This window comes from Reyranella sp., from assembly GCF_965279625.1.
Taxonomy (GTDB): domain Bacteria; phylum Pseudomonadota; class Alphaproteobacteria; order Reyranellales; family Reyranellaceae; genus Reyranella.
Window position 1 is genome coordinate 3,480,176 of record NZ_OZ257251.1, and the last position, 55,372, is coordinate 3,535,547.

At 65.6% G+C, this 55,372-nt stretch carries 56 protein-coding genes (2 of these 56 cut by a window edge); 25 read left to right on the forward strand and 31 right to left on the reverse strand.

Features of this window, described 5'->3' with window-relative positions; translation table 11 throughout:
• The 4 genes from ACQY78_RS16855 to ACQY78_RS16870 all read right to left on the reverse strand — a co-directional run.
• Positions 1-12 carry the 5' portion of a phosphoribosyl-ATP diphosphatase gene (locus tag ACQY78_RS16855; protein WP_422032868.1) on the reverse strand. 360 nt of this gene lie to the left of the window's left edge, so the window shows 12 of its 372 coding nt (coding positions 1-12); it begins with the start codon at positions 10-12; the stop codon falls past the left edge of the window.
• An 87-nt stretch (positions 13-99) separates the two neighbouring features.
• On the reverse strand, positions 100-873 hold the full coding sequence (gene hisF / locus ACQY78_RS16860) for an imidazole glycerol phosphate synthase subunit HisF (RefSeq protein WP_428676915.1): 774 nt from the start codon (positions 871-873) through the stop codon (positions 100-102).
• Between the two features lie 5 nt (positions 874-878).
• Positions 879-1,607: a 1-(5-phosphoribosyl)-5-[(5-phosphoribosylamino)methylideneamino]imidazole-4-carboxamide isomerase gene (gene hisA / locus ACQY78_RS16865; protein WP_428676917.1), complete on the reverse strand. Its 729-nt coding sequence runs from the start codon at positions 1,605-1,607 to the stop codon at positions 879-881.
• 70 nt (positions 1,608-1,677) lie between these two features.
• Entirely contained in the window at positions 1,678-2,484 is an 807-nt protein-coding gene (locus tag ACQY78_RS16870) for a glutathione S-transferase family protein (protein ID WP_428676918.1), read from the reverse strand.
• Positions 2,485-2,598: 114 nt separating this feature from the next.
• Between ACQY78_RS16870 and ACQY78_RS16875 the strand changes: the two genes are divergently transcribed.
• Positions 2,599-3,792, forward strand: a complete 1,194-nt coding sequence (locus tag ACQY78_RS16875; RefSeq protein WP_428676920.1) for a M20 aminoacylase family protein — start codon at positions 2,599-2,601, stop codon at positions 3,790-3,792.
• Between the two features lie 65 nt (positions 3,793-3,857).
• Here ACQY78_RS16875 and ACQY78_RS16880 read toward each other — a convergent pair whose 3' ends face one another.
• Positions 3,858-4,286 carry a hypothetical protein gene (locus tag ACQY78_RS16880; RefSeq protein WP_428676922.1) on the reverse strand — a complete coding sequence of 143 codons (429 nt, stop codon included), beginning with the start codon at positions 4,284-4,286 and terminating at the stop codon, positions 3,858-3,860.
• Positions 4,287-4,465: 179 nt separating this feature from the next.
• On the opposite strand from ACQY78_RS16880, the gene ACQY78_RS16885 reads away from it, so the two are divergent.
• The 12 genes from ACQY78_RS16885 (at position 4,466) to ACQY78_RS16940 (ending at position 18,244) form a co-directional block, all read left to right on the forward strand.
• Positions 4,466-6,010, forward strand: a complete 1,545-nt coding sequence (locus tag ACQY78_RS16885) for an acetolactate synthase large subunit (protein WP_428676924.1) — start codon at positions 4,466-4,468, stop codon at positions 6,008-6,010.
• A 19-nt stretch (positions 6,011-6,029) separates the two neighbouring features.
• The gene (gene trmB, locus ACQY78_RS16890) at positions 6,030-6,758 is read left to right on the forward strand and encodes a tRNA (guanosine(46)-N7)-methyltransferase TrmB (RefSeq protein ID WP_428676925.1); all 729 of its coding nucleotides are present in this window, start codon (positions 6,030-6,032) and stop codon (positions 6,756-6,758) included.
• 127 nt (positions 6,759-6,885) lie between these two features.
• Positions 6,886-7,251: an endonuclease domain-containing protein gene (locus tag ACQY78_RS16895; RefSeq protein WP_428676927.1), complete on the forward strand. Its 366-nt coding sequence runs from the start codon at positions 6,886-6,888 to the stop codon at positions 7,249-7,251.
• Between the two features lie 216 nt (positions 7,252-7,467).
• On the forward strand, positions 7,468-7,977 hold the full coding sequence (gene rimP, locus ACQY78_RS16900; RefSeq protein ID WP_428676929.1) for a ribosome maturation factor RimP: 510 nt from the start codon (positions 7,468-7,470) through the stop codon (positions 7,975-7,977).
• 36 nt (positions 7,978-8,013) lie between these two features.
• Positions 8,014-9,552: a transcription termination factor NusA gene (gene nusA / locus ACQY78_RS16905; protein WP_428676930.1), complete on the forward strand. Its 1,539-nt coding sequence runs from the start codon at positions 8,014-8,016 to the stop codon at positions 9,550-9,552.
• A gap of 15 nt (positions 9,553-9,567) precedes the next feature.
• Entirely contained in the window at positions 9,568-10,194 is a 627-nt protein-coding gene (locus tag ACQY78_RS16910; protein WP_428676931.1) for an RNA-binding protein, read from the forward strand.
• A gap of 32 nt (positions 10,195-10,226) precedes the next feature.
• Positions 10,227-12,953 (forward strand): translation initiation factor IF-2, encoded by a 2,727-nt coding sequence (gene infB / locus ACQY78_RS16915; RefSeq protein WP_428676932.1) that lies wholly within the window; start codon positions 10,227-10,229, stop codon positions 12,951-12,953.
• Positions 12,954-13,105: 152 nt separating this feature from the next.
• On the forward strand, positions 13,106-13,513 hold the full coding sequence (rbfA, locus tag ACQY78_RS16920) for a 30S ribosome-binding factor RbfA (RefSeq protein WP_428676934.1): 408 nt from the start codon (positions 13,106-13,108) through the stop codon (positions 13,511-13,513).
• Between the two features lie 84 nt (positions 13,514-13,597).
• Complete coding sequence (gene truB / locus ACQY78_RS16925; RefSeq protein ID WP_428676936.1) at positions 13,598-14,503, forward strand: tRNA pseudouridine(55) synthase TruB; 906 nt, start codon at positions 13,598-13,600, stop codon at positions 14,501-14,503.
• Between the two features lie 16 nt (positions 14,504-14,519).
• Positions 14,520-14,789, forward strand: coding sequence for a 30S ribosomal protein S15 (gene rpsO, locus ACQY78_RS16930; protein ID WP_425068875.1), 270 nt, complete (start codon positions 14,520-14,522; stop codon positions 14,787-14,789).
• 203 nt (positions 14,790-14,992) lie between these two features.
• A complete protein-coding gene (gene pnp, locus ACQY78_RS16935) occupies positions 14,993-17,128 on the forward strand; it encodes a polyribonucleotide nucleotidyltransferase (protein WP_428676938.1) in 2,136 nt (711 codons plus the stop codon).
• A gap of 126 nt (positions 17,129-17,254) precedes the next feature.
• A complete protein-coding gene (locus ACQY78_RS16940) occupies positions 17,255-18,244 on the forward strand; it encodes a Bug family tripartite tricarboxylate transporter substrate binding protein (protein WP_428676940.1) in 990 nt (329 codons plus the stop codon).
• 133 nt (positions 18,245-18,377) lie between these two features.
• Here ACQY78_RS16940 and grxB read toward each other — a convergent pair whose 3' ends face one another.
• The 5 genes from grxB to ACQY78_RS16965 are packed head-to-tail and all read right to left on the reverse strand — an operon-like array spanning position 18,378 to position 22,885.
• Entirely contained in the window at positions 18,378-19,013 is a 636-nt protein-coding gene (gene grxB / locus ACQY78_RS16945) for a glutaredoxin 2 (RefSeq protein ID WP_428676942.1), read from the reverse strand.
• 50 nt (positions 19,014-19,063) lie between these two features.
• Complete coding sequence (locus ACQY78_RS16950; protein WP_428676944.1) at positions 19,064-19,867, reverse strand: ABC transporter permease; 804 nt, start codon at positions 19,865-19,867, stop codon at positions 19,064-19,066.
• Positions 19,864-20,727, reverse strand: coding sequence for an ABC transporter permease (locus ACQY78_RS16955; RefSeq protein WP_428676946.1), 864 nt, complete (start codon positions 20,725-20,727; stop codon positions 19,864-19,866). The genes ACQY78_RS16950 and ACQY78_RS16955 overlap by 4 nt, the downstream gene beginning before the upstream one ends.
• Complete coding sequence (locus tag ACQY78_RS16960; RefSeq protein WP_428676948.1) at positions 20,724-21,827, reverse strand: ABC transporter ATP-binding protein; 1,104 nt, start codon at positions 21,825-21,827, stop codon at positions 20,724-20,726. Before ACQY78_RS16960 ends, ACQY78_RS16955 begins: the two co-directional genes overlap by 4 nt.
• The gene (locus ACQY78_RS16965) at positions 21,824-22,885 is read right to left on the reverse strand and encodes an extracellular solute-binding protein (RefSeq protein WP_428676950.1); all 1,062 of its coding nucleotides are present in this window, start codon (positions 22,883-22,885) and stop codon (positions 21,824-21,826) included. Before ACQY78_RS16965 ends, ACQY78_RS16960 begins: the two co-directional genes overlap by 4 nt.
• Before the next feature lie 143 nt (positions 22,886-23,028).
• Between ACQY78_RS16965 and ACQY78_RS16970 the strand changes: the two genes are divergently transcribed.
• On the forward strand, positions 23,029-23,670 hold the full coding sequence (locus ACQY78_RS16970; protein WP_428676951.1) for a FadR/GntR family transcriptional regulator: 642 nt from the start codon (positions 23,029-23,031) through the stop codon (positions 23,668-23,670).
• Between the two features lie 12 nt (positions 23,671-23,682).
• Here ACQY78_RS16970 and ACQY78_RS16975 read toward each other — a convergent pair whose 3' ends face one another.
• Positions 23,683-24,618: a hypothetical protein gene (locus ACQY78_RS16975; protein ID WP_428676952.1), complete on the reverse strand. Its 936-nt coding sequence runs from the start codon at positions 24,616-24,618 to the stop codon at positions 23,683-23,685.
• 273 nt (positions 24,619-24,891) lie between these two features.
• Between ACQY78_RS16975 and ACQY78_RS16980 the strand changes: the two genes are divergently transcribed.
• Positions 24,892-25,314 (forward strand): VOC family protein, encoded by a 423-nt coding sequence (locus ACQY78_RS16980; protein WP_428676954.1) that lies wholly within the window; start codon positions 24,892-24,894, stop codon positions 25,312-25,314.
• 9 nt (positions 25,315-25,323) lie between these two features.
• Here the strand turns inward: ACQY78_RS16980 and ACQY78_RS16985 are convergent, their stop codons facing one another.
• The 3 genes from ACQY78_RS16985 to fabA are packed head-to-tail and all read right to left on the reverse strand — an operon-like array spanning position 25,324 to position 27,966.
• A complete protein-coding gene (locus ACQY78_RS16985; RefSeq protein WP_428676955.1) occupies positions 25,324-26,172 on the reverse strand; it encodes an enoyl-ACP reductase FabI in 849 nt (282 codons plus the stop codon).
• A gap of 7 nt (positions 26,173-26,179) precedes the next feature.
• Complete coding sequence (gene fabB / locus ACQY78_RS16990) at positions 26,180-27,427, reverse strand: beta-ketoacyl-ACP synthase I (protein ID WP_428676957.1); 1,248 nt, start codon at positions 27,425-27,427, stop codon at positions 26,180-26,182.
• Complete coding sequence (fabA, locus tag ACQY78_RS16995; protein ID WP_428676959.1) at positions 27,427-27,966, reverse strand: bifunctional 3-hydroxydecanoyl-ACP dehydratase/trans-2-decenoyl-ACP isomerase; 540 nt, start codon at positions 27,964-27,966, stop codon at positions 27,427-27,429. Before fabA ends, fabB begins: the two co-directional genes overlap by 1 nt.
• Positions 27,967-28,101: 135 nt before the next feature.
• Here fabA and irrA point away from each other — a divergent pair, with 135 nt between their 5' ends.
• From irrA to ACQY78_RS17015, 4 genes are all read left to right on the forward strand, one after another.
• Positions 28,102-28,509: an iron response transcriptional regulator IrrA gene (gene irrA / locus ACQY78_RS17000; protein ID WP_428676961.1), complete on the forward strand. Its 408-nt coding sequence runs from the start codon at positions 28,102-28,104 to the stop codon at positions 28,507-28,509.
• 122 nt (positions 28,510-28,631) lie between these two features.
• On the forward strand, positions 28,632-29,051 hold the full coding sequence (locus tag ACQY78_RS17005; protein ID WP_428676963.1) for a rubrerythrin family protein: 420 nt from the start codon (positions 28,632-28,634) through the stop codon (positions 29,049-29,051).
• Positions 29,052-29,130: 79 nt separating this feature from the next.
• Entirely contained in the window at positions 29,131-30,489 is a 1,359-nt protein-coding gene (locus ACQY78_RS17010; protein WP_428676965.1) for a heterodisulfide reductase-related iron-sulfur binding cluster, read from the forward strand.
• A complete protein-coding gene (locus ACQY78_RS17015) occupies positions 30,489-31,073 on the forward strand; it encodes a DUF3501 family protein (protein ID WP_428676967.1) in 585 nt (194 codons plus the stop codon). The genes ACQY78_RS17010 and ACQY78_RS17015 overlap by 1 nt, the downstream gene beginning before the upstream one ends.
• A gap of 30 nt (positions 31,074-31,103) precedes the next feature.
• Here the strand turns inward: ACQY78_RS17015 and ACQY78_RS17020 are convergent, their stop codons facing one another.
• The 3 genes from ACQY78_RS17020 to ACQY78_RS17030 form a co-directional block, all read right to left on the reverse strand.
• On the reverse strand, positions 31,104-32,114 hold the full coding sequence (locus ACQY78_RS17020; protein ID WP_428686413.1) for a TonB family protein: 1,011 nt from the start codon (positions 32,112-32,114) through the stop codon (positions 31,104-31,106).
• A 65-nt stretch (positions 32,115-32,179) separates the two neighbouring features.
• Positions 32,180-33,379, reverse strand: coding sequence for an energy transducer TonB family protein (locus ACQY78_RS17025; protein WP_428676968.1), 1,200 nt, complete (start codon positions 33,377-33,379; stop codon positions 32,180-32,182).
• A 35-nt stretch (positions 33,380-33,414) separates the two neighbouring features.
• On the reverse strand, positions 33,415-33,918 hold the full coding sequence (locus ACQY78_RS17030) for an SH3 domain-containing protein (RefSeq protein ID WP_428676969.1): 504 nt from the start codon (positions 33,916-33,918) through the stop codon (positions 33,415-33,417).
• Positions 33,919-34,120: 202 nt separating this feature from the next.
• Here ACQY78_RS17030 and ACQY78_RS17035 point away from each other — a divergent pair, with 202 nt between their 5' ends.
• Positions 34,121-35,116, forward strand: coding sequence for a 2-hydroxyacid dehydrogenase (locus tag ACQY78_RS17035; RefSeq protein WP_425068890.1), 996 nt, complete (start codon positions 34,121-34,123; stop codon positions 35,114-35,116).
• 144 nt (positions 35,117-35,260) lie between these two features.
• Here ACQY78_RS17035 and ACQY78_RS17040 read toward each other — a convergent pair whose 3' ends face one another.
• The 13 genes from ACQY78_RS17040 to ACQY78_RS17100 form a co-directional block, all read right to left on the reverse strand.
• On the reverse strand, positions 35,261-36,130 hold the full coding sequence (locus ACQY78_RS17040) for a YihY/virulence factor BrkB family protein (protein WP_428676972.1): 870 nt from the start codon (positions 36,128-36,130) through the stop codon (positions 35,261-35,263).
• 91 nt (positions 36,131-36,221) lie between these two features.
• Positions 36,222-36,608, reverse strand: coding sequence for an MAPEG family protein (locus tag ACQY78_RS17045; protein ID WP_428676973.1), 387 nt, complete (start codon positions 36,606-36,608; stop codon positions 36,222-36,224).
• 423 nt (positions 36,609-37,031) lie between these two features.
• The gene (locus ACQY78_RS17050; protein ID WP_428676975.1) at positions 37,032-37,910 is read right to left on the reverse strand and encodes an alpha/beta hydrolase; all 879 of its coding nucleotides are present in this window, start codon (positions 37,908-37,910) and stop codon (positions 37,032-37,034) included.
• Complete coding sequence (locus tag ACQY78_RS17055; RefSeq protein WP_428676976.1) at positions 37,907-38,299, reverse strand: tautomerase family protein; 393 nt, start codon at positions 38,297-38,299, stop codon at positions 37,907-37,909. Before ACQY78_RS17055 ends, ACQY78_RS17050 begins: the two co-directional genes overlap by 4 nt.
• The gene (locus tag ACQY78_RS17060; RefSeq protein WP_428676977.1) at positions 38,299-38,892 is read right to left on the reverse strand and encodes a TetR family transcriptional regulator C-terminal domain-containing protein; all 594 of its coding nucleotides are present in this window, start codon (positions 38,890-38,892) and stop codon (positions 38,299-38,301) included. The genes ACQY78_RS17055 and ACQY78_RS17060 overlap by 1 nt, the downstream gene beginning before the upstream one ends.
• 68 nt (positions 38,893-38,960) lie before the next feature.
• Positions 38,961-40,028, reverse strand: a complete 1,068-nt coding sequence (gene add, locus ACQY78_RS17065; protein WP_428676978.1) for an adenosine deaminase — start codon at positions 40,026-40,028, stop codon at positions 38,961-38,963.
• An 11-nt stretch (positions 40,029-40,039) separates the two neighbouring features.
• Positions 40,040-41,620: an ABC transporter substrate-binding protein gene (locus tag ACQY78_RS17070; protein ID WP_428676980.1), complete on the reverse strand. Its 1,581-nt coding sequence runs from the start codon at positions 41,618-41,620 to the stop codon at positions 40,040-40,042.
• A 157-nt stretch (positions 41,621-41,777) separates the two neighbouring features.
• Positions 41,778-42,746 (reverse strand): LysR family transcriptional regulator, encoded by a 969-nt coding sequence (locus tag ACQY78_RS17075; RefSeq protein ID WP_428676982.1) that lies wholly within the window; start codon positions 42,744-42,746, stop codon positions 41,778-41,780.
• A gap of 90 nt (positions 42,747-42,836) precedes the next feature.
• A complete protein-coding gene (hsdR, locus tag ACQY78_RS17080) occupies positions 42,837-45,206 on the reverse strand; it encodes an EcoAI/FtnUII family type I restriction enzme subunit R (RefSeq protein WP_428676984.1) in 2,370 nt (789 codons plus the stop codon).
• Positions 45,207-45,214: 8 nt separating this feature from the next.
• On the reverse strand, positions 45,215-46,453 hold the full coding sequence (locus tag ACQY78_RS17085; RefSeq protein ID WP_428676986.1) for a restriction endonuclease subunit S: 1,239 nt from the start codon (positions 46,451-46,453) through the stop codon (positions 45,215-45,217).
• Positions 46,450-47,904 carry an N-6 DNA methylase gene (locus tag ACQY78_RS17090; RefSeq protein ID WP_428676988.1) on the reverse strand — a complete coding sequence of 485 codons (1,455 nt, stop codon included), beginning with the start codon at positions 47,902-47,904 and terminating at the stop codon, positions 46,450-46,452. The genes ACQY78_RS17085 and ACQY78_RS17090 overlap by 4 nt, the downstream gene beginning before the upstream one ends.
• A 297-nt stretch (positions 47,905-48,201) precedes the next feature.
• Complete coding sequence (locus ACQY78_RS17095; protein WP_428676990.1) at positions 48,202-49,383, reverse strand: aminotransferase class V-fold PLP-dependent enzyme; 1,182 nt, start codon at positions 49,381-49,383, stop codon at positions 48,202-48,204.
• A 1-nt stretch (position 49,384) separates the two neighbouring features.
• Entirely contained in the window at positions 49,385-49,780 is a 396-nt protein-coding gene (locus ACQY78_RS17100; protein ID WP_428676992.1) for a carboxymuconolactone decarboxylase family protein, read from the reverse strand.
• Here ACQY78_RS17100 and ACQY78_RS17105 point away from each other — a divergent pair.
• The 3 genes from ACQY78_RS17105 to ACQY78_RS17115 all read left to right on the forward strand — a co-directional run bounded on the left by ACQY78_RS17105 (position 49,779) and on the right by ACQY78_RS17115 (position 52,876).
• Positions 49,779-50,528 carry a M48 family metallopeptidase gene (locus tag ACQY78_RS17105; RefSeq protein WP_428676993.1) on the forward strand — a complete coding sequence of 250 codons (750 nt, stop codon included), beginning with the start codon at positions 49,779-49,781 and terminating at the stop codon, positions 50,526-50,528. The genes ACQY78_RS17100 and ACQY78_RS17105 overlap by 2 nt on opposite strands.
• Positions 50,529-50,662: 134 nt before the next feature.
• Entirely contained in the window at positions 50,663-51,892 is a 1,230-nt protein-coding gene (locus ACQY78_RS17110; protein ID WP_428676995.1) for a CaiB/BaiF CoA transferase family protein, read from the forward strand.
• 18 nt (positions 51,893-51,910) lie between these two features.
• The gene (locus tag ACQY78_RS17115) at positions 51,911-52,876 is read left to right on the forward strand and encodes a hydroxymethylglutaryl-CoA lyase (RefSeq protein WP_428676997.1); all 966 of its coding nucleotides are present in this window, start codon (positions 51,911-51,913) and stop codon (positions 52,874-52,876) included.
• A gap of 152 nt (positions 52,877-53,028) precedes the next feature.
• On the opposite strand, the gene ACQY78_RS17120 is transcribed toward ACQY78_RS17115, so the two are convergent.
• Entirely contained in the window at positions 53,029-54,288 is a 1,260-nt protein-coding gene (locus tag ACQY78_RS17120) for an NAD(P)/FAD-dependent oxidoreductase (RefSeq protein WP_428676999.1), read from the reverse strand.
• A gap of 77 nt (positions 54,289-54,365) precedes the next feature.
• Between ACQY78_RS17120 and hslV the strand changes: the two genes are divergently transcribed.
• Entirely contained in the window at positions 54,366-54,929 is a 564-nt protein-coding gene (gene hslV / locus ACQY78_RS17125; protein ID WP_428677000.1) for an ATP-dependent protease subunit HslV, read from the forward strand.
• Between the two features lie 7 nt (positions 54,930-54,936).
• Positions 54,937-55,372 carry the 5' portion of an ATP-dependent protease ATPase subunit HslU gene (gene hslU / locus ACQY78_RS17130; RefSeq protein ID WP_428677002.1) on the forward strand. It continues 875 nt past the right edge of the window, so 436 of the gene's 1,311 nt are visible here — the first part of the coding sequence; its start codon is at positions 54,937-54,939; its stop codon lies off the right edge, out of view.

Below are 55,372 nucleotides of genomic sequence, written 5' to 3' on the forward strand. Positions count from 1 at the left end.
CTTTTTCGCCATCCGGGGAACTCCGTCGCCCAGGGGGATGGGCGATCGAAAAAACTTGAACGCGCCTCTTGAGCGGGCGTCCGGAACATTACGCGAAAATTATGCAGCGCGCGAGAATTGTCGTACCGGAACGCCGGCTCGCGCGAGATGTTCCTTCGCCTGCGCGATGGTGAATTCGCCGAAGTGGAAGATCGAAGCGGCAAGCACCGCCGAAGCGCCACCCTTGATGACGCCGTCGACGAAGTGATCGAGCGTGCCGACGCCGCCCGAGGCTACGACCGGCACAGGCACAGCATCCGAAACCGCGCGCGTCAGCTCGAGATCGAAGCCCGACTTGGTGCCGTCACGGTCCATCGAGGTGAGAAGGATCTCGCCGGCGCCCGACTCCGCCATGCGCCGAGCCCACTCGACGGCGTCGAGACCAGTGCCCTTGCGGCCGCCATGGGTGAAGACTTCCCATTTGCCGGGACCGCTGCTGCGCGCGTCGATCGCCACGACGATGCACTGGTCGCCGTATTTTTCGGCCGCTTCGCGCACGAACTCGGGCCGCGCCACCGCGGCCGAATTGATCGAGACCTTGTCGGCGCCGGCCAGCAGCAGGCGGCGGATATCCTCGACCTGGCGCACGCCGCCGCCCACCGTCAGCGGCATGAAGCATTGCTCCGCCGTGCGTCCGACCACGTCCAGGATGGTGTCGCGGTTTTCGTGGCTTGCGGTGATGTCGAGGAAGGTGAGTTCGTCGGCACCGGCGGCGTCGTAGATGCGCGCCTGCTCGACCGGGTCGCCGGCATCGCGCAGGCCCACGAACTGCACGCCCTTCACGACGCGGCCGTCCTTCACGTCGAGGCAGGGGATGATGCGGACCTTCAGCATGGCCGCTACTCGCCCTTCAGCACGCGGATCGCGTCGGGCACCGTCACGCGACCGTCATAGAGCGCGCGGCCGACGATGGCGCCGATGATGCCGAACTCTTCGGTCGGGCGCAGTTCGCGCAGGTCGTCGAGCGAGCTGACGCCGCCCGAGGCGATGACCGGTGTCGTGAGATGCTGGGCTAGGGTGACCGTCGCGTCGACATTGACGCCGCCCATGGCGCCGTCGCGATCGATGTCGGTGTAGATGATGGCCGAGACGCCGGCATCCTCGAAGCGCAGGGCGAGGTCGAGCGCGCGCACCGTGCTCTGCTTGGTCCAGCCGTCGACCGCGACCATGCCCTCGCGGGCATCGATGCCGACCGCGATGCGGCCCGGCCACTGCTTGCAGGCGGCCTTCACGAGGCCCGGCTCCTTGACCGCGATCGTGCCCAGGATGATCCGCTTCACCCCGGCGTCGAACCACTGCGAGATGCTCTCGATGGTGCGGATGCCGCCGCCCAGCTGGGTCGGGACGTCGATTTCCTTGAGGATGGTCTCGACCGCCGCCCGGTTGACCGGATGGCCCTCGACCGCGCCGTTGAGGTCGACCAGATGCAGCCACTCGCAGCCGGCATTGGCAAAGGCCTTGGCCTGGGCGGCCGGGCTGTCGTTGAACACGGTGGCTCGCTGCATGTCGCCGCGGAGAAGGCGCACGCACTTGCCGTCCTTGAGGTCGATCGCGGGGAAAAGGATCATGGCGGCGCGGCTTTAGCGCGTTGCGGGCAGGGACGCCACCCCTGGCCTGCCTCTCGGACGATCCGTCGCCTCAGTTCCTGCCGAAGCCCAGAATTCCGCCGATCAGGCGGCCGACATGAAACTTCGTCCAGATGTCAGCAGCGGAAAAGCTCGGACGCGCCTGCAGGGCGGCCCAATATCGCGCAAGTGCTGGCCGCTTCGGGATTTCCGCCCCGAGACCGGCGAACTCCATGCGCCCGAGGAAGACAGTCCAGACCACATCGGCGACGCCATAGGCGGGCGGAACCAGCACCGGGCGACCGTCTTGCAGCGCATGCTCCAGCCGATCCATGAAGCCGATGGCCTCGGTGCGACGCCGCTGCGAAAGCGCCACGACGGCGTCCGGTTCGAACGCCTTGATCCGACCGGCAAACACCGCGGCGCGCGCCTCGTAGACGGAAGAGAGGTCGGGGTTCTCGGCGGCGTGGGCGAGGAGCTGGCGGCGGGCCGCTTCCAGTCGCTTCGGGATCATGATCCGGGCCAGGGGATTGCGGGCGAGAATTCCGCCGAAGGTCAATTCCTCGATTGGATAGCCATAATGGAGGTCGACCCAGGCTTTCGTCTCGGCGTCGGTCGCGGCGCCCAGCGCATACTCGGCGATGTCGCGACTCTCGACGAGGGCGCGATCCCCCAGCACCAGCGTCGGCACGGTCATGCCCGGATTGAGCCGCACATAGTCCGGCTGCTGCTGGCTCAACCGGTAGTGAATGTCGACGAAGACGCGCTCATAGGCGACGTCGCCCTCGGCGAGCGCGAGTCGCGCGATCATCGAATAGTAGGACGACGGCGTCTGATAGAGGCGGGGTTTTGCTCCGGAGAGCTTGGCGGACTCTGTCATGACCGTTCCTGGATGAAGGAGCAGCGAACTCTGCAGGATGCCTGCGGTACCTACAACCGGGTGGCGATGTTTCGCGGCTCGACGGGCCTCGGCCGCGCAAGCTAATCTTCGGTCATGACCCGTTACACCCCCGATCTTCTCGCCGACGACCTGGCCGATCTCACCGCCATCCGTCGCGACATCCATCGCCACCCCGAAACCGCCTTCGAGGAGGAGCGGACCGCCCAGATCGTGGCCGACAAGCTCACCGCGTGGGGCCTCAAGGTGCATCGTGGCCTGGCCACGACCGGCGTCGTCGGCACCCTGAAGGGCAACCGGCCGGGCCAGAAGACGATCGGGCTGCGCGCCGACATGGATGCGCTGCACCTGCAGGAAAAGAACGACTTCGACTACGCCTCGGCGATCCCGAACAAGATGCATGCCTGCGGTCATGACGGGCATACGACGATGCTGCTGGGTGCGGCCAAGCAGCTCGCGGCGGCACCCGACTTCGCCGGCACGGTGCACTTCATCTTCCAGCCCGCCGAAGAAGGTCTCGGCGGCGCGCGCGTGATGATCGAGGAAGGCCTGTTCGAGAAGTTCCCGTGCGACGTGGTCTACGGCATGCACAACATGCCGGGCTTCCCGGTCGGCCACTTCGCCATCCGGACCGGCGCGATGCTGGCCTCGTCCGACAGTTGGGAAGTCACCTTCAAGGGAACCGGCGGCCATGGCGCGATGCCCGATCGCGGCACCGATCCGACCTTCGTGGCGGCCCAGTTCATCGTCGCGGTGCAGGGCATCGTCGGCCGCAACGTGCCGTCGAGCCAGGCCGCGGTGCTGAGCGTCGGCCATATCGCGGCCGGCACGCCGGGTTCGCCCAACGTGATCCCGTCGGAGGTGCTGATCCGCGGCACCGCCCGCAGCTTCTCGGCCGACGTGCGCAACCTGCTGGAGCGGCGGCTGGCCGAGGTCGCGGCGGGCATCGCCCAGGCCGGCGGCTGCGAGGCGATCTCCAAGTATCACCGTCGCTATCCCGCGCTGGTCAACGCCGCCGAGCAGACGGCGGTCGCCGTCGAGGCCGCGGCCCTGACGGTCGGCCGCGAGCATGTCGAGGCGAACACCTCACCGCTCGCCGGGGCCGAGGATTTCGCCTTCATGCTCGAGAAGAAGCCGGGCGCCTACATCATGATCGGCAACGGCGGCGCGGGTGAGGGCGGCTGCCAGAACGTGCATTCGCCGCTCTACGACTTCAACGACCAGATCCTGACGACCGGGGCGGCCTACTGGATGAACCTCGTCCAGCTTGAGTTGGGCGACGCCGCCTAGAGGGCGTTTTCGTGAGCTGGCCTCCCCGTTCAAACGGGGAGGCGGCAGGTCGAGCTTCGCTCGGCCTAGTGGTGGTCGAAAGACCACCCGGCATCGGCCTGATCCCAGTTCGAGCCGTCCTGAACATGCAGGACGACATGGGTGTCGGCGGCGAAATCGTAGACGGTGGCGCTTTCGTGCATCGGCGAGGGCTGGTCGCTGGCGGGCAGCATCACCCCATCCGACAGATCGCTCAGCACGACCAACGCATCTTCGCCGAGCGAGGGGAGCGTGTCCGCTCCAGTCCCGGGACCACCATCGACGAAAACCTCGCCTGGCTCGCCGAACAGGCGGTCGAGCGGCGCGCCATAGAAAACCGTCTCCGCACCGGCTTCCCCCCAGCGCGAGGCAGGCGTGGCGTAGATCGGCAGATCGCTGCGGTCGAATTCGACGAGATCCGTGCCGACGACGAAAAGTGCGTCGGCCGAGCTCTCGGAGGGGCCCGAATGGCTCATGAAAAGTCTTTCGTTCTTAAGAATTCAAATAATGCTTCAAGTGTAGCAAACAAGACCTTGAGAATGAAGCAGGAACGTTCGAAAAGCGAAATTCTCGGGAATTGCAAAGCCTTGGGTTAACGGCGCGACTGGCCTAGGGTGCCGCCGAATTTGAATCATCCGCGTTTTGGGGAAAGTCGATGAACGGAGCTGAAAGTCTGGTCCGCACCTTGGTCAAGGGCGGCGTCGAGGTCTGTTTCGCCAACCCCGGCACCTCCGAGATGCACTTCGTCGGCGCGCTCGACCGGGTCGAGGGCATGCGCTGCGTGCTCGGCCTGTTCGAAGGCGTCTGTTCCGGCGCGGCCGACGGCTATTACCGCATGACCGACAAGCCGGCCTCGACCCTGCTGCATCTGGGTCCCGGCCTCGCCAATGCGGCGGCCAACCTGCACAACGCCAAGAAGGCGGGCTCGGGCGTGGTCAATATCGTGGGCGAGCACGCGCTCTATCACATCAAGTACGACACCCCACTCACCGCCGACATCGAAGGCATCGCGCGTCCCTTCTCGCACTGGGTGAAGACGTCGCCGACCTCCAAGACGGTCGCTGCCGACGGGGCGCTGGCGATCCAGGCCGCGAACGTGGCACCAGGCCAGATCGCGACCCTGATCCTGCCGGCCGACACCGCCTGGGGCGAAGCCGACGGCCCGGCCGAAACGCCGGCCGCTCCGGCCCCGGACAAGCCCTCCCAGGAGACCGTCGTGGCCGCGGCCAAGGCGCTCAAGATGCCGGGCGCGATGCTCTTCATCGGCGGCCGCGCCCTGCGCGCCCGCGGCCTCGAACTGGCCGGCAAGATCGCCGCCAAGACGGGCTGCAAGGTCCAGGGCGCCGGCGGTACGGCGCGTATCGAGCGTGGCGCCGGCCGTATTCCGGTCCTGCGCCTGCACTTCGTGGTCGAGAACGCGCTGGCCCAGCTCAAGGGCACCAAGCAGATGGTGCTGTGCGGCGCCAAGGCGCCGTTCGCCTTCTTTGCCTATCCGGGCAAGCCCTCCGTTCTGTCGCCGGACGATTGCGAGATCTCCACGCTCTGCCCGGTCGAAGGCGATCCGATCGGTTCGCTCGAGGCGCTGGCGATGGAACTGGACGCCATGAACGTGGAGCCGGAAGGCATCGCGCAGCCCAGCCGTCCGGAGCGTCCGACCGGCAAGTTCACGCTCGACGGTCTCGGCCAGGCACTGGGCGCCACGATGCCGGAAGGCGCGATCGTGGTCGACGAATCGGTCACGACCGGCCGCGGCTTCTTCCCGTTCAGCGCCGGCGCTCCGCCGCACGACTGGCTGAACAACATGGGCGGCTCGATCGGCTTCGGCGGTCCCGTCGCCGTCGGTGCGGCCGTGGCCTGCCCGGACCGCAAGGTCATCTGCATGATCGGCGACGGCTCGGCGATGTATACGATCCAGTCGCTGTGGACGATGGCGCGCGAGAATCTCGACGTCTGCGTGATGATCTTCTCGAACCGCTCCTACAACATCCTCTACAGCCAGCTGGCCGATGTCGGCGCCGCCAACCCCGGCCCGCGCGCCATCGACATGCTGACGCTCGATCGGCCGACCCTGCAGTTCACGGATCTGGCCAAGGGCATGGGCGTGCCGAACGGCAAGGCGACCAACCTGGAGGAGCTGACCAAGCAGCTCACCTACGCCATGTCGCACAAGGGCCCGTACCTCATCGACGTGATCATGTAGGGCGACCGAGACTCACATCATGGAAGAAGCCCGCCGACGCACGCTGCATGGTCGTCGACGGGGCAAGAAACTGCGGGCCGGGCAGCAGTCGCTGCTCGACACGCTGCTGCCTCGCCTCGCCGTCGCCCTGCCCGCCGAACCCATCGTCACGCCCGACAACGAGGTCGCCGAGAGTGCTGCGAAGATCGATCTCGCGCAGGCTTTCGGGGGCGCGCTGCCGGCCGATGGCGTGTGGCTGGAAGTGGGCTTCGGCGCCGGCGAGCATCTCGTCTGGCAGGCCGAGCACCATCCCTCGGTTGGGCTGATCGGCTGCGAGCCTTACATCAACGGCGTCGCCAAGTGCTTGGCGCATATCGAGCGGACCGGCGTGTCGAACATCCGGCTGTTCACCGACGACGCCCGCTTCGTGATGCAGGCGCTGCCGCCGCAATCGCTGTCGCGCGCCTTCGTGCTGTTTCCCGACCCGTGGCCCAAGACGCGCCACCACAAGCGCCGGTTCGTGCAGCGCTCCAACCTCGACGTGCTGGCCCGGTTGATGAAGCCGGGCGCCGAGCTGCGGCTCGCCACCGACGATCCGAGCTACCTGCCCTGGATGGTTGAGCATGCCTGTCGGCATCCCGACTTCGAGTGGTTGGCCGAAAGCCCGGCGGACTGGCGCGGCCGTCCCGCCGACTGGCCCGGCACCCGCTACGAACAGAAAATGCTGGCCGGCCACAAGCCGGTCTTCCTGCGGCTGAGACGGCGCTGACCTCTAAGTAGCTTTCCTCCCCATTCAAATGGGGAGGTGCCCCGAAGGGGCGGAGGGGTCAGGGGATACACGCAATAGTAGTTATCTCTGACATATTTTCTCCAAAATACCACGCCTTACTCTCGGCATGCGCCGATACGCCCGAAGCCTGCGGACGAACCAGACTGACGCCGAACGCCTACTCTGGAGCCGTTTGCGCCGTCGCCAGCTCTCGGGCTTCAAGTTCCGGCGGCAGCATCAGATTGACCTCTACATCTGCGATTTCGCGTGTGTCGAGGCACTGGTCGTCGTCGAACTCGATGGCGGTCAGCATGCAGAGAACCTGGATTACGATTTGCGCAGCGACCGGTTCTTGAGATCGGCAGGATTTGAGGTGCTGCGCTTCTGGAACAGCGATGTGTTGGGGCGCACCGAAGACGTGCTCGACACGATTTATGCGGTGGTCAGGCAGGGTTCTGACCCCTCCGCCCCTGCGGGGCACCTCCCCATTTGAATGGGGAGGGGGACAACATCTACTATATATAGAGGGTCGCTCAGGTCCCCCCATAGAGCATGCTGGATTCCCTTGCCAGTCGGCAGGCAGGAGCCTATATCCGCGCCATCCTCATCGGGTTCACGGGATGAACCAAAGAAAAAGAGTGGGCCGAAAACCCGCTCTTTTCATTTGGCTCCCTCCCAGCTGCCCAAAATCGTCGAGAAGCCCCACCGCGTGACCGATCTGCTGCGTCGAATCGAAGACATCGTTGCCCCGACCATCAACGGCATGGGCTTCGACGTGGTTCGCGTTGCGCTCAGCCGGGGCGGCACCCTTCAGATCATGATCGAGCCGACCGATGGCCGGCACCTGGACGTCGAGGATTGCGCGACCGTTTCGCGCGCCGTCTCGGCCGTGCTCGACGTCGAGGATCCGATCACCGATCCCTACACGCTGGAAGTAAGTTCGCCCGGCATCGACCGACCGCTCACACGGCCCAAGGATTATGCACGCTGGGCGGGTCACATCGCCCGGCTCGAGACCGCCCTCCCGGTCGAGGGACGGCGTCGCTTCAAGGGCACGCTGCTCGGGCTCGAGGACAATCTGGTGCGACTGCGACTCGAGGATGGCACCGAAGCGGCGGTGCCGCTCGACGCCATCACCCGCGCCAAGCTCGAATTGACCGACCGCCTGATCGAAGAACACCGTCTGGCCGCCGAGGGTGCGGCCGGGCAGACCCACTGAACGGACTGGCTAGAGCTTAAGGAAGAGGGAAGAGACATGGCGACGACAGCCGATATCCCGCGCCTCGAAATGCTGCAGGTGGCCGACATGGTCGCTCGCGAGAAGGGCATCGAGCGCGAGGAAGTGCTCGAGGCGATGGAACAGGCCATCCAGAAGTCCGGCCGCGCCAAGTACGGTCTGGAGCACGACATCCGCGCCGAGATCGATCGCAAGACCGGTGAAATCAAGCTGCTGCGCTACATGCAGGTCTCCGACGTAATCGAGAACGAGAACACCCAGGTATCGGTGGCCGACGCCCAGCGCCGCAATCCCGAGGCCCAGGTCGGCGACTTCCTGACTGACGAGCTGCCGCCGATCGACTTCGGTCGCGTCGCCGCCCAGACCGCCAAGCAGGTCATCACGCAGCGCATGCGTGAGAGCGAGCGCAAGCGCCAGTACGAGGAATTCAAGGATCGCATCGGCGAGATCGTGTCGGGCGTGGTCAAGCGCGTCGACTATGGCAACATCACCGTCGACCTGCAGCGCGCCGAAGGCGTGATCCGCCGCGACGAGACGATTCCGCGCGAGAGCCTGCGCGTGAACGACCGCGTGCGCGCCTACATCTTCGACGTGCGCGAGGAGCCGCGCGGCCCCCAGATCTTCCTGTCGCGCAGCCATCCCCAGTTCATGGCCAAGCTGTTCACGCAGGAAGTGCCCGAGATCTACGACAACATCATCGAGATCAAGGCCGTGGCCCGCGACCCGGGCAGCCGTGCCAAGATCGCGGTGCTGAGCCACGACAGCTCGATCGACCCGATCGGCGCCTGCGTCGGCATGCGCGGCAGCCGCGTGCAGGCCGTCGTGCAGGAACTGCAGGGCGAGAAGGTCGACATCATTCCGTGGTCGAACGACACGGCGAACTTCATCGTCAACGCGCTGGCCCCGGCCGAGGTCAGCAAGGTGCTGATGGACGAAGAGAAGAACAAGACCGAGGTCGTCGTTCCCGACGACCAGCTCAGCCTGGCGATCGGCCGCCGCGGCCAGAACGTGAAGCTCGCGTCCCAGCTCACCGGCTGGGAGATCGACATCATGACCGAGACCGAGGAGAGCGAGCGCCGCCAGAAGGATACGCGCGAGCGCACCGAACTCTTCAAGGCCACGCTCGATGTCGATGACGTGATCGCCCATCTGCTGGTCGCCGAAGGCTATGCCTCGGTCGAGGACGTCTCCGACGCCGCGGTCGAGGATCTGGCCACCGTCGAGGGCTTCGACGAGGAAATCGCCACCGAGCTGCAGCGCCGCGGCCGCGAATATCTCGAGAAGCGCGACGCCGAGCTGGCCGAACGCCTGGCGTCGCTGGGCGTCGCCGAGGACGTGGCCAATGCCGAGGGTCTGACCCTGCCGATGGTGGTGGCGCTGGGCGAGGCGGGCGTGAAGACGCTCGACGACCTGGCCGACCTGGCCTCCGACGAGCTGCGCGAGATCGTGGGCGAGAGCACCATGGATAACGATGCCGCCAACGCCATCATCATGAAGGCGCGCGAGCACTGGTTCGCCGACGAGGCCGCACCGGCCGACGAAGCGGCCAAGGCCTGACGGAGAAGAACACTCTTGACCCTTGCCTTCGCCATGACCGAACCCCATCTCTCGGCACCTCCCGCTGGCCCGATGCGCACCTGCATCGCGACCGGCGTCGAAGGTGCGCCCGAGACGATGATCCGGTTCGTCGTGGGTCCAGAAGGCGATGTCGTGCCCGATCTGGCGCGGCGGCTGCCGGGGCGCGGCATGTGGGTGCAGGCCGAGCGCGGCGCGCTGGAGCGGGCGGTCGAGAAGAAGTTGTTCTCCAGGGCCGCACGGGCGCCGGTGAAAGCTGCGGCCGATCTCGTGGACAGGGTCGAGCGGCTGCTGCTCGACCGTGTCCTGGGCGATCTCGGCGGCGCGCGCCGCGCGGGTCGCGCGGTCGCGGGCTTCGTGAAGGTCGAGCAGATGATCGGCCGCCACCAGGCAGGACTTCTCGTCGTCGCCGAGGATGCGGACGGGGACGGGTTACAGAAGCTGCGGGCGACCGGTCTGCCGCTGGAGCGGCTGGCCGATGCGGCCGCGCTGGGCGGAATCTTCGGCCGCGAGCAGGCGGTCTACGTGGCGATCGCCCGCGATGATGCGGGCGGCGCCTTCATTGAACGAATTTCTGTCGGGGCAGCGCGTTGGCGCAGGTTCCGGCTGAACGGCGCCGGTTGACGGGCCGGAGCGGACCAAGGACAACAGCCGACATGACGGATCAGAACGAACAGAGCAAATCGACCAAGCCGCTGACCCTCTCGACGACGCGCACGGGCGCGGCCTCGAAGGCAGACGCGACGCAGGTGCGCCAGAAATTCTCGCACGGGCGTACGCGCGCGGTAACGGTCGAGGTGAAGAAGCCGGTGAAGCGGACGACGCCCGCGCCCGCCGCAGCGGCTGCGCCCCCTCCTGCAGCGCCCGCTCCGGCGCCCGAGGCGCCCAAGGCGGCTCCGCCGGCACCGGCCGGACGCACGCTGAAGCTCGGCAGCGGTGGTGGCCAGGCGCCCGCACCGTCGGTCAACCGTGCTCCGGGACCGACCCGGCAGCCCGGCGGTCGTGGGATCGTGCTGCGCACGCTCACCGAGGAAGAGAAGGAAGCGCGCGCGCGCGCCCTGGTCGACGCCAACCGCGACGCGGAAATCGCGCGCAAGCGCGCCGCCGAGGAAGCCAGCCGCCGCGCCATCGAGGAAGAGGCTCGCAAGAAGGCCGACGAGGAGCATCGCAAGCGCCTCGCCGAGGAAGACGCACGCAAGAAGGCCGAGGAAGAGGTCAAGCGCAAGGCCGACGCGCTCGTCCAGAAGCGCCTCGACCAGTCGCCGCCGACCTCGGCGCCGGCCACGGTCGCCCGTCCGGCGCCCGGGACCGATGCGCGTCCTGCGCCGCCGCCGGCGGCCGCGGCACCGGCCGCTCCGGCTGCGCCGATTCGCCGTCCGGTCGGCCCGTCCACCAGCGAAGCGCTCCGCCGTCCGCCCCCGCGTCCGCCGCTGGCCATCAAGCGCCCGGCGCAGCCGACGGGCGCGCGTCGCGAGGCGCCCAAGCGCCGCAACGACAAGGTCGATGTCGGTCGCGCGGTCGCGGGCGAGAACGATTTCCGCAGCCGGTCTGTGGCGCAGCAGCGCCGCCGACTGGAGCGCGAGCGTCGCCAGCAGTTCGGCAACGAGCCGCAGCAGAAGGTCTATCGCGAAGTCACGATCCCTGAGTCGATCACGGTTCAGGAACTCGCGGCGCGTATGTCGGAGCGCGGTGCCGACGTCATCAAGACGATGATGCGCATGGGCGTGATGGCGACCATCAACCAGGCGATCGACGCCGATACGGCCGAACTGGTCGTGACGGAAATGGGTCACCGCTACAAGCGTGTCACGGAAAGCGACGTCGAGACCGGCCTCGCCGACGTCCCCGATGCCGACGAGTTGCTGCTGCCGCGTCCGCCCGTCGTCACGATCATGGGCCATGTCGATCACGGCAAGACGTCGCTGCTCGACGCGCTGCGCGCCACTGACGTGGCGGCGCACGAAGCCGGCGGCATCACCCAGCATATCGGCGCCTACCAGGTGACTCTGCCGTCGCAGCAGAAGATCACCTTCCTCGACACGCCAGGCCACGAAGCGTTCACCGCCATGCGCGCCCGCGGCGCCAAGGTGACGGACATCGTCGTGCTGGTCGTGGCCGGGGATGACGGCGTCATGCCGCAGACCAAGGAAGCGATCGCCCACGCCAAGGCGGCGGGCGTGCCGATCATCGTGGCCATCAACAAGATGGACAAGCCGGGCGCGGACGCGAGCCGGGTGCAGAACGAACTGCTGCGCGAGGAGATCCAGGTCGAAGCGCTGGGCGGCGAAGTCCAGTCGATCGAGGTTTCGGCGACCAAGCGGATGAACCTCGACAAGCTCGAGGAAGCCATCCTGCTGCAGGCGGAAGTGCTCGAACTCAAGGCCAATCCCGAACGTGACGCCGACGGTGTCGTGATCGAAGCCAAGCTCGATCCGGGCCGCGGCTCGGTCGCCACGGTGCTGGTCCAGCGCGGTACGCTGATGGTTGGCGACATTCTGGTGGCCGGCTCGGTGTGGGGCCGCGTGCGGCGTCTCGTCGACGACCATGGTAAGCCCGTCGAGGATGCCGGTCCCGCCTTCCCGGTCGAGGTGCTGGGCCTCGCCGGCACGCCGCAGGCGGGTGACGAGTTCCACGTGGTCGAGAGCGAGGCGCGCGCGCGCGAGATCGCCGACTTCCGCGTCCGTCGCGATCGCCAGCACGAGCTCGCTCGCGTCGCGGGCGGCCGCGGCACCCTTGAGGAGATGATCAAGGGCATCCGCGAGGGCACGGCCAAGGAACTGCCGGTGCTTATCAAGGCGGACGTGCAGGGTTCGGCGGAAGCGCTGGCCGGCGCGCTGTCGCGGCTCGGCACCGAGAAGGTCATCACACGAGTCGTCTACAGCGGCGTCGGCGGCATCAGTGAAGCCGACATGACGCTGGCCAAGGCGTCGGGCGCGCTGATCATCGGCTTCAACGTGCGTGCGAACCCGCAGGCGCGCGAGATCGCCAAGCGCGACAAGGTCGACATCCGCTACTACTCGATCATCTACAAGGTGACCGAGGACATGCAGGCGCTGATGGTCGGCCTGCTCGACCCGACCTACAAGGAGACGCTGGTCGGCAACGCGCAGATCCGCGAAGTCTTCAAGGTCACCAAGTCCGGCAACGTCGCCGGCTGCATGGTCACCGATGGCAAGGTCACACGTGGCAACAAGGTTCGCCTGTTGCGCGACAATATCGTGATCCACGAGGGTACGCTGAAGAGCCTGCGTCGCTTCAAGGACGAAGTGAAGGAAGTGCAGCATGGCTTCGAGTGCGGCATGGCCTTCGAGAACTACGAGGACATGAAGGTCGGCGACATCGTCGAATGCTTCGACGTCGAGCAGGTCCAGGCGACCTTGTAGTAAGGTTTCCTCCCCCGTCAGCGGGGGAGGTGGCGCCGTCTTACGGCGACGGTGGGGTCATAGGTCCGCCGTCGCATTTGACCCCTCCGTCGGCGTAAGACGCCGACACCTGCCCATGCGAATGGGGAGGAAGAGAGAATGAAGGAACCGCCATGTCGCGGCGTCGCTCGTCCGACAAAGAAAATCGTGCCCCCGGCCAGCGCCAGCTGCGCGTCGGCGAGGAAATCCGCCATTTGCTGGCCGATCTCCTCGAGCGCGGCAACATGCGCGACCCGGATCTGCGCGACGCCACGATCACCGTGACGTCGGTCGACGTCAGCCCCGACCTGCGCAACGCCACGGCCTATGTGATGCCGCTGGGCGGCGACGACCAGGAACGGCTGCTGGCTGCGCTGCGCCGCGCGGCGCCCTGGTTCCGCGGCCGGGTCAGCGAGAAGGCGGGCCTGCGCACCGCCCCCGAGATTCGTTTCGCCATCGACCGCACCTTCGACGAGGCCGACAAGATCGGCCAGCTCCTGCGCCGGCCCGACGTCGCCCGCGATATCAAGGACGAGGACTGAGGGCAGCCGGTCTGGTCGATCGCTGGCGCCTGGCGTCCTGACGGCCTAAACGAGCGCGATGGAACCCAAGAGCGGCGCGCTCCCATGAGCCGCAGGAAAAAGGGCGAGAAGGTCGACGGCTGGATCGTGCTCGACAAGCCGGTCGGCCTGGGCTCGACGCCGGCTGTCAGCCGCGTGCGCCGGCTGTTCGGCGCCCAGAAAGCCGGACATGGCGGCACCCTCGATCCGCTGGCCAGCGGGATCCTGCCGATCGCGCTCGGCGAGGCCACCAAGACGGTGCCCTTCATCATGGATGCGCGGAAGGAATACCGATTCACCCTGCGTTTCGGCGAAGCCCGCGCGACGGAGGACGCCGAAGGCGAGGTCACGGCCACCAGCGATGTCCGGCCGACGGATGCCGCCATCGACGCCGCGCTGCCCGCCTTCCTGGGCGAAATCGAGCAGATGCCGCCGGCCTTCTCGGCCCTGAAAATCGACGGAAAGCGGGCCTACGATCTCGCCCGGGCCGGCGAGGTCGTCGAGTTGAAGGCGCGCCGGGTCCTGATCGAGCGGCTGGCGCAGGTCGGCCGTCCCGACAGTGACCACGCAGATTTCGTGGTCGGTTGTGGCAAGGGCACCTATATCCGGTCCCTCGGGCGCGATCTGGCTTTGGCGCTGGGCACCGTCGGGCACCTGTCGGCGCTGCGCCGGACGGTTGTGGGACCGTTCCGGGAGGAAGGGTCCATTTCGCTTTCCAAACTGGAGGCCCTCGGGCATATTCCCGCGCTCTTCGGGGCTCTGGCTCCCGTTGCGACCGCGCTGGACGACATCCCGGCGCTGGCCATGACGGAAGCCCAAGCGGACCGGTTGCGCCAAGGCCAGCCGGTGCTCTTGACCCGGGACGCACCTCCGTCCGGCGCACTCGTTCGCGCCGAGGTCGGCAGCAGGCTCGTGGCGCTCGTCCGTTCGGACGGTGCCGCTCTCCAGCCGGTGCGCGTGTTCAACCTTTAGTTTCAGGAGATGACCGATGTCGATTACAGCCGACCGCAAGGCGGAGCTGATCAAGACGTATGCCCAGGCCGAAGGCGACACGGGTTCGCCGGAAGTCCAGGTCGCTATCCTCAGCGAGCGTATTTCCAACCTCACTGAGCACTTCAAGGGCCACGCGAAGGACCACCATTCGCGCCGCGGTCTGCTGAAGATGGTCGGCCAGCGTCGCCGCCTGCTCGACTATCTCAAGTCGCGCGACAACAAGCGCTACGCCACGTTGATCGAGCGTCTGGGTCTGCGTCGCTGATCCTACGGCCCCATCCTCGCGATGGGGCCTTTTCGCGTCGCGTCGCCCGGTCCCCGTGAGTTCGGCCGGCTGACGCGACTTCGCAGTAACCGGGAAGGCAGGGGCGAGAGCAAACGCCTGGCCCGGTCCTGTCGGCGCAAGGGCGCCGATGGGCGGTCGCAGCCAAACGGGGGCAGGCGACCGTGATGGAAAGGATGAATGAGATGTTTGAAGTTTTTCGCAAGGAAGTCGAGTGGGCCGGGCGCAAGCTCGTGCTCGAGACCGGCAAGATCGCGCGCCAGGCCGACGGCGCCGTTATGGCGACCTACGGCGGCACCACCGTGCTGGCCGCCGTCGTGTTCGAGAAGAAGCCGAAGCCCGGCCTCGATTTCTTCCCGCTGACCGTGAACTACCAGGAGAAGGCATTCGCCGCGGGCAAGATCCCCGGTGGCTTCTTCAAGCGTGAGGGCCGTCCCAGCGAGAAGGAAATCCTCACCTCGCGCCTGATCGATCGCCCGATCCGCCCGCTGTTCCACGAGAGCTATCGCAACGAGACGCTGGTCGTCGTCACGACGCTGGCCCACGACCTCGAGAACGATCCCGACATCCTGGCGATGATCGCCACGTCGGCCGCGCTCACGATCTCCGGCGTGCCCTTCATGGGCCCGATCGGCGGCGCCCGCGTCGGCTACATCGACGGCGCGTACGTCGTGAACCCGACCAAGGTCCAGCTCGAGAAGAGCACGCTGGACCTCGTCGTCGCCGGCACCAAGGAAGGCGTGCTGATGGTCGAGTCGGAAGCCAAGGAGCTTTCCGAGGACGTCATGCTGGGCGCCGTCATGGAAGCCCATCGCTCGTTCCAGCCGGTGATCGACGCGATCATCCAGCTCGCCGAGCATTGCGCCAAGGAGCCGCTGCCGCTCACCGATCCGTCGGAAGCGTCGAAGACCGTGGCCGCCAAGCTCAAGGCCGAGATGCACGGCAAGCTGGTCGAGGCTTTCGCCGAGACCCAGAAGCAGGCTCGCCAGGCGAAGATCAGCGCCGTGAAGACCGAAGCCAAGAAGCTGTTCGAGGGCGACGAGGCTGCACTGGCCGCGTTCGGCGAGCAGTTCGGCAATCTCGAGGCCGATGTCGTGCGTACTGCCATCCTCGACACCGGCAAGCGCATCGACGGCCGCGACACCAAGACCGTCCGTCCGATCGTGGCCGAAGTCGGCATCCTGCCGCGCGCCCACGGCTCGTCGCTGTTCACGCGTGGCGAGACCCAGGCGCTGGTCGTGGCCACGCTGGGCACCGGCCAGGACGAGCAGATCATCGACGCGCTCGAGGGCGAGTACCGCGAACACTTCATGCTGCACTACAACTTCCCTCCCTACTCGGTGGGTGAAGTGCGCCGCATGGGTTCGCCCGGCCGCCGCGAGATCGGCCACGGCAAGCTCGCGTTCCGCGCGCTGCGTCCGATGCTGCCGTCGAAGGACAAGTTCCCCTACACGATCCGCATCGTGTCGGAGATCACCGAGTCGAACGGCTCCTCGTCGATGGCAACGGTCTGCGGCGGCTCGCTGTCGCTGATGGATGCCGGCGTGCCGATGGAGCGTCCGGTTGCGGGCATCGCCATGGGCCTGATCAAGGAAGGCGAGCGCTTCGCCGTCCTGTCCGACATCCTGGGCGACGAGGATCACCTCGGCGACATGGACTTCAAGGTCGCCGGTACCGAGAAGGGCATCACCTCGCTGCAGATGGACATCAAGATCACCTCGATCACCGAGGAGATCATGAAGGTGGCCCTCGGCCAGGCGAAGGACGGCCGCATCCACATCCTGGGCGAAATGGCCAAGGGTCTGGGCGGTGCGCGTGAGGGCGTCGCGTCGACCGCGCCGCGCATCACGCAGTTCACGATCCCCAAGGACAAGATCCGTGAAGTGATCGGCACCGGCGGCAAGGTGATCCGCGAGATCACCGAGCAGACCGGCACCAAGATCGACATCGAGGACGACGGCACGATCAAGGTTGCGGCGGTTGACGCCGCCGCCGGCCAGCGCGCCATCGACTGGATCAAGGGCATCGTGGCCGAGCCGGAAATCGGCGTGATCTACACCGGCAAGGTCGTGAAGACCGTCGAGTTCGGCGCCTTCGTGAACTTCCTGGGCGCGCGCGACGGCCTCGTGCACATCTCGGAGCTGGCGCCGCGCCGCGTCGCCAAGGTGACGGATGTCATCAAGGAAGGCGACCAGGTCAAGGTCAAGGTCCTGGGCGTCGACGATCGCGGCAAGGTCCGCCTCTCGATGAAGGTGGTCGACCAGGAGACCGGCGAGGACATCTCGAACAAGCCGGTCGACGACGCTCCCGCCGGCGAGTAATCGCCCATCGATCGATAACGGAAACGGCGGCCCACGGGCCGCCGTTTTTGTTTGGCAGTGCCTGCCTGTTCGACGGGTCAACACGCGCCGTCCAGCATGCGGTCCGACTATTGCTTGAGGTGAGCCATGAAGATCACGCGACGTTTCCTGACAACTCTCCTAGGCACGGCGCCTCTGGCGGTAGCGGTCCAGGCCAACGCCCAATCCCCGAGCGACTGGCCGACGCGGCCGGTGCGGTTCCTCGTGCCCTGGCCGGCCGGTGGCCTGAACGACGTCATTGCCCGCGCCTTCAACGATAAGGTCTCGAAGGCGCTGGGCCAGACGGTGATCACCGACTTCAAGGCCGGGGCCGCCGGCCGCATCGGCGTGACCGAGATCGCCAAGGCCAAGCCCGACGGCTACACCATCGGCATGGGCAACCTGGGCCCGCTCACCATCTTCCCGTCGCTGTACAAGCAGATGCCCTACAGCGTGAAGGACGACCTGATCCCCATCACCATGTTCGCCGCCTCGCCGCTGGTGCTGGTGGTCGCCGGGAACTCGCCGATCAAGACGGCGCAGGAACTCATCGCTGCCGCCAAGGCCAAGCCGGGTGTGATGAACTTCGCGTCGGTGGGGCCGGGCAGCCCCGCGCATCTCACCTTCGAACTGCTGAAGAAGCGCACCGGCATCGACGTCGTCCACGTCCCCTTCAAGGGCACCAACGAATCGCTGCCGGCGCTGTTCGCGGGCGATATCCAGACCACCTTCGACACGCTGCCGAGCCTGCTGCCGCACATCCAGGCGGGCCGGCTGCGTGCGCTGGCGGTGACGACCCTGCAGCGCGTGCCGCAGCTTCCCGACGTGCCGTCGCTCAAGGAACTGTCTCTCGCCGATTCCGAGGTCGTCTCCTGGTACGCGCTGATCGCGCCGGCCGGCACGCCGACACCGATCGTCGACCGCCTCTACAAGGAATACACCGCGGCCGCGCAGACGCCCGACGTGCAGAAGCTGCTGTCGGACCAGGGTCTGATCTACCTGCCCAACACGACCGCGCAGTTCCAGGCGCGCGTCGCCGAGGAAACCGCGCGCTGGGCCCAGCTCATCAAGGAGAACAAACTCGAGCTCGACCAATAGGCCCGGCCAGGAATATCAGGCCCAGTAACTCAGTCTAAGAAGATGCCGCTCAACGTGATCGGTGAACTAAACTCCGCGGCAACCGCCTCGAGCGATATCGACGGGAGACGCTCTGAGCCATGACCTTCGATGGTCAAATTGCCTGCTCGTGCAACAGCGTCACGCCGCCCTGCGACGACACCCTCTCCGCAAAGGCCTTCGCCTTCGGACCGAACGCAATGGGTCTGACGATGCTCAACGTCCGCAGAGTCGAATGCAGAATCAGGTCGCTCTCCGACCAAGCACTCCAATCCTCAATCAATGTCTCCAACCGCTGCAGAAGCGGGATCATCTTCGACAGGAAAGTCGGCGTCTCGTCGAAGAGAACAGTCAGGTCTCCCAGCGCACTCGTTTCGCGTTCGATGTAGGCCTGTCGCGCGGCCTCGGTCTCATTCTCCTTGAACGTGCTGCGAGTCATGCGCGGGATAGCCAGACGGGACGCGATCGGGCGCGTCTCTTCACACCAAGAATCGATATCGTCGCGTTTCGGCTCGGTCAGGAGCCTCGGCGCCTTGAGCCCATCCACATACCGAACAATATCCATACTCTCCGCCATCACGGTCCCATCGTCCTTCTGCAGAATCGGAACGACCTTCCGACCAACGAGGCCAATTGGCGTCGCTGCATCGCCTTCCATGATCACCGAGAGTTCGACGGGCATTTTCTTGAGCCCAAAGATCGTTCGAGCGCGCGTGGAGAACGGGCAATGCTCCTTGATGTACAGCCTCATGCAGACCTTACCCCTCATTGTAACGATGCCCCGTTCAGACGGTGGCGGACCTAATCTGCTCGTTCCGATGAGCGCCGCAGGAGTGCGACTGGCAATACCAGGACAAGAAGGAGGAGGGACACGCCAAGCACAATCGTCGAAACCGCCGCGATGCTTGGATCCGCATAGAAGAGCAGCTGCTGCATCAGCCGGAGCGGGAGCGTGTCGCCGCGCGTGATAAAGAGCGACAGGGATACGTTGTCGAGCGAGATCAGAAAGGCGGAAATAGCGCCGGCTATGATGCCACCCCGGATCAGGGGCAAGGTAATCCGAAAAAAGGTGCGCACAGGTCCCACACCGAGGTTTGCGGAAGCCCGCTCGAGCGCCCGATCGTAGTTCGATAGGGCTGAGGTCACCATGGCCACTACATATGGGATTCCCAGCGTCGCATGCCCTAGTGTCGCCGCGAGCAGGCCGGGCCTCAACCCGTAGGTCGGAAGAACGAAAAGCAATCCTAGCCCGAGGACGATAGCCGGCAGAGAAACCGGCAGCATCACGGTGAGCTGCGCGGCAGCCCGGCCTGTGAAGCGGTAGTGGTTGAAGGCGATCGCGGCTCCCGTTCCAGCTACGGTCGCAAGGGCCGCGCTACACAACGCAACGATGATGCTGTTCAACAGCCCGTCGAGGAACTGGGCATTTCGGGCTGCTGCTTCGAACCAGCGAAGACTGAACCCCGGAACCGGGAACTCGAGACGGTCTCCGCTGCTGAAGGCGACCAGGGTCGCGAGCACGATCGGCAGGGACAAGAAGCCGATGACCAATGCGGGCCAGACATGCGCCGCCACGCGGGAGAATCCGGAGGGCCTCTGCTTCATCGCAGTGCCCCCTGCCAGGGCATGAGGCGCCGCATGAGCAAGGCGGCAGCGACCAGGAAGAGCGCGACGATCGCCAGGATGATGGTTCCGAGCGCACTTGCCGTTGCCCAGGAGGTATTGGTCGTGGCCTCGTTGAAGATGACAGGCGCGATCATCGGGAAGCGCGTCGTTCCCGTGAGCGATGGCAGGACGTAGTCGCTGAGAACCCCGGCGAAGACAAGTTGGCTGCCCGCGACCATGCCCGGTATCGCCAGGGGTAGCGTGATGTGGCGCCATCCATAAAGCCGTCCGGCTCCGAGATTGGCCGAGGCCCTGAGCAGATCGCCGTCCACCTTCGACAGCGACGTCACGATCGGGATCACCATCAGCGGCAAGTACCGGTGGACCATGGCCAGCGTCATGCCCTCGACTTCGTAGAGCATCTTCACCGGAGTGGCGATGAGGTCCAGGCCGAGGAGGGCGCTATTGATCAGTCCACGATCGGACGTGATCACCATCCAGCCGAACGCCCGCATGATCACGCTGACGTAGAGGGGCAGATAGGTGATCCACAGCAGGACGATGCGCGTCGTGCCGCTCGTGCGCGAAACATACTGCGCGTAGGGCAGCGCTATTGCCAACGCCACCAACGTAATCAGCGCCGCGATACCGAGGGTGTTTCCGAAGACGACGAGATAGTAGCTGTCGCCCAGGACCCGACTGTAACTGCTGAATGTGAAATCCGGCACGATGAGGCGGATCGGATCGTCCCGATAGAAGCTGTCCCGCAGCACGATGCAGAGCGGCATGGCGAAGAACGGAATCAGAATGGCGCCCGCCGGAAAGAGCCAGAGCCAGGGAACGATCGGCTTGAGCCTCATGACCGATCGTCTCCCGCAATCCGGCATTGGCTCGGGTCGAAATCGAGGAACACCTGCTGGCCGGCGACGACCGGTTGTGTTCCGGTCCGGATCGCTCTCTCAACAAGCATGTCCTGGCTCTGAAGGGAGACGAAGATTCGCTCCTGTGCGCCAAGGAAAGTGACGAGCTTGACGGTTCCAGGTGCCGCACGATGTATGGGGGTCGGGGTGGCGGAGAGGTCGATGTTTTCTGTCCGAAGATAGAGAATGACTCGACCTTTCCGGGCCGGCTCGGGCAGGTTGCCGGTCGATGGGAAGCGGATGCCCTCGGCGAGCTGGAGGAAATTCGTGCCCGCCTCGACTGCGACCTCGGCAGTGAGCGTATTGGTTGTGCCGAGGAATCGCAGCACGTGGTCGTTCGCCGGCCTCTCATAGAGCTCGCGTGGCGTGCCGATCTGCCCGATGCGACCGGCATCCATGATGGCGATGCGGTCGGCCAGCGCAAATGCCTCACGCTGGTCGTGAGTCACGAGGATCGTGGTGACGTGCAGATTGTGCAGTAGAAGAGAGAGCTCGACCTGCATTTCCTCGCGGAGATTGCGATCGAGTGCGCTGAAAGCTTCATCGAGCAGCAGCATCTGCGGTCGGATGGCCAGCGCGCGTGCGAGTGCCACGCGCTGGCGCTGCCCGCCGCTCAACTGGGCCGGGTAACGGCCGAGCAGGCCGTCGAGCTTGAGGAGGGAGGAAACCTCTTGGACGCGGGCCGCGATCGAGCCGCGCGCCATCCGCCTTGCCCGCAATCCGTAGGTGATGTTTTCCGTCACCGTCATATGCGGGAACAGCGCGTAGCTCTGGAACACCATCGCAACGTCGCGCCGATGCGGCGGCATGTCGTTCAGGGCAACGCCGCGCAAGCGGATCGTGCCGTCGTCGATCGCCTCGAAGCCGGCAATCATGTTCAGCAGAGTCGACTTTCCGCAACCGCTGGGCCCGAGAAGAGCCAGAATCTCCCCCTGCTTCATGGCGAAGCTCACGCGCTGAAGCGCGACCACCTCGCCATAGCGCTTGGAGACTCCGTCGATTTCCAGGTCGAAGCCCGCTTCCGGCGCGGAGCCGTTCAACTCTGCACCTCCCGTGTGTACCGATCGAGCCACTCGCGCTGCTTCGCCGCCGTCACTGCGTCGTCCATGAAGAACATCTGGGACGGATCGGTGATGATGAGCTTCTGCAGGTCCGCGGAAACCTCTACCCCGGTACGTGAGGGCGTCACGATCAGTTGATCTGCGAGCTTGGTCTGCACGTCTTTGCGGAGCGCGAAGTTGATGTAGGTCTTGGCCAGTGCCACCGGTTTGATCCCCGCCGGGATGCAAAGGTCGTAGGGAACGGCGCAGGCTCCTTCCTTCGGCGTGACGTTGACGATGTGCGGGCTGCGCCGGTTGAGGTTGGCTATTCGGATCAGGAACTGCGCACCGACGGCAATGTCACCGCGCTCGATCACTTCCATCGGTTGGTTGCCATCCGAGTAGAATCCCCGGACGCTCGACTTCAGTGCCTTGAGCCGGGAAAACGCCTCGTTGACCACCTGGTCCGATTGTTCGTTGCCGCCGACTGCGCGGAAGATGCAGCCCAGAAAGGGGATCACTGCGCCCGCGTTGAAGGCGGCCGGCAACATGATCTTGCCCTTCAGATCGGGTCGCCAGAGGTCGAGCCACGACGTAATCGGCTCCTTCACCTGTCGGCTGTCCACCATGATCTCCATGGCATCGAACATGAGCGCGACGCCGGAGCCGCTAGGCGCCAGGCTGCCCGGCTTGAGCGCGACGGCGTCCGCGATGTCCCGTGCCTCGAGTTTTTGAAGGAGTCCGGCATTCAGCGCCCTGAAGGCGAAGGACCGTGAAATGAACGCGACATCGAAAGGCGGATCGTCACGTCGGCTCTGCATCTTGGTGACGGCGGTTGGCCCGGTCTCGACGTCGTAGGTGACCGTCCCGAGCCCATCTCGTGCGAAGGGGGCAGCGATGATCTCCTGCATGGCCTGATACGGGCCGCCGAAGTGTGTCGCCCTCAGTGTGGGAAGAGATTGCGCCGAGCTGCTCCGCGACGCGAAAGCAGCCGAAGTCCCGAGGGCCAGACCACTGGTTAATCGCAGCGCAGTTCGACGCGTTATCGCCTGTGACATAAGAGACTCCTTGCTATGGATTGTCCGGCTTCGTAGAGGTTGTGCACGTGGGATCGACCACCCCGGCAGCGCACTCCGCTGGGATTTCGGGCGAGGGCGCTCCCTATGTGCCCACGTGAAACAACAGCTCTGAGCGGGGCTTCTTGGACCCAGTACTCGCCTACATCGAAAGCCAGGGCCTCAAGAACGGCGAGCGTCTTCCGCCCGAACGCGAGCTGGCCGAGATGCTCGGCATCACCCGCAGGGCCGTACGCCGTTCGCTCGAACATCTCGAACTCGGCGGGCAGATTTGGCGCGGACGCCGTAACGGGACGTTCTGGGGGCGCCGGCCCCCCACTCTCGCGCTCGGCATCGAGCGTCGCCTGGGACGAGCGAGCCCCGACGATATCCTCGAAGCGCGCCTTACCCTTGAGCCGGCGATAGCGGCCCTGGCTGCCACCAAGGCGAGCGAAGCCGACCTCGACACCATCGCGATCTACATGCGGCGTACGGCTGAAGCGGCGAGCGATGATACCTGGGCGCAGTGGGACGGCGCGTTCCATCTCGCCATCACGGAGGCCACGCGCAACGAGGTGTTCGTGGCGCTTGTCACCTCTCTCAATGCTTCGCGGGCCGAAGGCCCGTGGAAGCGCATTCGGGTCGCTGCGATGACCGCGGAGAAGCGACGCAACTCCATTGCCCACCACCGCACCATCCTCGAGGCGCTTCGCAAGCGATCGGCTGAGGATGCGAGCCGGGCGATGCGACGGCATCTGCTGTCCGTCCAGCATCACATGTTCGAGTGACATCGCCGAACCTCAGCTCACGGAAGCGAGATTTTCTCTCGCATCCACGAAGAGGTCCGTAATCGCCTGGCGGCGACTGATGAGCTGCTGGTCGAGAAGATAATCCTGAAGCTTGTCGATGATGGCTTGATTGTCAGCTCCCAGCCCGTAGGGCAGAGGATCATGCTGAAAGAGCTCCATCGTCTGGCCCCAGTTGTCGTTCCCCCACGGAAGGAACGTTCCGCCCAGACGACGATGCTTTGCACGCTCCATGGCGTGGCCATAGGCGGCAACCAGCGCTTCCGGCAGGGCAGGATTGGCCTCGATCGTCTTGCGGGCCACGACAACGACATGGCTTATGGGGAAGATGCCGGTTCGCGAAAAATAGCCGGCTTCGGCTTCCCGCCAGTTCTTGATCAGCGGCCGAAAGCGCCGTGCAGACTCGGGCAGAACTTGATCGCGGCTGGACGGCAGTATGAGTGCATCGATCTCGGCGTTTGCGAGAGCGTCCTCGACATCACCCCTGAGGGCGGTGACGGTCACCGCCGATGGCGGAGGAAAGCGCGCCAACGGGTTCGCATGCCAGCGCAGTTGAGACCAGTGCAATCCATATTCGTCATTCAACAGGCCGCGGCACCATACCCCGGCCGTCATCGTGTACTCGGGAATGCCGACGCGGCGGCTGGCGAGATCCGAGACTGTTGCGATGGGATCGTCTCGGCGCACCAGAACGATGCCGTGCCGAAACGCGCGAGCCGGAAAGATCGGCACCGCGCTGAGCCAGTCCTCCCCTCGATCGCGCATCATGATGTAGTTCGAGAGTGAGAATTCGCAGGCGTCGAAGGGCTGCCGCTGGAGGACTTTGGCGAACAGTTCGGGGCGGTCAGCGATTCGATATTCGAGATCAAGGCCGTGGCTAACGGACGGAACTTCGAGCGTATGCTCGTAATCGCCACCAAACAGAATCATCGACGCCTTCTTTGAAGCACCACACTCGCTCGCAATGCGTGACCGCATGAGACGGTGAGGCAAGGCGAGGGTCAAACGGACCAATTATCATTGGTCCGGTTTGGTGGCGTCACAGCAGCGGCTATCTTCGTATTTGCGGCCGCTGGTGCTGATTTTCACAAATCGGCGGAGGAGGAATACGCGCGCCAATCAACGATTGGTCCGGCCGGGTCATCGAAGATGCAGGCGTGCATCGGGAGATCCGCTGTCGGACGTGACGCCTAGGAGTGAACCATGCAAGGACTGCGCCTCGATCACGCGACCATCCGCACGGCGAAGATGGAGGAGACTGTAGCCTTCTTTGCCCGCTTTCTAAGCATGAAGCCGGGGTGGCGACCACCGCTGCGATCGGATGGAACATGGCTCTATGCGGAAGATGGCGACTATCCGATCATCCATCTGATCGAAGCGCCGCCCGGGCAGGCCGGTGGCATGTTCGATCACTTTGCACTCAGGGGTAGCGGCTTGCTGGAGTACGTCCGGAAGCTGCGCAATGCCTGCCAATCATTCGAGGCAAAGGCACTGCCTGATACGCCCTTCACGCAGGTCCATCACTACGATCCCAACGGTGTGAAGATCGAAGTCATCTTCGAGGAGACTGCTCAGCCGCACCTGATTGCGTGCTCGGTCGCGTATCCGCCTACGGCGACCGCCTGAAGCGACGGGCTACTGCTCGCCGCTGGCGCTCGGCACGGCGCTGCCGTCGTGCGGCAGGCCGATCGCGTGATAGCCGGAATCGACGAAGTGGACCGTGCCGGTGACGCCGGCACTGAGGTCCGACAGGTAGTAGAGCGCCGCGCCACCCACGTCGCTCAGTTCGACGTTGCGGCGCAGGGGGGCCGCCTCGCGCGAGACGCGATAGACGTAGCGGGCGCCGCCGATCACCGCGCCGGCCAGGGTGCGCATGGGACCGGGCGAGATCGCGTTGACGCGCACGCCCTGCGGGCCGAGATCGGCCGCGAGATAGCGTACGCTGGCCTCGAGCGCCGCCTTGGCCACGCCCATCACGTTGTAGGACGGCATCACGCGCGTCGAGCCTTCGTAGGTCAGCGTGATCATGCTGCCGCCCTCGGTCATCAGCGGCAGCGCGCGGCGCGCGATCTCGGTGAAGGAGTAGCAGGAGATCGTGAGGCTGCGCTGGAAGTTCGCCTTGGTCGTGTCGACATAGCGGCCCTTCAGCTCCTCCTTGTCGGAGAAGGCGATGGCATGGACCACGAAGTCGAGCCGGCCCCATTCCTTCTTCAGCGTCGCGAAGAGGTTGTCGAGGCTCGCCTCGTCCTCGACATCGGCTTCGACGACGACGGTCGAGCCGAGTTTCTGCACCATCGGCAGCACGCGCTTGCCGAAGGCGGCACCCTGGTAGGTGAAGGCCATCTCGGCGCCGGCGGCATGCAGCGCCTGGGTGATGCCCCAGGCGATCGAGCGGTCGTTGGCGACGCCCATGATGAGCCCGCGCTTGCCCGCCATCAGCCCGTCGACTTTGGGAAAGCCGGAGCCGTCAGTCCGATCTGACATCGATGCCTCAGTGATCGTAGCGGGTGAACAGGAGGCAGGCGTTGGTGCCGCCGAAGCCGAAGCTGTTCGACATCACGGTCTGCAGGCCGGCCTTGTCGATGCGCTCGCGGGCGATGGGATAGCCCTCGGCCCCGGGGTCGAGATTCTCGATGTTGGCGGAGGCGGCGATGAAGTCGTTCTTCATCATCAGCAGCGAATAGATCGCCTCATGGGCGCCGGTCGCGCCCTGGCTGTGCCCGGTCAACGACTTGGTCGAGCTCACCGTGGGCAGCCTGTCGGGCTGCCTGTCGCCGAACACGGCGCGGATGGCGTTGAGCTCGGTGATGTCGCCGACCGGCGTCGCGGTGCCGTGCGTGTTGATGTAGTCGACCGGCGTGTTTCGCCCGGTGCCGCTCGGAAAGCCCGCGAGCGCGAGCTTCATGCAGCGCAGTGCGCCTTCGCCGGAGGGGGCGACCATGTCGGCCCCGTCGGACGTGGCACCGTAGCCGATCACCTCGGCGTAGATCTTGGCGCCGCGCGCCTTTGCCGTCTCGAGTTCCTCGAGCACCAGGATACCGCCGCCACCGGCGATAACGAAGCCGTCGCGGTCTCTGTCATAGGCGCGGCTCGCCCGCTGCGGCGTGTCGTTGAACTTCGACGACATGGCGCCCATGGCATCGAACAGCACGGAAAGCGTCCACTCGAGTTCCTCGCCGCCGCCCGCGAACATGCGGTCGGCCTTGCCGAGCTGGATGGTCTCGACGGCATTGCCGATGCAGTGTGCCGAGGTCGAGCAGGCCGAGCTGATCGAGTAGCTCGGCCCCTTGATCTTGTAGGCAGTCGCGAGGTTCGCCGAGACGGTGCTCGACATCGCGCGCGGCACCTGGAAGGGACCGACGCGCTTGGGACCCTTTTCCTTGGCGGTCATGGCCGCCTGCACGATGGCACCGGTCGTCGGCCCGCCCGAGCCTGCGATCAGGCCGGTGCGCTCGTTCGAGATCTCGGCCTCGCCGAGGCCGGCATCGGCGATCGCTTCCTTCATGGCGAGCCACGCATAGGCCGCCCCGTTGCCCATGAAGCGCATGAGGCGCCGGTCGACCAGCTCCTCGACATTGAGCTTCAGGGTGCCGGCGACCTGGCTGCGGAAGCCGAGATCGCGATATTCCGGCATGAACTCGATGCCGGACTTGCCTTCCTTCAGCGACTGCGTGACCTCGGCGGCGTTGTTGCCGATCGGGGAGACGATCCCGAGACCCGTGACGACGACGCGCTTCATCAGCCTGCCGCTCCGGCCGGCGTCGGGCCATCCTTGACCAGGCCGACCTTCATGTCGTTCGCCTCATAGACGGGATTGCCATCGGCCGTCACGAAACCGTCGCCGACGCCCATGACGAGGCGGCGCAGGATCAGACGCTTCGGGTGTACGTGATAGGTCAGCTTCTTGACCGTCGGCACGATCATGCCGGTGAGCTTGACCTCGCCCACGCCGATCGCCCGGCCGCGGCCCGGCGCCTTCATCCAGCCCAGGAAGAAGCCCAGCATCTGCCAGAGCGCATCGAGGCCCAGGCAACCGGGCATCACCGGATCGCCCTTGAAATGGCAGGCGAAGAACCAGAGCTCGGGCTTCACGTCCAGCTCGGCGATGATCTCGCCCTTGCCGTACTTGCCCCCGGTCGAATCGATTTTGACGATGCGGTCGAACATCAGCATGGGCGGCAGCGGCAGCTGTGCGTTCCCGGGGCCGAAAAGGTTACCCTTGGCGCATTCGATCAAGTCTTCGAAAGTATAGCTATTCTTCTGCTCGTGCTCGCTCACATTCACCGTCCCAAAGGCCGCCCCGGAGGGCTTCGGAGTCAGAATAGGGATGCCGGACGCCGGGCGCAAACGGGCCGCCACGGCGAAACATGCCCTTCCCATGTCTCATTCACCTGCGTACATAAGACTGCAATCATGTCAGACAATGGCCCCGACTATACCGTCAGCCTGCGTGCGGCAGGCCTGCGACCGACGCGTCAGCGCGTCGCGTTGGCACGGGTGCTTTTCGAGGGCGGCCATCGCCATGTCACTGCAGAGAGCCTGCACGCCGAGGTCAAGGCGACCCGCATGCCGGTCTCCCTGGCGACCGTCTACAACACCCTGAATCAGTTTCGCGATGCCGGTCTGCTGCGTGAGGTCGTCGTTGCCCCCGGACGTTCCTATTTCGATACCAACACCGGGCATCACCACCACTTCTTCGTCGAGACCGACGGCGAATTGCATGATTTTCGGTCCGACGAAGTGACGATCGCCGGCCTTCCGGCTCCGCCCGAGGGCACGACGCTTTCCCGGGTCGACGTCATCGTCCGAGTCCGCCGCTAGGGCGATTGCGAAGCGTTTGCAATAACTTAGAACGGTTCTAAGGTTCTTGACGCCGTCGTGCAGGGCCCCCTAAATCCCCTCGTGAGATTGGCGGATGGGCCGATCGCAAAGGGAGAAGAACCATGGCGAATCTGAAGGGCTCCAAGACCGAAGACAATTTGAAGGCGGCTTTCGCCGGCGAGAGTCAGGCCAACCGCCGCTACCTGTATTTCGCCCAGAAGGCCGACGTCGAAGGCTACAACGACGTCGCCGTCGTCTTCCGTTCGACCGCCGAGGGTGAGACCGGCCATGCGCACGGCCATCTCGAGTTCCTCGAGGTGAGCGGCGATCCGGCCACCGGCCTGCCGATCGGCCCGACCGACAGCAACCTCAAGGCCGCGATCGCCGGCGAGACGCACGAGTACACCGACATGTACCCGGGCATGGCGCGCACCGCGCGCGAGGAAGGGTTCGCCGAGGTCGCCGACTGGTTCGAGACGCTGGCGAAGGCGGAGAAGAGCCACGCCGGCCGCTTCCAGAAGGCCCTCGACACGATGGCCTGAGCCCACACGGGCTCGTTCGAAGGGGACCCCGCGCGGGTCCCCTTTTTCTTCCCCGCTCTCCTTCACAAAGCGAACCCCCATGCGCGAAGGCAGCCTCGAAGCACCGATCCGCCACGACCTCGACTGGCAGAACCCCTGGTTCTGGGACGAAAAGGCGCTCGAGAAGGAGATGGAGCGGGTCTTCGACATCTGTCACGGCTGTCGTCGCTGCTTCAACCTGTGCGATTCGTTCCCGCGTCTGTTCGACCTGATCGACAACGGTCCGACCGGCGAGCTCGACGGGGTGAAGAAGGAAGACTACGCGCAGGTCGAGGAAGCCTGCACGCTCTGCGACATGTGCTTCATGACCAAGTGCCCCTATGTGCCGCCGCACGAATGGGCGCTGGATTTCCCCCATCTGATGCTGCGCCACCGCGCGGTGATGGCCCGCAAGAACGGCGTGAAGTTCGTCGACCGGCAGCTTGCCGACACCGATCGCACCGGCCGGCTGGGCACGTTCTTCGCCTCGGCCGCGAACTGGGCGACCGACGAGCACAATACGACGACGCGCCAGAGCATGGAGCGTCTGGCCGGCATCCATCACGGGGCGCGGCTGCCGCGCTATGCCGGCGAGACCTTCGAGATTCGCGCCCGCCGCGAGGGCGCCGTGCTGAACGAGGCGGCGCCGGCCTTCGGCAAGCGCAAGGCGGTCCTCTACGCGACCTGCTTCGTGAACTTCAACAACACCGACATCGGCGCTGCCGCCCGTGCCGTCCTGGCGAAGAACGGCGTCGAGACCGAGGTCGTGCATCCGGCCTGCTGCGGCATGCCGAAGCTCGAGCTGGGCGATATCGAGTCGGTCGCCAATGCAGCGAAGGAAGTAACGGCCGCCCTGCTGCCGTGGGTCGACAAGGGCTACGACATCATTGCGCTGACGCCTTCCTGCGCCCTGATGCTCAAGTTCGAATGGAAGCTGATCTGCCCCAAGGATCCGGCCATCGAGCGCCTGTCGAACGCCACCTTCGACCTTTCCGAATACGTCGTCGACATCGCCAAGAAGCACGGCCTGGCGCCGGGCCTGGAACCGCTCGAAGGCGGCGTCAGCGTCCACCTCGCCTGCCATGCGCGGGCGCAGAACATGGGCGCGAAGGCGGCCGAGATGCTGCGCCTGGTGCCCGGCACGCGCGTGGCGGTGATCGAGCGCTGCAGCGGCCATGGCGGCATCTGGGGCGCGCGGACCGAGAATTTCGAGACTGCGGTGAAGGTCGGCAAGCCTGCCGCACAGGCCGCGCTCAAGAACGACACCAGCTTCGTCGCGTCCGAATGTCCGCTGGCGGCCGATCACCTGATGCAGGTGATGGAAATGACGGCGGGTGACCAGGTGCCGAAGCCGTCGCGTGCGAGCCACCCGATCGAACTTCTGGCGCAGGCCTACGGGCTTGCAGGAACGGACAAGTGATGCCGCGCAAGATCGAAGCCTCCGATATCATCCCGATCGCGGACTACGCGAAGCTGCGGCCCGAGCGCCGCAAGCAGATCTCGGAGATCAAGAAGAACCGCCGGCTCGAAGTCGGCCCATTCGCGACCTTCTATTTCGAATCCTTCGACACGATGCTGCATCAGGTGCTCGAGATGCTGTTCATCGAGAAGGGCGGCGCCGAGCAGCTCCCGGACGAGCTCGCGGCCTACAATCCGCTGATCCCCACGGGCAGCGAGCTGGTCGCCACCGTGATGTTCGAGATCGACGATCCGCTGCGGCGCGCGCGCGTGCTGGGCATGCTGGGCGGCGTCGAGCACAAGGCCTTCATCCGGGTGGACGGCGAGACGATCCGCGGCGTGCCGGAAGACGACCAGGAGCGTTCGCGCGAGGACGGCAAGGCCTCGTCCGTGCAGTTCATCCGCTTTCCTTTCACGGCCGCGCAGGTCGCGGCCTTCAAGGGCGGCGCAGGCGATGTCGTCGTGGGTTTCGACCACGCCAACTACGGCCACATGGCCGTGATGTCGGCTCCCGTGCGCCAGGCGCTGTCGGGCGACTTCGCCTGAGCCCCGGCCTTTGAGGGCTGGCGCAAGTCCTCAGTAGTTCATCGGCAGGACCAGCACGACCGGATCGCCTCGCATGCCCGCCGGAACCGGCGGCAGGGGCATGGCGCGCCGGATCGCCGCCATCTCGGCATTGTCGATCAGCGGCCAGCCGCTCGACCGGTCGAGCCTGATGTCGAGAAGCTCGCCGGAACGGTTGATCGTGACCCGCGTGACGACGCGGCCATGCTGTCTGGCCGCGCGGGCGGTGGCGGGATAGTCGCGATAGGGATCGACGTGGCGGTAGACGCGCGACAGATAGTCGTTGCGCGCGCCGCCATCGCCCAGCGCCTGGTCGATGGAACTGGTCGAGGGGCCACCGAGGCTCGAGGTCTGCGGCGGATAGTCCTGCAGCCGCGCACCCGGCGTCTGGGCCGTGCGGGGCGTGGTCGGGGGACGCGTGGCCTGTCGGTTCGGCCGGGGCGGCGGCGTCGCCTCCAGCGTCACCTGTGGTTTCCACGAAGAGGCATCCGTCTGCCAGGCGGCCTGTGCTTCCGCTTCGCTGGCAGGCGTCGGCGTGGGCTCCGCGACCTCCTGCTCGCGGGGAGGGGGCGGCGCGTGACTGGGCTCGGCATTCTCGGTTGGTGGTGTCGGGGCAGCAGTCGTTGCAACGGGGGCCGGCGCGGTCACCTGGCGAGGAGGCGGCTCCGGCGGCCGCTCGACAGGCGCTGGTTGGGCGGGCGCCAGGGCAGCCTGCTGGACCGGTTCAGGCGGCGGCGGGGCCACGACTGGGGCTGCATCGGGCGGTTGCGCTTCGGACTGAACGGGCTCCGCCGGTGTGGTTTCGGTGACGGCAGGGCCGGGGGCGGCGGCGGCCAGCGAACCCGCCGACAGCGGCTCGGGCTCGACCGAGACCATGATCGGCGTTTCGGCATGGTCGAACGGGCGCAAGGGCGCGGCCCACCATAGCGCCGCGGCGGCGAGCACATGCAGGCCCACCGCCAGGGCAAGCGCCGCCGGCGACATGCGCCCGGATTGCGACCGGATGAGACTGTCGTGTGTCACGGCAGCCAAGTTTTACGTCCGCCCGGCACGCGCGGCCAGCCGGATCGATGACGGCCCGGACGCCGCTAGCGCTGCTCGTTGTAGCGGAAGCTGACGGGGAGCTGGAACGTGTGGCTGTCGCCGGTGATGTCCGCGGGCAGGGCCGGATAGGGGCTGGCGCGCCGGATCGTGTCCATCACGCCGGCATCGAGCGAGGGAAGGCCACTCGATTTCTCCATGACCACGTTCAGCAGTTGTCCCTGGCGCGAGATTGTCACCCGGGTGAGCACCGTGCCTTCCTCGCGGATGACGCCGGTATTCTTCGGGACATAGGGAAACTGCGCGATCCGTCGCATGACCTGCCAGAGATACTGCTCCTGCGCTCGCTTCTCGCCGTAATTGTCGGCCGGGTTGCGAAAGGTTGGCGAGGGCTGGGCGGCGGCCTGCGAGCCTTGCGAGGATCGCGGCTGGGTGAGCGGAGACGGGCGGGGCTGCTGCGGAGCCGCCGGCGGTGTCGGCGGACGCGGGGCCGGCGGCGGCGGTGGAGGCGGTGGAGGCGGCGCCGGACGCGCGGCCTGCTGCTGCGGCTTGGGCGGCGGGGGGGCCGGCAGAGGCTTCGGTATGTCCCGTTCGGTCACGGGCGGCGGCGGCGCCTCGAGCGGCGGCAGCGCCTGCTCGAGCGCGGGCGGCGGCGGAGCAGGCGGCTCCGGCTTCGCGAGAGCCTGCTGTTGCGGCGGGGGCGGCGGGTCCGGCTGGGCAAGCGCCTGCTGCTGGGGCGGTGGCTCGGACGGCTGCTGTTTCGCCTCTTCCTTCGCGGCTTCCGGCTTCGGCTCCTCCTGCTTTGGCTCCTCCTTGGGGCCCGCTTCCTGCACCTTGTCGGGCGTCGGCATGTCGGTGGCGCGCGGCGCCGGCTTCTCGGCACCGGCGACGGCACGGGGATCGGAGCTGCGCTCCGTGGGCGGCGGCGGGAGACCCAGACGCACTGGGGGCGCCTTAGGCTGGGGGGCGGGCGTCGGCGCGCTGGCAGCGGGCGCAGGCGAGGGCGGCGGCGGGGTAGGCGCCGCGGGTTCGGGCACGGGCTCGGGTGGCTTCTCGGCGATCACCGGCGGTGTCTCCGGTGCCTCCATAGAGACCTCGATTGCGTCTTCGGACGGATCCACCGGACGCAGCGGCGAAACCCAGAACAGCGCCAGTCCCACACCGACGTGCAGAAGCACCGCCAGCGCCACGGCAGCGGGCGGCATGCGCTCGAATCTGGAGTAGGTGAGGCTGACGTCGTGGGTCACTGTGACCCCGTTCTACGGGGCGGCTGGACGGGCCGCTAGTTGATGGGCTCGGATTTGTAGACGCCCCACATGCCGCTTCGTTCGATCCAGCCGTTGACGCCGGAAACCTTGACCCGGCACCAGTCCCCGGCGCAGGAGCGGATTTCGCCCAGGACTTCCGGTTCGAGCTTGGCCACGACCTCGGCCGAGGCCGCCGGCGTCTTGTGGAGACTTGCAGTTTTTGCGGCGATGATGAAGCTGCGCTTGCCGGTGAGCAGGCTTTGATGAACCCAACCGCTGGCGCCCTGCCAATCGCGGATTTTGCGCCAATTCTCGTATTCCGCGACGATTTCCACGGGCATGGCCTTGCGCTTGAACACCCAGTCCACGGGATAGCGCGCGCCCGGTCCGGTGCGGACATTGACCTCGTCGGAGCGCAGGGAGGCGAAACGGGGAATGGGCAGGCCGGACCCCTTGCGCTGGGTGGAGGTCGGTTTGTCGGGGGCGGCAAGGGCTGCGTTGCCGCCTGCTTGGGGCAGGGAAAATGCCGCCAAAGCCACGAAGAAGCCGCAAAGTAGGACGGACGATCGAATTCCCATCGCCGCCTATATACCTGATTTCTTCAAATCCAGCGACAAGCTCCTGAAATGGCGCGACTTTCTGGTTTATAAATAGGCGGGGGCGTTTGCTGGACAAAACGCGCGCGGACTTGGTAATCCGGCTCAGTCACTGTCTCGAGCCAGCGCCGGTCCCATTTCGCACATGCCGTCCACCCCCAAGATAAAGCCGCTGGTGATCGTCACCCGAAAGCTTCCCGACGCGATCGAGACGCGTCTGATGGAACTGTTCGATACGCGACTGAACGCCGACGACAAGCCGTTGACCGGCCCGCAGCTCGTCGAGGCCGTGAAAGCGGCGGACGTGCTGGTGCCGACCGTCACCGACCGGATCGACGCCCGCGTGCTCTCGCAGGCGGGTCCGAAGCTGAAGCTGATCGCCTCGTTCGGCACCGGCGTCGACCACATCGATCTCGACACGGCCCGCCAGCGCGGCATCACCGTGACCAACACGCCCGGCGTGCTGACCGAGGATACCGCCGACATGGCCATGGCGCTGGTCCTGGCCACGGCGCGGCGCGTCGGCGAGGGCGAGCGGCTGGTGCGCAGCGGCAAGTGGTCCGGCTGGAGCCCGACCTCGATGCTGGGCGCCCGCCTGCAGGGCAAGCGCCTGGGCATCGTCGGCATGGGCCGCATCGGCCAGGCGCTGGCGCGCCGCGCGCGCGGCTTTGGCCTCGCCATCCACTATCACAATCGCAAGCGCGTTCACGGCGAGATCGAGCGCGAGCTCGAGGCGACCTATTGGGAGAGCCTCGACCAGATGCTGGCGCGGATGGACATCGTGTCCGTCAACTGCCCGCACACGCCCGCGACGTTCCACCTTCTCTCGGCGCGACGTCTCAAGCTGATGAAGCCGACGTCGATCCTCGTGAACACCGCGCGCGGCGAGGTGATCGACGAGAACGCCATGGTGCGCATGCTGAAGGCGGGCGAAATGGCCAGCGCCGGCCTCGACGTCTACGAGAACGAGCCGCAGGTGAACTCGAAGCTGCTCGAACTCGATCGCGTCGTGCTGCTGCCGCACATGGGCTCGGCCACGCTCGAGGGCCGCATCGAGATGGGCGAGAAGGTCCTGATCAACATCAAGACCTTCGCCGATGGCCACAAGCCGCCGGACCGCGTGCTCGCGACGATGTTCTAAGGGTATGCTGGGGGCGCGCCACTCCAGTGGCGCGTCATTGTCTTTTCTGCCCGGTGCGGGCTCTCGCGGCACAGCGTTTTCGCCGAAGCCGGCGAAAACGCGAGAAGGCGCTGCCGCCCGCCAGCGCGTCGTCGCAACGACGCGCTATAGATCTCCCTCGACCATTTCGCGCGCACGATTATCGATCAGCACGTCGCGCGTGGCGCGGCCGACCTGGGCGCCGATCAGGATGGTGAGCGAGGTCCAGTACATCCAGACCATGATGGCGGCGAAGCCCGCCGTGGCGCCGAACGCCGAGGTGAGCTGGGTCACCTCGAAATAGAAGACCAGCGCGCGGTTGCCGACCGCGAAGAGCAGCGCGTTCACCAGGCCGCCGATCAGCGCGTAGCGCCAGGGGACGTGGCCGGTCGGCAGCCACTTGTAGATCAGCGTGAAGAAGCCCGAGAGCAGGCCGTAGTGCACGGAGGTCGAGATCGCTGGGCCGATCCAGACGCCGAGGACGGGAAATCGTTCGAGCACGCCGGCATAGGCCGAGATCAGCACGCTCGCCAGGATCACGACGATCAGCACGACGCCCAGCACGATCATCAGCAGAACGGCGAGCAGTCTCGACTTCAGGCTGGCCAGGACCGGATGCACCGTCGGCCCCTTGTTGTCCCGCCAGATCGCGTCGATGCCGTCGTCCAGTTCCACGAAGACGCGGGTGCCGGTGTAGAGCAGCACGGCGGCGCCAGCGAGGGCGGCGATGCCCCCGCCGCGGAACAGGTCCTCGGAGGCGAAGCGGCGGATGGTGCGCAACTGGTCCTGCGCCACGACGGTGCCCAGCGCATCGAAGATCGTCTCCTGCGCCATGAACCGGCCGACGAAGGGTTCGGCGATGGCGATGGTGAAGATCATGATCGGGCCGAGCGCGAACATGGTGTAGAACGCCATGGCCGCGGCCGAGGTCGAGAGCCGGTTCGCGAAGTAGCCGTAGCCGGCCTCATAGGCGATCCGCCAGAGCGTGGTGATCATGTTCGGCATGGCTGAGCGAGGGCGATGGGATAGTACGCTCGAAGCGGCCCCGCGGTTGCCGGTCTTTGCATGACGGCCAATGCCCTGCCGATCAGTATTGCTTGAGGCCGAGGCCGGCGATCGCGAGCAGGATCGAGGCGGTACCCAGGGTCGCCGCCGACCCGAGCGTTCCCAGCAGCCGGCCCTTGGGGATCAGGCCCAGCATGCCGCCCGCATGCAGCAGGCGGGCCAGCAGCAGCAGCACTGACAGGGCCGCCACGAGGCCGAAGCCGTAGAAGTCGCTCGCCATGTAGATCATCAGCAGGGTGAGCGGCGCGAACTCCACCAGGTTGCCGTGCGCCCGCACCGCGGCCTGCATCTCGGCATCGCCGCCGTCCCCCAGGTTGATCCGCTTGCGGCCCCGCATCAGGCCGACATTCACGGCCAGCGCGACCGCCAGCAGGCCCAACAGCCCGGCGCAAACGAAAAAGACGGGCATTGGGGGCTCCTCGGAGTGGCTCGATTCAGTGGCATTGTAGGACCATATTGGCAGGGCACCAGCCGACGAAAGCAAGAGGAGCCGCGTCAGGTGGCGGCTACTGCGCAGGAAGAGCGAGTTGCCGACCGCCGACCGCCGACCGGGCCTTGCCGGGACGCCCGGCGCCGGACTTCGAGATTGCAGTTATGCACTACGTCAACGGCAACCGTATCCAGCCGCCCTGCCCGGCCGGCCTCGAGCAGGCGATGTTCGGGCTGGCTGCTTCTGGCGCGCCGAGCGTGTGTTCTGGGAAGCGCGTTTCGCGGAGGTGTCAGGAATCGGACAGGGTCGACGTCTGCACCGTCGGCGCCTGCGCGGGTGTCTTGCACCGAGACGAGTGTACGAGAATCCCTTTGCAATGGTCGTTAAAGATGAAGGGGCGGTTCAGCCTTGCAGATACCGTCCGAAGTGCGTGGCCAACCGGTCCGCTGCGGCGGCCACCAGAGGGGGATCGTCGTAGAAATGGGTTTGCCCGCGCGAGGCGATCCACACGATTTCCTTGGGCGTCGCCAGGGCGTCGTGAAATTTCCGAGCCCAGGCCGGCGACAACGCGTTTTCCGAATGAATCATCAGGACCGGCACGTCGAGGTGCGGCGCCGCCGCCTGGACATCGAACGGCAGAAAGTGCTCGCGCGACATGACGGCAAAAGCGTTGGCATAGGCGGGGGTCGCCGCCCGGCGTGTGTAGTAGTCGACGGTATCCTCGGTCTGCATCGCCGCGTCGCCCTGCAACGAAGCGGCCGGAATGGTCTCGACCTCGCCGGTTGCCTCGAAGCGGCGGCGTGCGGCGATGCCCTGGTCGACCCGCGCGGCGAAGCTCGTGGCATCCCGTGCCTGCATGTCGGCAGGATCGCGGTAGTAGCCGGCGACCGCACCGTAGGCTTTGACGAGGGGATTGTCGGCTGCTGCCCAGGCGGCGTAGCCGGCACCCAGGCAGACGCCCGCCGCGCCGATACGTCGGCTGTCGATGTCGCGTCGTGCCGCGAGCCAATCCAGGCCGGCGCGGAGGTCGGCCACCTTGTGCCGCCAGTATTCGTACTGGCGGGGCATGCCGCCGCTTTCGCCATAGTGGCGATGGTCGAGGGCGAGCGCGGCGAAGCCGCGAGCTGCCAATGCGGCGGCATAGACGCCGGTTACCTGCTCCTTGATGCTGGTCATCGGGCCGCCGACGATCAGTGCCGGGTGGGGCCCCGGACCCTCCGGCAGGTGCAGGTGGCCGACGACAGTCACGCCGTCCACCGGGAAGCGGACGATCTCGATCATGACGCCACGCCTTCCGCAGGCGTCCAGTCGCCGACCCAGTTTCCGTCGCGATAGATCTCGTGGCCGGCATGGGGTGTGAACTCGACCATGACGGTTGCGCGCGGCACGCCCAGCAATTCCACGCAGGCTTCGACGATGCCGTTTGCCAGGGTGAGGCGATTCTCGGCCGGTCGACCCGGTCGATATTCCACCAGCACCATTGTGATCGACTCGATCCCCTGGGGGCCGAGGCGGAAGAGATTGTCGGGGCCCAGCTCGCAGAGACCGACATTGGGTCGCCAGAGCTGGGTCTGCATGACATCGGCGTAGAGGCGACAGAGCCGCTCCGCCAGTTCGCGCTTAACCGCCGCCGGGAAGTGGCCTGGCAGGTCGAGGTGTAGATACGGCATCAGGGGGCTCCGCTCAGCAGGTGGTCGAAGGTGATGGTGATGAAGAGACGTAGCGGCCTGTCGCTCTTCTCGGCCTTCATGCGCAGCAGAGCGCCTTCCCAGCCGTCGACGAGGTAGGCCGCCAGCGCTCCCGGTTCGAGGCCGGCGCGGAGGTCGCCGCGTGCCTGCGCCTCGACCAGGAGGTCGCGCAGCATCGTTTGCCATTCGGCGAACGCGGCTCGCAGTCGGCCACGCACCGCCTCGCTGTGGTCGGCGATCTCGGCACTGAGATTGCCCAGCAGGCAGCCGCCGACGTGGCCGCGTTCGCCCAGTGCCGTCGCATAGGCTTCCAGATAGGCGCGGAGCCGGTGCAACGGCGGCATCGACCGGTTTGCGATGAAGAGGGCTTGCCGACGTGCCGTATTCCGGGCCGCCCAGTGGTCGACCACGGCGCAGGCAAACGCCTCTTTGCTGTCGAAGTAGTAGTAGAACGAGCCCTTTGGCACTCCTGCGGCAGCGACGATGTCGGCTACGCCGGTGCTGTTGAATCCAGCCGCCAGAAGCCCCTCCAATCCGGCCTCGACGAGTCGTGAACGGGCATCCTGCTCTGACATGCATTAATAGTTGACCGGTCATCTACTAAAGTCAAATGAGCCATCGACCACTAACGTACGCCAGCCGGCTAGGCCGTCGGCGGGACCGTGGCGTAGCCGAATTCCTGGTCGAGCGCGGCGATCTGGCGGCGGAAGTCGATCCGCATCCTGGCCTTGTCGCTCTCGTCCAGCCACGAGGCTTCGACCGAATTCAGGCTGAACATCCGGGCCTTGTCGGGGCCCCAGCCGATCGTCTCGAATAGGGTCGTAAAGCCATGCCCGAGATTGGTGCCGAACATCGCCGGATCGTCGGTGTTGATGGTGACGTTCAAGCCGGCCTCGACCATGCGACGGATGCGCTGCGGCCGGTGCGGTCGATTGTGCAGCAGGCTGGTCCAGGCGCAGGGCGTGAAATAGAGCCCGTCCTTGCGCGCCTCGGCCATCACGAAGTCCGACGCCAGCATGTTGTAGCCGTGATCGATGCGGTCGCAGCGCAGCACGTCGCGGCAGATCAGATAGTTGGTCGGCGGCGCCTCGAGCGGCGTGAGATAATCCTCGCAGCAATGGGCCGTGCAGCGCAGCCCGCCCTTGCGGGCCAGCGCATAGGCCTCGGCGAAGATGGCGGGCGGACCGACGCTCTCATTGCCGTCCAGGCCGATCCCGATCACCAGCTCGTGGCGATGCGCGAGCGCCGTCTCGACGATCTCGACGGCCTGGGCGGGCGAATTGATCGAGCGGTCGATGCAGCAGATCAGCCGGGCGGAGATACCGAAGTCGCGGCCCACGCGCTCGATGCCGTTGGCCATGCCGGCCACCATCGAGGGATAGTCGATGCCGTTGGGATAGAAGTAGTCGGGATTGAAGAAGAACTCGACGTGCCGCAGGTTGCCGTCGCGCGCGGCATCCTCGCAATATTCGTGGATCGCGCGGCTGAAATCCTCCGGCGTGCGCAGCACCGAGGCGGTGAGGCGCAGGATTTCCAGGAACCCGTCGAAGTTCGGCCACTGGTAGAGCTGCTCCGCGGGTCGCGGCAGCGGCAAGCCGTAGTGCTTGGCCAGCTCGGCCACGGTCGTGGCGCGCAGCGTGCCGGCGAGGTGGCAATGCAGCTCGGCCTTGGGAATGCGCCGCAGATAATCGTCGGCAACCGCTTTCGCCATGGGGGCGATCCTCACTTCTTCTCGATGTTGTAGAGCAGCATGACCGGCGACTTCAGCACGCCTTCGAGGTTGTTGCGCCAGGCCGACGGGGTCGTGAACTGCGCCAGCGGCAGATAGAGCACCTGCTCGTAGGCGCGGACCTGGATCTCGGTGGCGATCGTCTTGCGCGCCGCCTCGTCGGGCGCGGTGGCGAACTTCAGGCGCAGCTCCTCGATCTTCTCGTCCTTCGGCCAGCCCCAGGCGGAGGCGGGCGGGCCCGAGGCGACGAGGAACGGGTTGCTGAGCGGATTGCCTTGGTCGGGCACGGAGTTCGTCGTGTGGGCGAGATTCCAGCCGCCCTTGTCGACCGGTCCGGTGTTGAGCCGGCGCGTGGCGAAGGTCTGGAAGTCCATCGACACCATGTCGACCTTGAAGCCGAGATCGACCAGCACCTGGCGGGTGACGTTGCCCAGCGCGGCGATGCCCGGCGCGTTGGCGACATGCAGCATCACCAGCGGCTTCGACATATCGACGTTGGCCTCCTTCAGCATCGCCTTGGCGGCGGCCATGTCGAAGGAGGGGATGCCGGCCTTGCTCTCGTAGGGCATGCCGCAGCCGAAGACCGCGGCGCAATCGGTGGCGAACTTCGGATCGCCCGCCACGACGGCGGCGTACATCGACCGGTCGACGGCGCGGGCGATCGCCTGGCGCACCTTCACATTGTCGAACGGCGGCTGCAGGTGGTTCATGCGCATGATCGCCTGGAAGCCGTACTTGCTCACGACCTCGGCCTTGGCGCCGGACTTCGCGTCGAACAGCGGCAGCAGGTCGGCCGGCACTCTTTCGAGATAGTCGACCTCGCCGCGCGTGAGCGCGCTCACCTGGGTCTGCGCATCCGGCATGCCCAGCATCTCGACCCTGTCCATCTTCGCGATCTTGGCGCCCGACGCCCAGTTGGGCGGCTCGCTGCGCGGCTTGTAGTCGGCGAACTTGTCGAGGACGATCTTGACGCCGGGCTCGTGCAGGTCGGCGCGGAACTTGTAGGGGCCGGAGCCGACGATTTCCTTCACCTGCTCGCTGCCGGGGGTCTTGGCGATGCGCTCCGGCATCATGAACGGCACGGGCGCGCCGATCTTGGCCAGGCTGTCGAGCACCAGCCCGTAGGGCTCCTTCAGCACCAGCTTGATGGTATTGGCATCGGCCGCTTCCAGCGAGGCGGTGAACCTGGCCAAAGTCTGGCCCATGCTGTCGCGCGAGGCCCAGCGCTGGATCGAGGCGACGCAGTCCGCCGCGGTGACCGGCTGGCCGTCGTGCCACTTCAGGCCCGGCCGCAGCACGAAGGTGTAGGTGAGCTTGTCGGGGCTGATCGTATAGCTTCCGACCATCTGCGGCTGGGGCGCGAACGTGTCGTCGACCGCAAACAGCGTGTCGTAGATCAGGTAGCCCAGGTCACGCGTCGTGAACGACGTCGTGAAATGCGGGTCGAGGACGCGGCTCAGCGTCTCGGGCGCGACCTTGAGGGTCGTGGCAGGTGTCTGCGCCTGTGCGGGCAAGGCGGCCAGAAAGGTCGAAGCGGCCAGTGCGGCCAACGACCAGGAGCGAAAATGGGTCATGCAGTGGTTCCTCGATTCGGAAGCCGGCGGTGCACGCGTCATGCCACGCACGCCGTCCCGTTCGGCCCTTCAGCATGAAGGCCATCCCGCGACGCTGAAAAGCGCTAGATTCGGGACGGCGTGTGCGGTTTTTTCGTACGGTCGCCTGGTGGTCTCTTCAGGACCGGCTGCGTCCCGTCTTTGTGGTGCCGACTTCCCGCAGGCTGCCGGTCCAGGCGCGGCGCGCCGGCAGGCCCTGCAATTCTTCCTTCAGGAATTCCGCCAGCATGGCAGCAACCGGGGAGGGCTTGGCGTGGCGCGGTGCGATCAGCGACAGGTGCGAGCCGCGGACCTGGCGGTCTGCCAGCGGGATGTGCACGAGGTCGCGGTCGGCGAAGTCCGCCCCGATGTCGGGCAGGCTGAGCAGCGCGATCTGGCGATGCTCGCGCACCAGCATCTTCATCACCTCGACGGAGTTGGTCGTGACCACGCCGGCGAAATGCACCTTGGCGCGTTCCAGCGCGGTTTCGAGGATGCGCCGCGAGGTGAGCGACGAATCGGGAAAGACGAAACTGTAGTTGGCGCACTCGGCGAGGCGGATCGACTTGCGGCCGGCCAGCGGATGATCCCGCGCCACGACGATTCCCGAGCTGGGCTGGATCGAGGCCAGCACGCGGATCTCCGGCATCTTGGGCACGGCGTAGCAGATGGCGAGGTCGAGCTTTCCCGCGACCAGCCGGTCGACGATCTCCGCCGTGCCGCCCATCAGCACCTCGAGCGAAACCAGCGACTGGCGTTCGCGCATGTGGCTCATCAATCGCGACACGACGGTGCGCGAAAAGCTTTCCATCAGCCCCAGCGAGGCATGCCCGCGCACCATGCTGCGCAGCTGGCCGATATGCTGCACGAGCTGCGCATGGTCGTGCTGCCAGCGCTGGACTTCCGCCACCACCATCTGGCCGGCGGGCGTGAGCCGCATGCCGCGCGGCAGGCGCTCGAACAGCGCCGCGCCGTACTCGGCCTCGAGGTTCAGGATCTGCCGATTCACCGCCGAGGGCGAGAGGTTGAGCCGCGTCGCCGCGCGCCGGATCGAGCCGGTCTCTGCGACGACCAGCAGCCACGATGCCGACGGCGCGATGATCGGCATGCCGTTGCCTAGCCGGCCGCGAGCGGCCGCAGCGCCGCGACGAAGCGGTCGAGTTCGCCGGGAGCAGGGGGCGCCATCATGATTTCCTCGTTACTCCTGGTCGTCCGCCTGTTGCGCCGGGCCGCGATAGAGGAACTTCTGGAACTCGATAAACGTCTGTCGAATCTGCTGCGGGTTGCCGAGATCGGCAATTGCATCTGCCAGAGCGCCGTACTTCAGATTGAGCAGGGGAGACAGTTTCTCCTGATCTAGTTCGTCGACGCCTTCCTTGACGTACTGCGAAAGCACGAAATCCAGGAAACCCTGCTGCTTGTCGTCGAACGCGGTCTGTATCTCGCCGCGCGCCGTCTGCGCACGATCTTCGCGGGACAAAGGCGGCCGGGCGAAGGCGATGTAGGCCAGCACGTCGAACAGGTCGCTCTTCTCGGCGTCGATGACCCTCTGCATTTCGCCCAGCATGTCCTTGCTGAACCCGCGCTCGCCCAGCCCGTCGAGCAGCTTCCGGCGCGTGGCCGGATCGCTCCACAGGGCTCTCAACTCGTCCTCGTCCTTGAAGAGGTCGGGCAGCGCGCCGTAGAGGCTCTCGAGGAACTGCTTGGCCGACATCGGCGTGCCGTCGGGGCTCCAGAACGTCGTCGCCACGATGTGCTGAAGCATGCGCTCCTTGCCGTCCGCCAGCCTGACAATCAGCTTCCGGGGCTTCGGGTCCTCGTCGCGGCCGTCATCGTCTGCCCCGTCGGTCGGCCACCGCTCCCGTTCTTCGCTGAAACCCTTGGGCTTTTCGGTCGTCTGGTCCTCGGGCTCGCCGTCCCACTCCGGATCGCTGAAATGATGGTGTGCCTTCACGAAATCATAGATCGTGAAATAGTCCTTGCCGTCATAAAGGCGCGTTCCTCGCCCGATGATCTGCTTGAACTCGATCATGGAATTGACCGGACGCATCAGGACGATGTTGCGGATGTTGCGGGCATCCACGCCGGTCGAGAGCTTCTGCGACGTGGTCAGGATCGTCGGGATCGTCTTCTCATTGTCCTGGAAGGTCTTGAGGTACTGGTCGCCGAGCGCACCGTCGTTGGCCGTCACGCGGTGGCAGTAGTCCGGGTCGGTGCTGGCCTTCACCTGGTTGATGAGGTCGCGCACCATCAGCGCGTGATCCTGGGTGGCGCAAAAGACCAGCGTCTTCTGCTTCTGGTCGATCAGCTCCATGAAGAGCTTCACCCGGTGCGCTTCGCGCTCCCGGATGATGATGGCCCTGTTGAACTCGCTCTCGGTGTAGCGCTTGCCGGGAACGACTTCGCCATCCACCACGGCGTCGTCGGGCGTGTAGGTGTAGTCGTCCAGGCTGGTTGCGAACTGCTTGACCCGGAACGGCGTCAGGAAGCCGTCGTTGATGCCCTCCTTCAGTGAGTAGGTGTAAACAGGCTCGCCGAAATAGGAATAGGTGTCGACGTTGCCCTTGCGCTTGGGCGTGGCCGTCAGGCCGAGCTGCACGGCCGGCTTGAAGTAGGTGAGGATATCGCGCCACGTGCTCTCGTCGCTGGCGCCGCCCCGGTGGCATTCGTCGATCACGACGAAGTCGAAGAAGTCCGGCGGGTACTCGCCGAAATAGGGCGAGGGCTGCCCGTCCTTCGGCGGCCCGCTCATGAAGGTCTGAAAGATGGTGAAAAAGATGCTGGCGTTGGTCGGAACCCGTCCTGTTCTGCGGATTTCGTCGGGCCTGACACGCGCCAGTGCCGAGTCCGGAAAGGCGCTGAACGAAGTGAAGTCGTTGTAGGCTTGGTCGGCCAGCGTGTTGCGGTCGGCCAGGAAGAGGATACGTGGTCGCCGGGATGGCTCGCCCTCCGTCTTCCAGTCGCCGAGATTCCAGCGAGTCTGGAACAACTTCCAGACGATCTGGAAGGCGATCGAGGTCTTGCCGGTGCCGGTGGCCAGAGTCAGCAGGATGCGGTCACGGCCGCCCGCGATGGCGTCCAGCACCCGGTTGACGGCGATCTCCTGATAGAAGCGAAGGTCCCAGGTGCCGCTCTTGTCGGGAAAGGGCACCGACGCGAAGCGGTCGCGCCAGATGTTCTGCTGGCCGAAGGTTCGCTCCCAGAGTTCGTCCGGCGTCGGGTAGCCCTCGACCGCGCCTTCGTGGCCGGTTTTCCTGTCGATGGCATAGAGACCCTGCCCGTTGCTGGAATAGGCAAAGCGGACTTGGAGCTTGGCGGCGTAGTCCTTAGCCTGTGCCACGCCCTCGGTCAGGGGCTTGTCCCATGCCTTCGCTTCCAGCACGGCGAGCTTGCGGTTGCGATAGACCAGCACGTAGTCGGCCGTCAGCCCCTTGCCGCGCCGCCCCTTGCCTTCGATGCGGCCGGGCGTGATGTGCTCGCGGCGAACACGGCTGCCGTCGACCACGCCCCAGCCCGCCGCCTTCAAGGCGGGGTCGATGTATTCGGCGCGGGTTTCGGCTTCGTTCATGGATGGATCTACAGACGTGCAGAAAATGCTTCGCGCAACAGCGAACTCTTCAGGCTCTCTAGCGCGCTAAGCTTTCTCTGGTAGATGGCCTCAAGTCGTAGCGTTTCTTGGCGGAGCGAATCGAGCTTCGTTACGATCTCTTGCTGCACCTTCCGATCATGCGGAAATCGAATCAGATTGCTCATGATTCTTTTGGGTGCAGTGTGCTTGACCATCGTGCCTGTGGCCGATCCCCTAATGCTTCTCAGGTAGTTCTCACTCATCATATAATAGTAGAGATATCGCTTTTCGATACGGTCATCGGTAAACGAGACTCGTCCGATTCGCTGGTTATGAAGCACGTCGGAGGATTCGACGAAAGCAGGCTTGCCGAGGATTTTCATCTTTGACGAGAGATCAGTCATAACTACGACCAGATCGCCAATATCAAAGATGAAAGCGGCAGGTGCTTTGCCTTTGAAGCGTTTAGTGTTTTTCTTGTTGAACAGTAGCTTGCCATCTTCCGTGAAGTTTCCTGGCGTAATGACCTTCGGATAGCCCTCAGGGACATCAGAGGAGAAGTCTGAGCCATCAAAAGCAAAGCCATGCTTCACAACGCAAATTGAGCCGACGAGATCTTCTTCCCAGTCGCCTTGATAGGAAAATACCAGATCGAGGTGACTTTCGAAGATGGCGCGGGCGTTTTGAAGGTTCCTCTCGGTATTGGCTTTAGCGGTGGCGATGGCTTCGAATGCTTGGTTGAGAATGCCGACGATCCGCTCTTGTTCGGCTATGGGAGGAATACCAATATTTATAGCTTTGTATGCATCGCCGTCCAAATTTCGGATGCCCGTGGAGTGACTCTGCATCTGTTCCGTAACGCCGGAGATATAGATCCAATAAAGGAACTTGTGGAGAAAGCGGAAATCTAAGTCGTTAGGTTCTCGAACTCGGAGAGCAGACGTGAAGTTGCTGAATGAGAACTCACCTTCCTGCTTGTCGAATAGGGCAACACGTCCCACAGCCTGCTTGGGGCCGCCGCCAGATTTTTCAAGGACGATGTCACCATACTGAAGTCGGCGCTTCGCAAACTTCTTGGTCTCCACATCGAGATACGCAATATCAGAATCATCCAGAAACCCTTCTTTGGTGAAGTTGGTATTCCGGATGACGCCAACATTCACAAAGGGCGGCTGTTCGCCCTTCCACAATCCGTTAGAGAACTGACAAACCTCGCTAAGAGGCCTTATTTGCCAACTAGTTTTCATAGCAGTGCCTTGATGCTTCTGAGAACTTCAGCGCTCTCGGCATCTAGCGCGGCGATTTCTTCCATGATCGCATGCGAGCTGCGGTGCGTAATCTCCTCGCCACCGTTCGGGTTCTTAACGGAGAGGTCGAACGTCTCTGCATCAATGGTCTCAGCCTCCACGCTCCAGCTTTTCGGCGAGTCGGCAAAGGTCTTCTGCAGCTTCACGAAGTCAACAAGATCGGCGTCATTGAGGGGGTTGGTCTTGCCCATGTTGCGGCCTGGATTGAGCTGGTAGAACCAGACCCTGCGCGTAGGTGCGCCCTTCTCGAAGAACAACACTACGGTCTTCACGCCGGCGCCCTGAAACGTGCCACTTGGGCAGTCGAGCACAGTGTGGAGATTGCAACTGGCCAGAAGCTCCTTGCGCAAGGCCACGGACGCATTGTCCATGTTCGACAGGAACGTGTTCTTGATGACGATCGCGCCGCGACCGCCGGCCTTCAGGATGCGGATGAAGTGCTGCAGAAACAGGAAGGCCGTCTCGCCGGTGCGGATCGTGAAGTTCTGCTGAAGTTCCTTGCGTTCCTTGCCGCCGAAGGGTGGATTGGCGAGCACGACGTCGTAGCGGTCCTTGTCCTGGATGTCGGCGAGGTTCTCGGTAAGGGTATTGGTGTGGACGATGTTCGGCGCCTCGATGCCGTGCAGGATCATGTTCATGATCCCGATGATGTAGGCGAGACTTTTCTTTTCCTTGCCGTAGAACGTCCGCGTCTGGAGCGTCTTGAGATCGCTGGTCGAGAGCTTACCCTGGCGGCGCAGGTGGTCGAAGGCCTCGCAAAGGAAGCCGGCCGATCCGCAGGCGCCGTCGTAGATGCGCTCGCCGACCTCGGGCTTTACCACTTCGATCATCGCGCGGATGAGCGGACGGGGCGTGTAGTATTCGCCGCCGTTTCGGCCGGCGTTCCCCATGTTGCGGATCTTGGATTCGTAGAGGTGCGAGAGTTCGTGCTTCTCGGTCTGGGAGCGGAAGCGCAGCTCGTCGATGTGGTTGATGATGTCGCGGAGATTGTAGCCGTCGGCGATCTTGTTCTTCAGTTCCGAGAAGATCTCACCGATCTTGTATTCGATGGTGTTGGGGCCGGTGGCGCGGGTCTTGAAGCCGGCCAAGTAGGGAAAAAGCCTCTGGGCGACGAAGTCGCGGAGATCGTCGCCGGTTGCGGCGGCGTTGTGGTCGAGCTTGCCGTCCTTGCCCTTGGGTGCGGCCCAGCTCTCCCACCGATAGGGCTTGTCGAGAATGTAGCTGTATTTTTTGCCCTCAAGGGCCGCGATAGATGCCTTGTCTTCCTCCAGCCCGTCCAGGTACTTCAGGAACAACAGCCACGACGTTTGCTCGATATAGTCCAGTTCGGTGGTGCAGCCGGCTTCTTTCCAGAGTGCATCGTCGATGTTTCTGAAGGCTTGTTCGAACATTGAATGGGGCGACTTCCAAGGCTGAGCTGACGCGACTTCGAGACGCCGCAGTGTTTGCCAATCGTGACTTTAGTGCAAGTTCTGCGGGTGGTCCTTGACCCGACTCCCTCGGAACGGCAGGGCAACCTCATCTGAGGTAAAGGTCCCTCACTCCGTTCGGGATGACAGCGATTGTTCGATCGGCGCACTGCGCAAATCCCAACAAAATTGTCATCCCGAACGGAGTGAGGGACCTTTCACCTTCTTGGAAATGCCAAGTACCGCGGCTTTTTAGGCCATATGCGATTACCCTGCGGTCTAATCGCGGATCGCCGCTTCGAGCGCCGCCACGAAGCGGTCGAGTTCCTCGTCGGTGTTGTAGATGTGCACCGAGGCGCGCATCACGTCCTTGAGGCCGCGTCCCTTGAGATCGAGGCGCGACGAGAACTGCGTCGAGACCGAGACGTTGATCCCCTGGTCGCGGAGCTGCTGCTTCAGCGTCCCATGCTCCTTGCCGGCGACGGCGAAGGTGACGATGGCGCCCTTGGTGACGCCGAGATCGGCCAGGGTGACGCCCGGCACCGACTTCAGCCGCTCGCGCAGGCCGTCGGCCAGATGGCGCAGGCGCGCCCAGATCGCCGGCATGCCGAGTTCGTTCGCCTGGTCGGCGGCGACCTTGAGGCCGATCACGCCCGCGAAGTAGCGCTCCCAGTTCTCGAACCGCTTGGCGTCGCCCATCACCGTGTAGTCGTTGTCGCCGGTCCAGCGGGCGGCATGATTGTCGAGGAAGATCGGCTCGATCTGCGAGGTGCTGCGCGTGCGGGCGTAGAGGAAACCCGTGCCGCGCGGCCCGCGCATGTACTTGCGCCCCGTGGCCGACAGGAAATCGCAGCCGATCTTCTTCACGTCGATCGGCATCATGCCGACCGACTGGCAGGCATCGAGCAGGTAGAGGATGCCGGCATCGTTGACGATCTTGCCGACCGCCTCGGCCGGCTGGACCAGCCCGCCCTGGGTCGGGATGTGCGAGATCGACACCAGCTTCGTGCGCTTGTCGATGGCGCGTTCGAGGGCGCCGAGGTCGATCTGGCCGTGCCTGTCGTCGGGCACGACCACGATCTCGGCGCCGGTTTTCTTCGCCACCTGCAGGTAGGAGATGTAGTTCGACGAATATTCGCTGACGCAGGTCAGGATGCGGTCGCCCGGCTTGAAGTCGAGCGAATAGAAGGCGAGGTCCCAGGCGCGCGTGGCGTTCTCGACATAGGCGATCTCCCCGGGCTCGGCGCCGATCAGCGTGGCGATCGACGGATAGAAGCCGTCGAGCACCGGGCGCGCCCGGTCGGCCGCCTCGTAGCCACCGATCTCGGCCTCGAGCCGCAGATGGTCGACGGTCGCGTCCAGCGTGCGGCGGCTGGGCAGTGAGGAGCCCGCCGCATTGAGATGCAGGACGTGGGCACAGCCCGGCGTCTCGGCGCGAATCCGCTCTACGTCGAGACTCATGTCAGAACTTCCCCTGTTCCTTCAGCACTTCCTCGGCGACGCGCAGCGCATCGATGGCGGCCGGGAAGCCGCAATAGGCGATCGCGTGGGTGAAGATCTCGCGCAGCTCGGTCTTGGTGCAGCCGTTGTTCAGCGCGCCCACCAGATGGATCTTGAGTTCGTGCGGCCGGTTCAGCGCGCAGAGCATGGAGATCGTGATCATGCTGCGCTGCTTGCGGTCGAGCCCGTCGCGCGTCCACAGCGAGGCGTAGGCGAATTCCTCGGAGAAGGCGCGGACCGGACCCCAGAAATCGTTGTTGGTCGCGTCGCGCTTGGCGAGATAGGATTCGCCCAGAACCTCGGACAGGACCTTTCGTCCTGCATCGCTGAGCGTCTTGTGAGCCTGTTCTTCGGACATGTCGTCTTCCTCCTGGTTCAGCCGTTTCCTGCCTAAAGCGACGCCGGAGCCCGAGCAACTGACCATTGCTCATGCCGGCGACACGCTTTCCGTCACCTTCGTGCGCAATGCCCGCGCCCGCCGCGCCTCGCTGCGCGTCGATCCGGCCAACCGGCGCGTCGTGCTGACGGCGCCGCTGCGCATGGCGCGCGGCACGGCGGTGGGTTTTGCCGAAACGCAGGCCGGCTGGATTGCCGCGCGCCTGGAGCGCCTGCCGGCGCGAATTCCCTTCGTCGATGGCGCGGAAATCCCGCTGTTCGGCGTGCCCCATCGCCTGCGCCACCGGCCGGACGCCCGCGGCACGGTCTGGCGCGAGGGCAACGAGATCCACGTCGCCGGCCGGCCCGAGCACCTGTCGCGCCGCGTGAAGGACTGGCTGGTCGGCGAGCTGAAGAAGGAGCTGGTGCCGCGGGTCCATGCCAAGGCCGCTCGCGCCGAGCGCCCGGTGAAGCGCATCTCGGTGCGCGACACGCGCTCGCGCTGGGGAAGCTGCGGGCCGGACGCCTCGCTTTCCTTCTCCTGGCGGCTTGTGTTCGCCCCGCCACAGGTCCTCGACTACCTGGCCGCGCACGAGACGGCGCACCTGGTCCACCTGAACCACAGTGCCCGCTTCTGGGCGTTGGCGCGAACCTTGTGCGACGGCCCGATCGAGGGGCCGCAGGCCTGGCTCAAGAAAAACGGCGAGACGCTGCTGCAGTACGGCAGCTAGCCGGGCGCGCGCGCCACCCATCGTCGGGGGGCCGAAACCTGTTTCGAGGACCTGCCGGGCATGGATTCTCAGTTGCGGACGCCCGGCCGCGCTGGAAGGTTGCCGCCCGAAACAGTGGCGGCAGGGAGACAGGCATGGATGAGCAGGGCACGGTCGGCGGGACGGCGCAGCAGGAAGATCGCGCGCTGCCGCTGCAGGGCATTCGCGTGCTCGAGTTCTGCCATGTGGTCATGGGACCGTCCTGCGGCCTCGTGCTGGCCGATCTCGGTGCCGAGGTCATCAAGGTCGAGCCGGTCGAGGGCGACCGCACGCGACGCCTCGCCGGTTTCGCGGCCGGCTTCTTCGGCACCTTCAACCGCAACAAGCGAAGCCTCGCGATCGACATCAAGTCTGAAGAGGGAAAGAAGATCATCCACCGGCTGCTTTCCCAGTCGGATGTCGTGCTCGAGAACTTCGCCTCGGGCACCATGGAGCGGCTGGGCCTCGGCTATGCCGATCTCGCGAAGGACTATCCGCGTCTGGTCTATTGCGCCCTGAAGGGTTTCTTGAGCGGCCCCTACGAAAAGCGACCGGCGCTCGACGAGATCGTGCAGTACATGAGCGGCCTCGCCTACATGACCGGGCCCTCCGGCCGGCCGCTGCGCGCGGGCACCTCGATCTGCGACATCATGGGCGGCGTGTTCGGCGTCGTCGGCATCCTGGCGGCGTTGCAGGAGCGCAACCGCACGGGCCGCGGGCAGGAAGTGCGCTCTGCCCTGTTCGAATCGGCGGCCTTCCTGATGGCCCAGCACATGGCGGGCGGGGCGGTGACGGGCCGGACGGTGCCGCCGATGCCCGAACGCCAGGGCGCCTGGGCGATCTACGAGACCTTCAAGACATCCGACGATCGCCTGTTCTTCCTCGGCATCACCAGCGACAAGCACTGGGCGCAGTTCTGCCGTCTGTTCGATCGCCCCGATCTGCTGGCCGATGCGACGCTGGCCAGCAACGAGGACCGCATCCTCGGACGGCCGCGCCTCGTGCCCATCATCTCGGAGATCGTGCAGCGCCATACGCTCGACCAGATGGTCGCCTTCTGCGAGGAAGGAAGCCTGCCCTTCGCGCCGCTGGGCCGCCCCGAGGATCTGCAGGAAGATCCGCAACTCAACGCCGGCGGCCGCATGCTCGATACCGATCTCGGCAAGGGACGGCACGTCAAGCTGCCGCGCCTGCCGATCGAGCTGGGCGGGCACGATCTCGGTATGCGCCAGCAGCCGCAGGCCATCGGCGAGAGCACCGAAACGATCCTGCGCGAGCTTGGTTTCGCGGCGGAGGAGGTGCACGATCTTCACCAACGCGGCGTCGTCGCGACGGGACAGCGCTAGAACGGACGGGAGCGGAACATGAGCGATCTGCCGAACAAGGTGGAGATTCACGAGGAAGGCCCGCGCGAGGGCTTCCAGATTGAGCCCGGACCAATTTCTTCCGAGCACAAGATCGAGCTGATCGAGGCGCTGGCCGAGACCGGGCTGCATCACATCCAGATCTGCTCGTTCGTCAGCCAGCGCATCGTGCCCGGCTGGGCCGATGCGGACGAGGTCGTCGAGCGCGTGCGTACGACGCCCGGCGTCGACTTCACCGCCCTGTGGTTCAACGACAAGGGTCTGGCCCGCGCCCTGAAGTTCCGCGACAAGCTGAAGCTCTACGGCTCGATCGCGCTCAGCGCCTCGGAAGGGTTCAGCTACAAGAACCTGCATCGCAGCCGCGCCCAGAACATGGAGGCGATGCGCGCCCAGACGGCGCTGCACCTGTCCAACGGGATTCCGGTGACACGCATCGGCGTGATGGCCGCCTTCGGCTGCAATTTCCAGGGCGAGGTCACGGTCGACGAGGTGCTGCAGGGCCTCGCGGACGGCTTCGCGCTGGCCGAGGAAGCCGGTGCGACGATCACCGATATCGGCCTCGCCGATACGATGGGCTGGGCGGTGCCGCCGCGCATCGAGCGCGTGGTCGGCGCGGTGCGCGAACGCTGGCCGGATCAGAAGATCACCCTGCATCTTCACGACACGCGGGGCATGGGCGTGGCCAACGCGCATGCCGGCCTGCGCATGGGCGTGAGCGCCTTCGATTCGACGGTGGGCGGCCTCGGGGGCTGCCCGTTCGCTGCTCACAAGGGCGCGGCCGGCAACATCGCGACCGAGGAGCTGGTGCTGCTCTGCGAGGAAATGGGCATCGATACCGGCGTCGATCTCGACAAGCTCATCGAGGTCGGCCGCATGGCCGAACGCATCGTCGGCCATGTGCTGCCCAGCGAACTGCTCCACGCCGGCAGCCTCACGGCGTTCCGGCAGCAGGCTCAGGCGGCGTAATCTCACGTGTGAGTCAAAGGTCCCTCGCTACGCTCCAGGGCGGGGGTTACCCCGCCCGCGATGACAGCGTTTTCTGCAGCGGCGCACTGCGCCAACCCAGCAAATTTGTCATCCCGAGCGCAGCGAGGGACCTTTCGCTTCGCCCGAAGCGCTTACCCAAATCGTCCCGGATCGCAGGCCTGCAGGGCGGACGGCAGTTGCTCGCCTTCCATCAGGCGGGCGATCAGGCGGCCCGTCGCGGTGGCCAGCGTCAGGCCGAGATGCTGGTGGCCGTAGCCGCAATAGACGTTGGCGAGACGCGGCGCGCGGCCGATGGCGGGGCGATAGTCGGGCAGGGTCGGACGCTCGCCGATCCAGCGGCTCTGCTCGGCACCGCCGACACCGGGGAAGATGTCCTTGAGGTGCTTCTTCAGGAGATCGGCGCGGTGCCAGGACGGCGGCTGGTGCGGCGCCGCCAGCTCGACCGTGCCGGCGATGCGCAGGCCGTCGGTCATCGGCGTGAAGAACAGGCCGCGCTCGGGCGGGCTGACCGGCAGGTCGAAGCGCACATTGTCGGGCGCCACCATCACATGATAGCCGCGCTCGGCGACCAGCGGCGCGTTGAAGCCCAGCAGGCGCGTCAGCTCGCCCGAGGCGCGGCCGGCCGAGATCATCACGGCACTGGCGGGCAGTTCGGAGTCGGTGAGCTGCACCGCCGTCACGCGATTGCCATCGCGGCGGAAGCCGCGCACGCGGCCGCGCACGACCGTGCCGCCTTCGGCGGTAAACCGCTCGACCAGGGTTGCGACCACCTTGTGCGGATTAATGGTGTGCGTGCCGTTCGGATAGTGGATGCCGCGTACGATGGTCGGACTGAGGCCGGGCGCCAGTTCGCGTGCCCGGTTGCCGTCGACGATCTCGAACTCCGTGCCCTTGCCCGACTGCAGCCCGCGCATCTCGTCGGTGCCCAGGAACGACGCCTCGCTCTCGTAGACGTAGAGCGCGCCGCGGGTGCGGAACAGCTCGCCGAGGCCCGAGGCCTGGATCTCGGCCTTCCAGGCGATGTCGGCCTCGAGCATCAGCGGCCGGAACATGTCCTTGCCCTTCTGGACCTCGGTCGGGCTCATCGCCGCCATGGCGAAGCGCGCCATCCAGGGCAGCAGCCACGGCAAACTCGGCGGATGGACCGTGAGCGGACCATTCCGGTCCATCAGCATCTGCGGCACCTTCTTCAGGGTGGCCGGCCGCGCCAGCGGGATCAGGCTGTCGACAGACAGGAACCCGGCATTGCCGAAGGACGTCGCGTTGCCCGGCTCGGCGCTGTCGAGAAGGGTCACCTTGTGGCCGTTGCGCTGCAGGGCGCGGGCAGTGGCGGCGCCGACGATTCCGGCGCCGATGACGATGACGGGGTCGCTCTGGGCTGATTCACTCATGCGCCGACGTTAGCACGCCGCCTGCGGGGGCCAGAGACCACGATTGATTTGTGGCTGTGAATCCCTATTTAGGGCGCATGTCTTCCGCACAATCAGACAGTTCCTCCGGTCCGGGCTGGCATGCCACGACCATCCTCTCGGTTCGCAAGGACGGCGAGGTCGTCATGGCCGGCGACGGCCAGGTTTCGATGGGCCAGACCATCGTCAAGGGCAACGCGAAGAAGGTCCGCCGGATCGGCAACGGCCAGATCATCGCGGGTTTCGCCGGCGCCACGGCCGACGCCTTCACGCTCTTCGAGCGGCTCGAGGCCAAGCTGGAGCGCCATCCCGGCCAGCTCCTGCGCGCCGCGATCGAGCTCGCCAAGGACTGGCGCACCGACCGCTACCTGCGCAAGCTCGAGGCGCTGATGGCGGTGGCCGACAAGGACGTCTCGCTGCTGCTGTCGGGAACCGGCGACGTGCTCGAGCCGGAGGGTGGCATCATCGCCATCGGCTCGGGCGGCAACTACGCGCTCTCGGCCGCACGGGCGCTGATCGACGTGGAGGGGCTCGATGCCGAGGCGATCGCCCGCAAGTCGATGAAGATCGCCGCCGACATCTGCGTCTACACCAATCACAACATCGTCCTCGAGAAGCTCTGAGAGCCCCATGAGTAACGACTTTTCCCCGCGCGAGATCGTTTCCGAACTCGACAAGCACATCGTCGGCCAGCAGGAGGCCAAGCGCGCCGTCGCCATTGCGCTGCGCAACCGCTGGCGCCGCCTGCAGCTTTCCGATTCGCTGCGCGACGAGGTGCTGCCCAAGAACATCCTGATGATCGGCCCGACCGGCGTCGGCAAGACCGAGATCGCGCGCCGCCTGGCCAAGCTCACCAACGCGCCGTTCCTCAAGGTCGAGGCGACCAAGTTCACCGAGGTCGGCTATGTCGGCCGCGACGTCGAACAGATCGCGCGCGACCTGATGGAAGCCGCCATCGAGATGGCGCGCGAGAGCCTGCGCAAGGACGTGAAGGCCAAGGCCGAGATGGCCGCGGAGGACCGCGTGCTGGATGCGATCTGCGGTCCCAATGCCAGCGAGGAGACGC

Excerpts from the sequence above, each read along its gene's own strand:
- hisF (WP_428676915.1), bottom strand. The coding sequence starts at position 873 with ATGCTGAAGGTCCGCATCATCCCCTGCCTCGACGTGAAGGACGGCCGC.
- hisA (WP_428676917.1), bottom strand. The coding sequence starts at position 1,607 with ATGATCCTTTTCCCCGCGATCGACCTCAAGGACGGCAAGTGCGTGCGC.
- ACQY78_RS16870 (WP_428676918.1), bottom strand. The coding sequence starts at position 2,484 with ATGACAGAGTCCGCCAAGCTCTCCGGAGCAAAACCCCGCCTCTATCAG.
- ACQY78_RS16875 (WP_428676920.1), top strand. The coding sequence starts at position 2,599 with ATGACCCGTTACACCCCCGATCTTCTCGCCGACGACCTGGCCGATCTC.
- ACQY78_RS16880 (WP_428676922.1), bottom strand. The coding sequence starts at position 4,286 with ATGAGCCATTCGGGCCCCTCCGAGAGCTCGGCCGACGCACTTTTCGTC.
- ACQY78_RS16885 (WP_428676924.1), top strand. The coding sequence starts at position 4,466 with ATGAACGGAGCTGAAAGTCTGGTCCGCACCTTGGTCAAGGGCGGCGTC.
- trmB (WP_428676925.1), top strand. The coding sequence starts at position 6,030 with ATGGAAGAAGCCCGCCGACGCACGCTGCATGGTCGTCGACGGGGCAAG.
- ACQY78_RS16895 (WP_428676927.1), top strand. The coding sequence starts at position 6,886 with ATGCGCCGATACGCCCGAAGCCTGCGGACGAACCAGACTGACGCCGAA.
- nusA (WP_428676930.1), top strand. The coding sequence starts at position 8,014 with ATGGCGACGACAGCCGATATCCCGCGCCTCGAAATGCTGCAGGTGGCC.
- infB (WP_428676932.1), top strand. The coding sequence starts at position 10,227 with ATGACGGATCAGAACGAACAGAGCAAATCGACCAAGCCGCTGACCCTC.
- rbfA (WP_428676934.1), top strand. The coding sequence starts at position 13,106 with ATGTCGCGGCGTCGCTCGTCCGACAAAGAAAATCGTGCCCCCGGCCAG.
- truB (WP_428676936.1), top strand. The coding sequence starts at position 13,598 with ATGAGCCGCAGGAAAAAGGGCGAGAAGGTCGACGGCTGGATCGTGCTC.
- rpsO (WP_425068875.1), top strand. The coding sequence starts at position 14,520 with ATGTCGATTACAGCCGACCGCAAGGCGGAGCTGATCAAGACGTATGCC.
- pnp (WP_428676938.1), top strand. The coding sequence starts at position 14,993 with ATGTTTGAAGTTTTTCGCAAGGAAGTCGAGTGGGCCGGGCGCAAGCTC.
- ACQY78_RS16940 (WP_428676940.1), top strand. The coding sequence starts at position 17,255 with ATGAAGATCACGCGACGTTTCCTGACAACTCTCCTAGGCACGGCGCCT.
- grxB (WP_428676942.1), bottom strand. The coding sequence starts at position 19,013 with ATGAGGCTGTACATCAAGGAGCATTGCCCGTTCTCCACGCGCGCTCGA.
- ACQY78_RS16950 (WP_428676944.1), bottom strand. The coding sequence starts at position 19,867 with ATGAAGCAGAGGCCCTCCGGATTCTCCCGCGTGGCGGCGCATGTCTGG.
- ACQY78_RS16955 (WP_428676946.1), bottom strand. The coding sequence starts at position 20,727 with ATGAGGCTCAAGCCGATCGTTCCCTGGCTCTGGCTCTTTCCGGCGGGC.
- ACQY78_RS16965 (WP_428676950.1), bottom strand. The coding sequence starts at position 22,885 with ATGTCACAGGCGATAACGCGTCGAACTGCGCTGCGATTAACCAGTGGT.
- ACQY78_RS16975 (WP_428676952.1), bottom strand. The coding sequence starts at position 24,618 with ATGATTCTGTTTGGTGGCGATTACGAGCATACGCTCGAAGTTCCGTCC.
- ACQY78_RS16980 (WP_428676954.1), top strand. The coding sequence starts at position 24,892 with ATGCAAGGACTGCGCCTCGATCACGCGACCATCCGCACGGCGAAGATG.
- ACQY78_RS16985 (WP_428676955.1), bottom strand. The coding sequence starts at position 26,172 with ATGTCAGATCGGACTGACGGCTCCGGCTTTCCCAAAGTCGACGGGCTG.
- fabB (WP_428676957.1), bottom strand. The coding sequence starts at position 27,427 with ATGAAGCGCGTCGTCGTCACGGGTCTCGGGATCGTCTCCCCGATCGGC.
- irrA (WP_428676961.1), top strand. The coding sequence starts at position 28,102 with ATGTCAGACAATGGCCCCGACTATACCGTCAGCCTGCGTGCGGCAGGC.
- ACQY78_RS17005 (WP_428676963.1), top strand. The coding sequence starts at position 28,632 with ATGGCGAATCTGAAGGGCTCCAAGACCGAAGACAATTTGAAGGCGGCT.
- ACQY78_RS17010 (WP_428676965.1), top strand. The coding sequence starts at position 29,131 with ATGCGCGAAGGCAGCCTCGAAGCACCGATCCGCCACGACCTCGACTGG.
- ACQY78_RS17015 (WP_428676967.1), top strand. The coding sequence starts at position 30,489 with ATGCCGCGCAAGATCGAAGCCTCCGATATCATCCCGATCGCGGACTAC.
- ACQY78_RS17035 (WP_425068890.1), top strand. The coding sequence starts at position 34,121 with ATGCCGTCCACCCCCAAGATAAAGCCGCTGGTGATCGTCACCCGAAAG.
- ACQY78_RS17040 (WP_428676972.1), bottom strand. The coding sequence starts at position 36,130 with ATGATCACCACGCTCTGGCGGATCGCCTATGAGGCCGGCTACGGCTAC.
- ACQY78_RS17045 (WP_428676973.1), bottom strand. The coding sequence starts at position 36,608 with ATGCCCGTCTTTTTCGTTTGCGCCGGGCTGTTGGGCCTGCTGGCGGTC.
- ACQY78_RS17050 (WP_428676975.1), bottom strand. The coding sequence starts at position 37,910 with ATGATCGAGATCGTCCGCTTCCCGGTGGACGGCGTGACTGTCGTCGGC.
- ACQY78_RS17055 (WP_428676976.1), bottom strand. The coding sequence starts at position 38,299 with ATGCCGTATCTACACCTCGACCTGCCAGGCCACTTCCCGGCGGCGGTT.
- ACQY78_RS17060 (WP_428676977.1), bottom strand. The coding sequence starts at position 38,892 with ATGTCAGAGCAGGATGCCCGTTCACGACTCGTCGAGGCCGGATTGGAG.
- add (WP_428676978.1), bottom strand. The coding sequence starts at position 40,028 with ATGGCGAAAGCGGTTGCCGACGATTATCTGCGGCGCATTCCCAAGGCC.
- ACQY78_RS17070 (WP_428676980.1), bottom strand. The coding sequence starts at position 41,620 with ATGACCCATTTTCGCTCCTGGTCGTTGGCCGCACTGGCCGCTTCGACC.
- ACQY78_RS17075 (WP_428676982.1), bottom strand. The coding sequence starts at position 42,746 with ATGCCGATCATCGCGCCGTCGGCATCGTGGCTGCTGGTCGTCGCAGAG.
- hsdR (WP_428676984.1), bottom strand. The coding sequence starts at position 45,206 with ATGAACGAAGCCGAAACCCGCGCCGAATACATCGACCCCGCCTTGAAG.
- ACQY78_RS17085 (WP_428676986.1), bottom strand. The coding sequence starts at position 46,453 with ATGAAAACTAGTTGGCAAATAAGGCCTCTTAGCGAGGTTTGTCAGTTC.
- ACQY78_RS17090 (WP_428676988.1), bottom strand. The coding sequence starts at position 47,904 with ATGTTCGAACAAGCCTTCAGAAACATCGACGATGCACTCTGGAAAGAA.
- ACQY78_RS17095 (WP_428676990.1), bottom strand. The coding sequence starts at position 49,383 with ATGAGTCTCGACGTAGAGCGGATTCGCGCCGAGACGCCGGGCTGTGCC.
- ACQY78_RS17105 (WP_428676993.1), top strand. The coding sequence starts at position 49,779 with ATGTCGTCTTCCTCCTGGTTCAGCCGTTTCCTGCCTAAAGCGACGCCG.
- ACQY78_RS17100 (WP_428676992.1), bottom strand. The coding sequence starts at position 49,780 with ATGTCCGAAGAACAGGCTCACAAGACGCTCAGCGATGCAGGACGAAAG.
- ACQY78_RS17110 (WP_428676995.1), top strand. The coding sequence starts at position 50,663 with ATGGATGAGCAGGGCACGGTCGGCGGGACGGCGCAGCAGGAAGATCGC.
- ACQY78_RS17115 (WP_428676997.1), top strand. The coding sequence starts at position 51,911 with ATGAGCGATCTGCCGAACAAGGTGGAGATTCACGAGGAAGGCCCGCGC.
- ACQY78_RS17120 (WP_428676999.1), bottom strand. The coding sequence starts at position 54,288 with ATGAGTGAATCAGCCCAGAGCGACCCCGTCATCGTCATCGGCGCCGGA.
- hslV (WP_428677000.1), top strand. The coding sequence starts at position 54,366 with ATGTCTTCCGCACAATCAGACAGTTCCTCCGGTCCGGGCTGGCATGCC.